The 55,045-nt window shown below is 70.0% G+C and carries 59 protein-coding genes, 1 tRNA gene and 3 pseudogenes (2 of these 63 only partly in view); 38 read left to right on the top strand and 25 right to left on the bottom strand.

Annotation, left to right across the window (positions count from 1 at the left end; translation table 11 throughout):
• The 3 genes in view from NV348_RS06520 to NV348_RS06510 are tightly spaced (at most 40 nt apart) and all read right to left on the bottom strand, a layout consistent with a single transcriptional unit that may run on beyond the window.
• Positions 1-2,572 carry the 5' portion of an arabinosyltransferase domain-containing protein gene (locus NV348_RS06520; RefSeq protein WP_447146183.1) on the bottom strand. It extends 1,292 nt beyond the left edge of the window, so the window shows 2,572 of its 3,864 coding nt (coding positions 1-2,572); the start codon lies at positions 2,570-2,572; its stop codon lies off the left edge, out of view.
• Between the two features lie 40 nt (positions 2,573-2,612).
• Positions 2,613-3,500, bottom strand: a complete 888-nt coding sequence (locus NV348_RS06515; RefSeq protein WP_447146182.1) for a serine hydrolase — start codon at positions 3,498-3,500, stop codon at positions 2,613-2,615.
• Positions 3,497-4,372 (bottom strand): LysR family transcriptional regulator, encoded by an 876-nt coding sequence (locus NV348_RS06510; RefSeq protein ID WP_447146181.1) that lies wholly within the window; start codon positions 4,370-4,372, stop codon positions 3,497-3,499. The genes NV348_RS06515 and NV348_RS06510 overlap by 4 nt, the downstream gene beginning before the upstream one ends.
• A gap of 171 nt (positions 4,373-4,543) precedes the next feature.
• Here NV348_RS06510 and bla point away from each other — a divergent pair, with 171 nt between their 5' ends.
• A complete protein-coding gene (gene bla, locus NV348_RS06505) occupies positions 4,544-5,446 on the top strand; it encodes a class A beta-lactamase (RefSeq protein WP_447150956.1) in 903 nt (300 codons plus the stop codon).
• On the opposite strand, the gene NV348_RS06500 is transcribed toward bla, so the two are convergent.
• Positions 5,439-6,047, bottom strand: coding sequence for a TetR/AcrR family transcriptional regulator (locus tag NV348_RS06500; protein ID WP_447146180.1), 609 nt, complete (start codon positions 6,045-6,047; stop codon positions 5,439-5,441). The two genes, bla and NV348_RS06500, sit on opposite strands and share 8 nt — an antisense overlap.
• Positions 6,048-6,110: 63 nt before the next feature.
• Here NV348_RS06500 and NV348_RS06495 point away from each other — a divergent pair, with 63 nt between their 5' ends.
• A complete protein-coding gene (locus NV348_RS06495; protein WP_447146179.1) occupies positions 6,111-6,518 on the top strand; it encodes a RidA family protein in 408 nt (135 codons plus the stop codon).
• A 3-nt stretch (positions 6,519-6,521) separates the two neighbouring features.
• Here NV348_RS06495 and NV348_RS06490 read toward each other — a convergent pair whose 3' ends face one another.
• Complete coding sequence (locus NV348_RS06490) at positions 6,522-7,436, bottom strand: AraC family transcriptional regulator (protein WP_447146178.1); 915 nt, start codon at positions 7,434-7,436, stop codon at positions 6,522-6,524.
• A 116-nt stretch (positions 7,437-7,552) separates the two neighbouring features.
• Here NV348_RS06490 and NV348_RS06485 point away from each other — a divergent pair, with 116 nt between their 5' ends.
• The 8 genes from NV348_RS06485 (at position 7,553) to NV348_RS06450 (ending at position 15,108) form a co-directional block, all read left to right on the top strand.
• A complete protein-coding gene (locus NV348_RS06485; protein ID WP_447146177.1) occupies positions 7,553-8,551 on the top strand; it encodes a saccharopine dehydrogenase NADP-binding domain-containing protein in 999 nt (332 codons plus the stop codon).
• Positions 8,552-8,651: 100 nt separating this feature from the next.
• On the top strand, positions 8,652-9,635 hold the full coding sequence (locus tag NV348_RS06480) for a GDSL-type esterase/lipase family protein (protein WP_447146176.1): 984 nt from the start codon (positions 8,652-8,654) through the stop codon (positions 9,633-9,635).
• Positions 9,636-9,810: 175 nt separating this feature from the next.
• The gene (locus tag NV348_RS06475) at positions 9,811-11,289 is read left to right on the top strand and encodes a sensor histidine kinase (RefSeq protein WP_447146175.1); all 1,479 of its coding nucleotides are present in this window, start codon (positions 9,811-9,813) and stop codon (positions 11,287-11,289) included.
• The gene (locus NV348_RS06470; protein ID WP_218716994.1) at positions 11,286-11,696 is read left to right on the top strand and encodes a roadblock/LC7 domain-containing protein; all 411 of its coding nucleotides are present in this window, start codon (positions 11,286-11,288) and stop codon (positions 11,694-11,696) included. The genes NV348_RS06475 and NV348_RS06470 overlap by 4 nt, the downstream gene beginning before the upstream one ends.
• Positions 11,693-12,037 (top strand): DUF742 domain-containing protein, encoded by a 345-nt coding sequence (locus NV348_RS06465; protein WP_447146174.1) that lies wholly within the window; start codon positions 11,693-11,695, stop codon positions 12,035-12,037. The genes NV348_RS06470 and NV348_RS06465 overlap by 4 nt, the downstream gene beginning before the upstream one ends.
• On the top strand, positions 12,018-12,629 hold the full coding sequence (locus NV348_RS06460) for a GTP-binding protein (protein WP_447146173.1): 612 nt from the start codon (positions 12,018-12,020) through the stop codon (positions 12,627-12,629). The genes NV348_RS06465 and NV348_RS06460 overlap by 20 nt, the downstream gene beginning before the upstream one ends.
• Complete coding sequence (locus tag NV348_RS06455) at positions 12,629-13,888, top strand: cytochrome P450 (RefSeq protein ID WP_447146172.1); 1,260 nt, start codon at positions 12,629-12,631, stop codon at positions 13,886-13,888. Before NV348_RS06460 ends, NV348_RS06455 begins: the two co-directional genes overlap by 1 nt.
• Positions 13,885-15,108 (top strand): cytochrome P450 family protein, encoded by a 1,224-nt coding sequence (locus NV348_RS06450; protein ID WP_447146171.1) that lies wholly within the window; start codon positions 13,885-13,887, stop codon positions 15,106-15,108. The genes NV348_RS06455 and NV348_RS06450 overlap by 4 nt, the downstream gene beginning before the upstream one ends.
• A gap of 64 nt (positions 15,109-15,172) precedes the next feature.
• Here NV348_RS06450 and NV348_RS06445 read toward each other — a convergent pair whose 3' ends face one another.
• The 3 genes from NV348_RS06445 to NV348_RS06435 all read right to left on the bottom strand — a co-directional run bounded on the left by NV348_RS06445 (position 15,173) and on the right by NV348_RS06435 (position 17,129).
• Positions 15,173-16,318 (bottom strand): acyl-CoA dehydrogenase family protein, encoded by a 1,146-nt coding sequence (locus NV348_RS06445; RefSeq protein WP_447146170.1) that lies wholly within the window; start codon positions 16,316-16,318, stop codon positions 15,173-15,175.
• Positions 16,319-16,336: 18 nt separating this feature from the next.
• On the bottom strand, positions 16,337-16,942 hold the full coding sequence (locus NV348_RS06440) for a QsdR family transcriptional regulator (protein ID WP_447146169.1): 606 nt from the start codon (positions 16,940-16,942) through the stop codon (positions 16,337-16,339).
• Positions 16,943-17,056: 114 nt separating this feature from the next.
• Positions 17,057-17,129, bottom strand: a tRNA-Glu gene (locus NV348_RS06435).
• A 106-nt stretch (positions 17,130-17,235) separates the two neighbouring features.
• On the opposite strand from NV348_RS06435, the gene NV348_RS06430 reads away from it, so the two are divergent.
• Both NV348_RS06430 and NV348_RS06425 read left to right on the top strand, forming a co-directional pair.
• Complete coding sequence (locus tag NV348_RS06430) at positions 17,236-17,574, top strand: hypothetical protein (RefSeq protein ID WP_447146168.1); 339 nt, start codon at positions 17,236-17,238, stop codon at positions 17,572-17,574.
• A 155-nt stretch (positions 17,575-17,729) separates the two neighbouring features.
• Positions 17,730-18,683 (top strand): DNA polymerase domain-containing protein, encoded by a 954-nt coding sequence (locus tag NV348_RS06425; protein WP_447146167.1) that lies wholly within the window; start codon positions 17,730-17,732, stop codon positions 18,681-18,683.
• Positions 18,684-18,726: 43 nt separating this feature from the next.
• On the opposite strand, the gene NV348_RS06420 is transcribed toward NV348_RS06425, so the two are convergent.
• Positions 18,727-18,966 (bottom strand): hypothetical protein, encoded by a 240-nt coding sequence (locus NV348_RS06420; RefSeq protein ID WP_447146166.1) that lies wholly within the window; start codon positions 18,964-18,966, stop codon positions 18,727-18,729.
• Between the two features lie 21 nt (positions 18,967-18,987).
• On the opposite strand from NV348_RS06420, the gene NV348_RS06415 reads away from it, so the two are divergent.
• Positions 18,988-19,161 (top strand): ATP-binding protein, encoded by a 174-nt coding sequence (locus tag NV348_RS06415; RefSeq protein WP_447146165.1) that lies wholly within the window; start codon positions 18,988-18,990, stop codon positions 19,159-19,161.
• 5 nt (positions 19,162-19,166) lie between these two features.
• Here the strand turns inward: NV348_RS06415 and NV348_RS06410 are convergent, their stop codons facing one another.
• Positions 19,167-19,802 carry a GtrA domain-containing protein gene (locus NV348_RS06410; protein WP_447151224.1) on the bottom strand — a complete coding sequence of 212 codons (636 nt, stop codon included), beginning with the start codon at positions 19,800-19,802 and terminating at the stop codon, positions 19,167-19,169.
• Between NV348_RS06410 and NV348_RS06405 the strand changes: the two are divergent.
• A pseudogene (locus NV348_RS06405) lies at positions 19,735-19,920 on the top strand (response regulator); the annotation flags it as partial. The gene NV348_RS06410 and the pseudogene NV348_RS06405 sit on opposite strands and share 68 nt — an antisense overlap.
• Before the next feature lie 91 nt (positions 19,921-20,011).
• Complete coding sequence (locus tag NV348_RS06400; RefSeq protein ID WP_447146164.1) at positions 20,012-20,245, top strand: anti-sigma factor family protein; 234 nt, start codon at positions 20,012-20,014, stop codon at positions 20,243-20,245.
• 7 nt (positions 20,246-20,252) lie between these two features.
• Here NV348_RS06400 and NV348_RS06395 read toward each other — a convergent pair whose 3' ends face one another.
• Positions 20,253-20,756 (bottom strand): DM13 domain-containing protein, encoded by a 504-nt coding sequence (locus NV348_RS06395; protein ID WP_447146163.1) that lies wholly within the window; start codon positions 20,754-20,756, stop codon positions 20,253-20,255.
• A gap of 115 nt (positions 20,757-20,871) precedes the next feature.
• Between NV348_RS06395 and NV348_RS06390 the strand changes: the two genes are divergently transcribed.
• The 3 genes and pseudogenes from NV348_RS06390 to NV348_RS06380 all read left to right on the top strand — a co-directional run.
• Entirely contained in the window at positions 20,872-21,510 is a 639-nt protein-coding gene (locus NV348_RS06390) for an RNA polymerase sigma factor (protein ID WP_447146162.1), read from the top strand.
• Between the two features lie 194 nt (positions 21,511-21,704).
• Entirely contained in the window at positions 21,705-22,409 is a 705-nt protein-coding gene (locus tag NV348_RS06385; protein WP_447146161.1) for a flavodoxin family protein, read from the top strand.
• 364 nt (positions 22,410-22,773) lie between these two features.
• Positions 22,774-23,100: pseudogene (locus tag NV348_RS06380) on the top strand (transglycosylase family protein); the annotation flags it as partial.
• A 91-nt stretch (positions 23,101-23,191) separates the two neighbouring features.
• Here NV348_RS06380 and NV348_RS06375 read toward each other — a convergent pair.
• Both NV348_RS06375 and NV348_RS06370 read right to left on the bottom strand, forming a co-directional pair.
• Complete coding sequence (locus NV348_RS06375) at positions 23,192-23,686, bottom strand: DoxX family protein (protein ID WP_447146160.1); 495 nt, start codon at positions 23,684-23,686, stop codon at positions 23,192-23,194.
• A gap of 29 nt (positions 23,687-23,715) precedes the next feature.
• Positions 23,716-24,468 (bottom strand): dioxygenase family protein, encoded by a 753-nt coding sequence (locus NV348_RS06370; protein ID WP_447150955.1) that lies wholly within the window; start codon positions 24,466-24,468, stop codon positions 23,716-23,718.
• Between the two features lie 94 nt (positions 24,469-24,562).
• Between NV348_RS06370 and NV348_RS06365 the strand changes: the two genes are divergently transcribed.
• A complete protein-coding gene (locus NV348_RS06365; protein ID WP_447146159.1) occupies positions 24,563-25,015 on the top strand; it encodes a MarR family winged helix-turn-helix transcriptional regulator in 453 nt (150 codons plus the stop codon).
• On the opposite strand, the gene NV348_RS06360 is transcribed toward NV348_RS06365, so the two are convergent.
• Entirely contained in the window at positions 25,012-26,259 is a 1,248-nt protein-coding gene (locus tag NV348_RS06360; protein ID WP_447146158.1) for a PucR family transcriptional regulator, read from the bottom strand. The genes NV348_RS06365 and NV348_RS06360 overlap by 4 nt on opposite strands.
• Before the next feature lie 191 nt (positions 26,260-26,450).
• On the opposite strand from NV348_RS06360, the gene NV348_RS06355 reads away from it, so the two are divergent.
• Positions 26,451-27,611 (top strand): esterase/lipase family protein, encoded by a 1,161-nt coding sequence (locus NV348_RS06355; RefSeq protein WP_447146157.1) that lies wholly within the window; start codon positions 26,451-26,453, stop codon positions 27,609-27,611.
• Positions 27,608-28,900 carry a lipase family protein gene (locus tag NV348_RS06350; protein WP_447146156.1) on the top strand — a complete coding sequence of 431 codons (1,293 nt, stop codon included), beginning with the start codon at positions 27,608-27,610 and terminating at the stop codon, positions 28,898-28,900. The genes NV348_RS06355 and NV348_RS06350 overlap by 4 nt, the downstream gene beginning before the upstream one ends.
• A gap of 507 nt (positions 28,901-29,407) precedes the next feature.
• Here the strand turns inward: NV348_RS06350 and NV348_RS06345 are convergent.
• Positions 29,408-30,382 carry a cation diffusion facilitator family transporter gene (locus tag NV348_RS06345; RefSeq protein ID WP_447146155.1) on the bottom strand — a complete coding sequence of 325 codons (975 nt, stop codon included), beginning with the start codon at positions 30,380-30,382 and terminating at the stop codon, positions 29,408-29,410.
• Between the two features lie 248 nt (positions 30,383-30,630).
• Here NV348_RS06345 and NV348_RS06340 point away from each other — a divergent pair, with 248 nt between their 5' ends.
• The 4 genes and pseudogenes from NV348_RS06340 to NV348_RS06325 all read left to right on the top strand — a co-directional run bounded on the left by NV348_RS06340 (position 30,631) and on the right by NV348_RS06325 (position 34,174).
• Positions 30,631-31,719 carry a sensor histidine kinase gene (locus tag NV348_RS06340; RefSeq protein WP_447146154.1) on the top strand — a complete coding sequence of 363 codons (1,089 nt, stop codon included), beginning with the start codon at positions 30,631-30,633 and terminating at the stop codon, positions 31,717-31,719.
• Entirely contained in the window at positions 31,716-32,384 is a 669-nt protein-coding gene (locus tag NV348_RS06335; RefSeq protein ID WP_447146153.1) for a response regulator, read from the top strand. The genes NV348_RS06340 and NV348_RS06335 overlap by 4 nt, the downstream gene beginning before the upstream one ends.
• Positions 32,272-33,762, top strand: a pseudogene (locus NV348_RS06330) (nitrilase-related carbon-nitrogen hydrolase); the annotation flags it as partial. The gene NV348_RS06335 and the pseudogene NV348_RS06330, both read left to right, overlap by 113 nt.
• A gap of 190 nt (positions 33,763-33,952) precedes the next feature.
• A complete protein-coding gene (locus tag NV348_RS06325; protein WP_447146152.1) occupies positions 33,953-34,174 on the top strand; it encodes an MmyB family transcriptional regulator in 222 nt (73 codons plus the stop codon).
• Here NV348_RS06325 and NV348_RS06320 read toward each other — a convergent pair.
• Complete coding sequence (locus NV348_RS06320; RefSeq protein ID WP_447146151.1) at positions 34,143-34,469, bottom strand: SUKH-4 family immunity protein; 327 nt, start codon at positions 34,467-34,469, stop codon at positions 34,143-34,145. The genes NV348_RS06325 and NV348_RS06320 overlap by 32 nt on opposite strands.
• Positions 34,470-34,692: 223 nt before the next feature.
• Here NV348_RS06320 and NV348_RS06315 point away from each other — a divergent pair, with 223 nt between their 5' ends.
• The 4 genes from NV348_RS06315 to NV348_RS06300 all read left to right on the top strand — a co-directional run bounded on the left by NV348_RS06315 (position 34,693) and on the right by NV348_RS06300 (position 38,213).
• On the top strand, positions 34,693-35,229 hold the full coding sequence (locus tag NV348_RS06315; RefSeq protein WP_447146150.1) for a sigma-70 family RNA polymerase sigma factor: 537 nt from the start codon (positions 34,693-34,695) through the stop codon (positions 35,227-35,229).
• A 177-nt stretch (positions 35,230-35,406) separates the two neighbouring features.
• Entirely contained in the window at positions 35,407-36,570 is a 1,164-nt protein-coding gene (locus NV348_RS06310) for an N-acetylmuramoyl-L-alanine amidase (protein ID WP_447146149.1), read from the top strand.
• A gap of 223 nt (positions 36,571-36,793) precedes the next feature.
• Positions 36,794-37,114 carry a hypothetical protein gene (locus tag NV348_RS06305; protein WP_447146148.1) on the top strand — a complete coding sequence of 107 codons (321 nt, stop codon included), beginning with the start codon at positions 36,794-36,796 and terminating at the stop codon, positions 37,112-37,114.
• Between the two features lie 73 nt (positions 37,115-37,187).
• Entirely contained in the window at positions 37,188-38,213 is a 1,026-nt protein-coding gene (locus NV348_RS06300) for a CobW family GTP-binding protein (RefSeq protein WP_495885080.1), read from the top strand.
• A 3-nt stretch (positions 38,214-38,216) separates the two neighbouring features.
• Here the strand turns inward: NV348_RS06300 and NV348_RS06295 are convergent, their stop codons facing one another.
• From NV348_RS06295 to NV348_RS06285, 3 genes are read right to left on the bottom strand one after another with little or no spacing between them, the layout of a single operon-like run.
• Entirely contained in the window at positions 38,217-38,648 is a 432-nt protein-coding gene (locus NV348_RS06295; protein ID WP_447146146.1) for a molybdenum cofactor biosynthesis protein MoaE, read from the bottom strand.
• Positions 38,641-39,699: a bifunctional molybdenum cofactor biosynthesis protein MoaC/MoaB gene (moaCB, locus tag NV348_RS06290; RefSeq protein ID WP_447146145.1), complete on the bottom strand. Its 1,059-nt coding sequence runs from the start codon at positions 39,697-39,699 to the stop codon at positions 38,641-38,643. Before moaCB ends, NV348_RS06295 begins: the two co-directional genes overlap by 8 nt.
• Positions 39,696-40,901 carry a molybdopterin molybdotransferase MoeA gene (locus NV348_RS06285; RefSeq protein ID WP_447146144.1) on the bottom strand — a complete coding sequence of 402 codons (1,206 nt, stop codon included), beginning with the start codon at positions 40,899-40,901 and terminating at the stop codon, positions 39,696-39,698. Before NV348_RS06285 ends, moaCB begins: the two co-directional genes overlap by 4 nt.
• 142 nt (positions 40,902-41,043) lie before the next feature.
• Between NV348_RS06285 and moaA the strand changes: the two genes are divergently transcribed.
• Together moaA and NV348_RS06275 are read left to right on the top strand one after the other, a co-directional pair.
• Positions 41,044-42,102 (top strand): GTP 3',8-cyclase MoaA, encoded by a 1,059-nt coding sequence (moaA, locus tag NV348_RS06280; RefSeq protein ID WP_447146143.1) that lies wholly within the window; start codon positions 41,044-41,046, stop codon positions 42,100-42,102.
• Positions 42,095-42,337, top strand: a complete 243-nt coding sequence (locus tag NV348_RS06275; RefSeq protein ID WP_447146142.1) for a MoaD/ThiS family protein — start codon at positions 42,095-42,097, stop codon at positions 42,335-42,337. Before moaA ends, NV348_RS06275 begins: the two co-directional genes overlap by 8 nt.
• 113 nt (positions 42,338-42,450) lie before the next feature.
• On the opposite strand, the gene nadE is transcribed toward NV348_RS06275, so the two are convergent.
• Entirely contained in the window at positions 42,451-43,275 is an 825-nt protein-coding gene (gene nadE / locus NV348_RS06270; RefSeq protein ID WP_447146141.1) for an NAD(+) synthase, read from the bottom strand.
• Between the two features lie 6 nt (positions 43,276-43,281).
• A complete protein-coding gene (locus tag NV348_RS06265; protein ID WP_447146140.1) occupies positions 43,282-43,929 on the bottom strand; it encodes a TetR/AcrR family transcriptional regulator in 648 nt (215 codons plus the stop codon).
• Positions 43,930-44,025: 96 nt separating this feature from the next.
• Here NV348_RS06265 and NV348_RS06260 point away from each other — a divergent pair, with 96 nt between their 5' ends.
• The 4 genes from NV348_RS06260 to nrdE all read left to right on the top strand — a co-directional run bounded on the left by NV348_RS06260 (position 44,026) and on the right by nrdE (position 49,082).
• Entirely contained in the window at positions 44,026-44,595 is a 570-nt protein-coding gene (locus NV348_RS06260) for an NAD(P)H-dependent oxidoreductase (protein WP_447146139.1), read from the top strand.
• 391 nt (positions 44,596-44,986) lie between these two features.
• A complete protein-coding gene (locus NV348_RS06255; RefSeq protein WP_447146138.1) occupies positions 44,987-45,220 on the top strand; it encodes a redoxin NrdH in 234 nt (77 codons plus the stop codon).
• Between the two features lie 23 nt (positions 45,221-45,243).
• Positions 45,244-45,714, top strand: coding sequence for a class Ib ribonucleoside-diphosphate reductase assembly flavoprotein NrdI (gene nrdI, locus NV348_RS06250; RefSeq protein WP_316575717.1), 471 nt, complete (start codon positions 45,244-45,246; stop codon positions 45,712-45,714).
• Positions 45,715-45,725: 11 nt separating this feature from the next.
• Complete coding sequence (gene nrdE, locus NV348_RS06245; protein WP_447150954.1) at positions 45,726-49,082, top strand: class 1b ribonucleoside-diphosphate reductase subunit alpha; 3,357 nt, start codon at positions 45,726-45,728, stop codon at positions 49,080-49,082.
• A 49-nt stretch (positions 49,083-49,131) separates the two neighbouring features.
• Here nrdE and NV348_RS06240 read toward each other — a convergent pair whose 3' ends face one another.
• Positions 49,132-49,584 carry an RDD family protein gene (locus tag NV348_RS06240; protein WP_447146137.1) on the bottom strand — a complete coding sequence of 151 codons (453 nt, stop codon included), beginning with the start codon at positions 49,582-49,584 and terminating at the stop codon, positions 49,132-49,134.
• Between the two features lie 181 nt (positions 49,585-49,765).
• Between NV348_RS06240 and NV348_RS06235 the strand changes: the two genes are divergently transcribed.
• Positions 49,766-51,172 (top strand): DUF2252 domain-containing protein, encoded by a 1,407-nt coding sequence (locus NV348_RS06235; protein ID WP_447146136.1) that lies wholly within the window; start codon positions 49,766-49,768, stop codon positions 51,170-51,172.
• 35 nt (positions 51,173-51,207) lie between these two features.
• Positions 51,208-51,558 carry an excisionase family DNA-binding protein gene (locus NV348_RS06230; RefSeq protein WP_447146135.1) on the top strand — a complete coding sequence of 117 codons (351 nt, stop codon included), beginning with the start codon at positions 51,208-51,210 and terminating at the stop codon, positions 51,556-51,558.
• On the opposite strand, the gene NV348_RS06225 is transcribed toward NV348_RS06230, so the two are convergent.
• Entirely contained in the window at positions 51,539-52,984 is a 1,446-nt protein-coding gene (locus tag NV348_RS06225) for an endoglycoceramidase I (RefSeq protein ID WP_495885079.1), read from the bottom strand. The two genes, NV348_RS06230 and NV348_RS06225, sit on opposite strands and share 20 nt — an antisense overlap.
• Before the next feature lie 357 nt (positions 52,985-53,341).
• Positions 53,342-54,334: an LLM class F420-dependent oxidoreductase gene (locus NV348_RS06220; RefSeq protein ID WP_447146133.1), complete on the bottom strand. Its 993-nt coding sequence runs from the start codon at positions 54,332-54,334 to the stop codon at positions 53,342-53,344.
• Between the two features lie 352 nt (positions 54,335-54,686).
• On the opposite strand from NV348_RS06220, the gene NV348_RS06215 reads away from it, so the two are divergent.
• Positions 54,687-54,869, top strand: a complete 183-nt coding sequence (locus tag NV348_RS06215) for a hypothetical protein (protein ID WP_447146132.1) — start codon at positions 54,687-54,689, stop codon at positions 54,867-54,869.
• Here NV348_RS06215 and NV348_RS06210 read toward each other — a convergent pair.
• Positions 54,848-55,045, bottom strand: the end of a protein-coding gene (locus tag NV348_RS06210; protein ID WP_447146131.1) for a DUF899 domain-containing protein. The gene runs 489 nt beyond the window's last position; only the last 198 of its 687 coding nucleotides appear in the window; its start codon lies beyond the right edge, outside the window; the stop codon is at positions 54,848-54,850. The two genes, NV348_RS06215 and NV348_RS06210, sit on opposite strands and share 22 nt — an antisense overlap.

Genomic DNA, 55,045 nt, shown 5'->3' with positions numbered 1-55,045 from the left:
TCATGGTGCGCAGGTTCGACAGGCCGACCGAGTACGCGGGGTACTGCGAAACAGCCGCTGTGGCCAGCGATCCCACGTCGAAGAGCACCATCGCTGCGGCGGCCACGGAGAGCGGTGCGACCAGGGGGAAGCCGAATCGTCTTGTCGTCGTGGGCTTGTCGAGGGTGTCCTCGGCCCGGTAGTACTGCCACAGGGCGACCAGGAGGGTCAGCGCGGTGGCGGCAAGGAAGAGGGTGGAGACCTCGATGCCACCGATGGTCGGGGCGCGGTCCGGCCAGGGGACGCCGTAGCCGGAGACGTACCAGTAGCCGTTGGAACCGGTGAAGCAGACGGCGAGCAGAAACAGGACCGCCGCCGCGAACATCGCGCGGAGATAGCGCGCCCGAATGACGGTGCGGCTCAGGGCGACAGCGGTGATCGCGGCCAGTGCGCCGGCGAGACCGGCGTAGACGCCGAAGTGGTGGGTCCACTTGGTGGGGGTGAACATCATCAGCAGCAGAGCCAGGAAGGTCACCGTGAGGATGCGGGTGACCGGGCCGCGGGCGGTCGACGGGATGCGGCCGCCGCGGCGCAGGGTCACCAGGATGCCCACGGCCAGGCACAGCAGCATGGCCAGCACGCCGAAGCGCCGGGCCAGCGAGCCGTCGGGGTTCACCGACAGCAGCGAATCCCAGCGGGTGCGCTCCTCGAACCAGGACATGTCGGGCCCGACGAGCTGGCGGACCCGGGTGGCCTCCAGCACCGTCGCGAAGGTCTGGTCGGCGAAGACGACGACGAGCACGAGCGTGCCCGCGGCCGCGATCGGCGCCAGCACGGCGCCGTAGCGCAGCAGCGCCGGTCCCGAACCCGCTGCGGCGCGCGCGATGATCGTGCGCAGTACCGGCCGCGAACCGGCGAGCAGGGCGGCCAGGCAGATGAGACCGGTCGGCCCGGCGGCGAGGGAGAACGCCGCGATCAGCACCGCCACGGCGGCGGGCAGCAGCCTGCGGGTGGCGATCGCCCGCTCCATCGAGCACCAGGTGAGCAGCGCGCCGACCGCGATCAGCGGTTCCGGGCGCAGGCCGTTGTTGTAGGGCAGCCACAGCGACAGGAACACCAGGGCGGCGGTCCAGCGGGCGGGTGCGCTCGCGGCGACGCGGGAACCCAGGCGCGGCAGCACTTCCCGGCTCAGCACCAGCCAGCACACGAGTCCGGCCAGCAGCGCGGGCAAGCGCATCCACAGTCCGGCGTCGCTGATCCGGGTCATCTGTGCCAGCACCTCGTAGGGCCAGCCGAACGGTGCTTCGGCGACCTGGAACCACCGGTAGTAGTTGGCGGTGTACCCGGCCTCCCTGGAGGCGCGCGCCATGGTCAGGATGTAGCCGTCGTCGGAACTGTTCGCGCCGATCACATGCCAGACCACCAGCGTGCCCGCGACCGCCGCGTCCAGGCCGGTGAGGCGACACCAGCGGGCGGGTAGGACGCGCCGTGCCCGCCGCCCGTCCCGAATGTCACCGCGATGCAGGCAGATCAGCGTGAGCAGCGTGCACAACACCGCCCCGATGATCGCCGCGAGCTTCCAGCCGCTCGGACTCGACGAGAACCGCGCATCGATCTCGGCATGCAGGCGCGCGTCCCCCGCCCGCCCCCGATCCAGCTCGGTGTAGACCCCGACCAGCTGCGGACGCACATCGTCGGCGATCGTGTTCCGCATCGGCGACCCGTCGGCCTTGGTCAGCCCGGTGAGTTCGGCGGTCGTTCCCGTCGCCGTCGAGAGGACTGTCAGCGCACCGCATCCCGCCGCCTGCCCGTTCTGCGGTGCGTTGGGCGCGGGTGGCGTCCCGGCGGGCGCGCCGGTGGGGGCGGCCGGGCCGGTGGGTGCTGATCCGGCGGGCACGCCGTTCTGCGGGCCGCTACCGGGCCCGGCGGGGGCAGATCCGGCCGGAGCGTTCGACGGCGGTGCGCCGGGGCCCGGTGGTGGTGCGCCGGGAGGAGGCGTGGCGCCGGAGGGCGGTGTTCCTGGCGGCTGCCGACCGTCGTCGGGTATGGCATTGCCGGGAGTCGGCGCGCCGGCGGGCGGAGTGGCGCCCCCAGTCGGCGTGGTGCCGGAGTCGGGCGTGGTGCCGGAAGTGGTTCTGCTGCCGGGGGATTCGGTACCGGGCGGTTGAGTCATGGACGACTCCGGTCCACCGTTGGGCGGCGCACCACCGGCGATCTCCGCCAGCGACGCGCTCAGCAGCAGTCGATCGCGTAGGACGACTGCCAGGGTCCGGCCGGTTCCGGGCCGGTCCTCGATCCGCGCCACCAGCCCTTTCGACCCCGCGCGCGGGGCCTGGGGCGGAACCGTCGACAACACCGTCGCCCCGGTCATGTCCCGTAATGCCGTGCACGGCACGCTGAGCTCCAGCGACAGCGGCACGTAGTCCACCAGCGGTGCGCTCAGCTGCATCGACTGCGGCTGCGGCCACTCCAGGCTCGCGTGCTCCTGCCGCACCGGCAGCAGCGGAGCCGCCACCGCCAGCGCCACTCCGACGACCCCCGCCACGATCCCGACCATCCGCACCCGGCCGAAACCGGAAGATTCTCCACCCACGACCGACGATGCTAGCCATACCCGGCCGTGACGGGGTGGGTCAGTGGGGACGGCGGAGTTCGGTGACGGCGAGGCGGGCGGCTTCGCCGATGGCGGCGTCGACGACCGGAAGGGTCGGGTCGGCGCGGGCAGCGCGGGTGAAAACCGCTACCGCGACGGGGGTTTCGCCGGGAAACTCCACGACCGCGACCTCATTGCGGATGACGCCGATGGTGCCGGTCTTGCCCGCGACGACGACGCCGCGATGCGGGAAGGCGGCCGCGATCCGGTGCGGCCAGATCTGCCTGCTCATCACGGAGCGCGTGAATCCGGTGCTCGCCGTGGACAACACGTCGCCGTGCCAGAGCAGGCGCAGGAACCGGGTCATCTCCTCGGGGGTGGTGGCGCTGGCGTAGGCGGGGTCGTAGGCCGACACCGTCCAGGCCTCGTCGTTGTCGGCGAGCGCGGCGAAGGCCTCGGCGGTGGTGTGGGTGTCGGTGTCGCGCACCAGGCTGCGGTGCTGATCGGCGGTGCCGCCGACGATGCGGGTCTCGGTGAGGCCGAGCGTGTCGACGAGATCGGTCACCGCGGCCAGGCCGAGTTCGCCGAGCAGCACGTCGGCGGCGGCGTTGTCGGACACCGTCATCATCGAGGTGGCGAGGTCGCGGCGGCTCAGGGTGACCGGATCGTGCAGTGCCGCCAGGCCGGTCGGGCCGGGCGTGCAGTCGGCGGGGTCGACGGTGATCCGCGCGGCCGGGTCGAGCCGCCCGTCGTCGACCTGCCGGCAGAACGCCACGAACAGCAGCAGTTTGTACACCGATGCGGTGACCACCCGTTCGCGACCGCCGACGGACAGTTCGGCGGGGGAGTCGTCGCAGCGGCGGGCATGCAGCCACCCGGTGCAGCCCGCGTCGGCGAACACGGCGCGGATCCGGTCGGTCACGCTCATCGCAAACGCTCGCGGTAGAGCACCCGGTCGAGGGTGTCGGCGTGGTCGGCGGCGTCGGGACGGCGAATGATCCTGACCCGCAGGGCCACCGACTGCGGTGCGAGCGTCAGCCAGGCCACGCCCGGCGTCGGCGTGGGCGGGGTGGCGGTGAGGCCGAAACACGTGCCCGCGGCGACGGCGGCCAGCACCGCGCGGTCGTCGGGCGCGGTGAGGGTGCCGGTGTCGAGGCCGCGCTCGCGCAGCAGATCGAGCACGGTGTCGAAGGCGGGCGGATTGGCGGTGCGGGCGGGATGCGCGAACTGGAGTCCGGCGAGCATCGGGAAGGTGGGGCGCTCGGCGGTGGTGGTGCGATGCTCGGCCGGAACCACCAGCCACCGGGGCAGTTTCACGACCGGACCGGCGTCGAGGCCGTCGACCAGGGCCGGATGCTCGATCACCGCGACATCGCACACCCCGGCCCGCACCTCGGCCGTGAGATCGACCGTCGGGCCGAGTGCGGTCGAGACGGTGCCGCCCGGGACCCGCAGCGCGGTGACGCAGGCTGCCACCAGCCGGTCCGGCAGCGCGGTCGTGGCCGCGAACCGCACGGTGCCGCTGCGCTGGGCGATCCGCTCCGATTCCGCGAGCAGCCGATCGGCGTCGTCGACGAGCAGCCGGGCTCGCGGCAGCAACTGCCTGCCCGCGGCGGTGAGCATCGCGCCCTGGCTGGTGCGGTGGATCAATTCGAGGTCGAGATGCTGTTCGAGCCGCCGCAAACCCTGCGACAGCGGCGGCTGCGTCATCTCCAGTGCGGCGGCCGCCCGCCCGAAATGGCCCTCGTCCGCGACCGCGACGAAGAACCGGAGGTGACGGAGCAGGTCCATGTCGGCCATTGAACCAGCGCCCGGCGCGCGGGCACCCCGGATCCGCCGTGGGCGGTCGACCGTTCGCATGGTTCAGCCACCGGCGACCTGCACTGATATCGATGGCGACTCGCCCGCGACCGTGTCGGGTATTGGCCCGTGCCGTGGCGGCGGTGATGGGGTGCAGCGGTGACTTCCTTCGTGACAACGATCCTCCGCAGGCGCCTCGCCGCCGCCGCGCTGGCGCTCACCGCCGTCGCCGTCCCGGCCTGTTCGACCGCCTCCGAGGCCACCACCCCGGCCATCTCGTCGACCACGGCGGCCGCACTCTCTTTCGCCGCCCTGGAGACGGAATATGGTGCGCGCCTCGGCTTGTCGGTGGTCGACACCGGCACCGGCGACACCGTCGCCTACCGGGCGGACGAGCGCTTCCCGATGGCCTCGACCTTCAAGGGCCTGGCCTGTGGCGCTCTGCTCCAAGCCCACCCGCTCGCGAGCGGGTGGTTCGACCAGGTCATCCACTACCCCGCCGCCGACATCGTCGTGAACTCCCCGGAGACCGAGCGGCACATCGACACCGGCATGACCGTCGCCGCGCTCTGCGATGCCGCGATCACCCAGTCCGACAACACCGCGGGCAACCTGCTGCTCCGCTTGCTCGGCGGACCCGAAGGTTTCACGGCCTTCCTGCGCACTCTCGGAGACCCGGTGTCGCGCCTGGATCGCTGGGAACCCGAGCTCAACACCGCCATCCCCGGCGACGAACGCGACACCACCACGGCCGCCGCGCTGGCCGCCGACTATCGCGCCCTCGTCGTCGGGACCGCGCTGCCGGAACCCGAGCGCGCCCAGCTCGCGACCTGGCTGAAGGCCAGCGCCACCGGCGGCAAGAGGATCAAGGCGGGGCTGCCCGCGGACTGGATCGTCGGCGACAAGACCGGCACCCCGGCCTACGGTTCCGCGCTCGACGTCGCCATCGCGTGGCCGCCGGGGCGCGCGCCGCTCGTCCTCGCCGTGCTCACCACCAAGCCGGACCAGGACGCCGAACCGGCCAACGCCTTGGTCGCCGAAGCGGCGAAAAGGGCGGTAGCCGCACTCAATTGACGCGCCAGCCCGCCGCCACCGATTCCGCGCAGCGCTCTGATTCGTCACCCGCCGCCACGAACAACGCGGTGAGAACCGGGATTCCGCTGCCGAGCGCGGCCGGTGGCAGCGGGCCGGTGGTGACCAGCCCGGCCAGCCCGTGGCCGAAAGTCCAGCTCTGCGTAGCCAGTTCCAGCGGGTCCACGTCGGCGCGGAAGCGGCCGATAGCGCGGGCCGTGGCGGCCGCCGTCACCAGGCGGTCCAGGGTGGCATCGGCGGCCGCGGCGTCCTCGAGCGCGAACCCGGCGTCGAACATCACCCGGTAGAGGTCGGGATTCGCCATCGCGTGGGCCAGATAGGCGCTGCCGAGCGCGGCCAGATCGCGCACCGGATCGTCGGTGACGGGCACGTCGGCCAGGCGCGCCGCCAGCCGGGTGAAGCCCTCCTGCCGGACCGCTCGCCACAGCCCGTTCATCCCGTCGAAATGGGTGTAGACGGCCATCGTCGAGACCGGCGTGCCCGCGACGAGCCCGCGCAGCGTGACCGGCTGCCGTTCGCGCAGCAGCTGGGCCGCCCGATCGATGAGCAGCGCGCGCACCGCGGGATTCCTCGTCCGTGCCATGGTGCCAGATTACATATCAGTGTTATGTTATCGGCAGTCGACCCTCGGAAGGCGGGAGAGAGCATGGCTGTGGAACTGGTGAATCCCGAGGGGCTGCCCAAGCCCGAGGTCTATCGGCAGCTGTCGATCGCGACCGGATCGCGGCTGGTCTTCCTGGCCGGGCAGGTGGCCCGGGATGCCGACGGAAACCCCGTCGGCACCGGTGATTTCGCGGCGCAGGTCGAACAGGCGTATCTCAATATCGGTACCGCGCTCGCTGCGATCGGTGGGTCGTTCGACGATGTCGCGAAGCTGACCGTCTATGTCGTGGACTGGGGTCCGGACAAGTACCCGCTGCTGGGCGAGGGGGTCGCCCGCGCCGCCGCGCAGCTCGGCGTCGACCCGGTCAAGCCGATCACCCTGCTCGGCGTCGCCGCGCTGGGTGAACCCGATCTGCTCGTCGAGGTCGAGGCCACCGCCGTGCTGGCCTGACGGTCAGACCGCGCCCGCGACCAGGACCTGCGTTCCGGTCGTTCGATAGCGGCCGGGGGCCGTGCCGAACGCCCGCTTGAACGCCTTGCCGAAGGCGTACTCGGAGCTGTAGCCACTGTGCCGGGCCACCGTCGACAACGGGTGGTCGGTGTCGCGCAGGAGCCGGGCGGCGGTCAGCATGCGCCAGCGGGTGAGATAGGTCAGTGGCGGTTCGCCGACGAGGGTGGTGAAGCGGCGGGCGAACGCGGCGCGGCTGAGACCGGCTCGGGCGCCGAGGGATTCGACGGTCCAGCCGTGCGCGGGATCGTCGTGGATGGCGCGCAGCGACCGGGAGATATCGGCGTCGGCGACCGCGGCGGCCCACCCCGACGAGGCCCTGGTGTCCGCGAGCTGGGCCCGCAGGAGGTAGAGCAGCAGCAGATCCAGGAGTGGGGGAATCGCAGCGTCGGCGCCGGGGCCGGCCTCGGTGAGTTCGGCGGCGAGCAGATCGACCGCGGCGCGCAGCGCGGGATGCGTGCCGAGGTGGGCCGGAATGTGGACCACCTCGGGCAGTTCCGTCAGCAGGGGATGGGTGCGGTCGGCGGCGAGCTGGTACGAGCCGCACAGCAACGTCGCGGGAACACCGGGGCCGTCGATGGATCGGCGGTCGCCGGGACCTGCCGTCTCGGTGATCCGGCTGTCGAGCTGGTCGAGCAGATCGTGGGCGACACCGCGCGGCATGAACACCGCGTCGCCGGTGCCGAGCGCGATCGGGTCCGCGTCGGGCCGGGTCAGCCAGCACGACCCCTGGAGCACCACATGGAATCCGGCGCCGTCGATGCGCGGATAGGCCCGGCCCCACGGCGCGTGCCGCACGAACAGGCCGGAGGCGGGGCTGCCGGTGCGTGCGGTGGCCAGCACATCGCTGAGTAGATCCATATCAGAAACAATACTCGGCGAGACGATGGGACATCCAGGCGAGATTCATGATGATTTTGTGTCTCGCATTGTGCCCATAAGCTGAGTTCATCATCCCGATGAACAAGGAGCACGACATGAAGATCGCCGTCTACGGAGCCACCGGACACGTCGGCCGTTTCGCGGTGGCGGAGCTGCGCCGCCGCGGTATCGACACCGTGGTGGTCGGCCGCACCGCCGAGCGGCTCGCCGAGCTCGGCGCCGAGGCCAGGGTCGCCGCCGCGGACGACCACGACGCCCTCGTCACCGCCTTCACCGGGATCGACGTGGTGATCAGTACCCTGCCCGACTACACCGGGACCGGCGCGGGCGTGCTGCGCGCCGCCATCGCGGCGGGCGCGCACTACGTCGACGTCGCCGGCGAACAGCTCTTCGTCCAGCGGGTGTTCGCCGAATTCGGCCCCCTCGCCGCCGCGGCGGGCGTCACCCTCGCCACCGCGACCACCGAGGCGGGCATCTTCGGTGACCTGCTCGCTCACCTCGGCGCGCAGCGTCTCGGCGGCGCCGACGAGATCGTCTTGAGCCATGTGGCGGCACCGGGCGGGGAGGGGTCGCGCGGCAGCATGCGCACGGTGCTGCGGAATCTGGACGTCTTCACCAGCGGCGGACTGTCCTGGTCCGACGGCGGATTCCACACCGGCCCCCAGCCGCGCCGCGACACCTTCCTGCTGCCGGACGCCACCGAACCCATTGCCGTGCTGAAGTTCCCGCAGCCCTCGGTGGTGACGATCCCGCGGCACACGACGGTGGGCTCGGTGGAGGGTGTGCTCGCGAAGTCGATCTTCGAGGTCGTCGGCACCGTCACCGAGGAACATCTGGCGCTCGCGCCGGAATCGCCGTCGGCGCCCGCCGCGTACTCGATGGTCGTCGACATCCACCACGACGGGCGCACCCTGCGCGGCATCGGCAGCGGACCCGACGCCTACCGCAACAGCGCCCAGCTCGCGGTGGAGGTCGCCACCCGCCTCGCCGGCGGCGCGGGTGAGCCGGGCGCGCAGGCTCCCGCCGAACTGTTCGAGCCGACCGAATTCCTCGACGCGCTGGCCGCCTTCGAGATGACCTGGACCCTCGGATGACCGGTCTCGCTCGGCGCCTGTCGCTGCTCGTCACCGCACTGACGCTGTCGGCCCTGGTGGCCTGCGGCGCCGAACCAGCCCCACCGGACTGGTCGGGTGCGTGGGCGGCCGCCGCCCAGCACCCGGCCACCGCGGTGACGCCGAACTGGTCGGCGGCGGGGTTCGCCGATCAGACCGTCCGCCAGGTGGTTCGGCTCACCGACGGTGGCCCGCGGGTGCGGGTCCGGCTGTCGAACAGGTACGGCACGGCACCGCTGGCGGTCGCGGGAGCGACGGTCGCGCGCAGCGCGGGCGGTGCCGCCGTGCACCCGGAGACGGTGCGGCCGCTGACGGTCACCGAGGCCGGGTCGTTCGAGATCGCGCCGGGGACCGAGGTTTCCAGCGACGCCGTGCCCACACCGATCGCGGCGGGCGAGGCGCTCACGGTGACGCTGTACTTCGCCGCGCCCACCGGCCCCGCCACCCAGCACGCCCAGGCGGCCGCGACGAGCTACCGCGCGACAGGCGATCACACCGCCGACCCGACCACCTCGCCCGCTACCTCGCCGCCGCGGGACGGCCGGGGCCGGTGCTGAACGCCGGGATCAGCGGCAATCGGTTGCGCACCGATTCGACCGTGCTCGGCGACAGCGGGCTCACCCGATTCCGTCGGGACGTGCTCGATCAGCCCGGTGTCGGCACGGTCGTGGTGCTGATCGGCATCAACGACATCGGCCTGGCCGGCTCGATGGGCCCGGACGGGCAGGTGTCCCCGCGGGTTTCGGCGGAGCAGCTCGTCGCGGGGTATCGCGAGCTGGTTGCCGCGGCCAGGGCGGCGGGGGTCCGCGTCGTCGGCGCCACGCTGCTGCCGTTCGCCGGATCGCCCTACTACTCGGCCGACGGTGATCGCCTCCGGTCCGAGGTGAACAGCTGGATCAGGTCGCCCGGCGCCTTCGACGCGGTGGCCGACCTCGACCGGGCGATGGCCGCGCCCACCGGCCCGGCCCGGCTCGCCGAGGCGCTCGACAGCGGTGATCACCTGCATCCCAACGATTCCGGCTACGCCATGACGGCCGCCACGATCGGCGCCGCGATCCTGGCATGACCGCAGGTCGGAGGGTGGGGGACATCCCGATTCGGTAACGAATCGCAGTCGAACTCGTGATGAACCCTCGCCGCTCGAGTGGCAGACGGGGCGAGGGCTCGATATGCTCGCCTGCGTTGTTCGAAACGGGCTGTCGTGCTGCGTGTTCGGTATGCCGATTGGTGGTTGGGGGCCTGTGAGTACTGCGGAAGTCGGGCCGATGGCGCTGTCGGCGGCTGGATCGCCGGGGGAGCGCACCGCTCGCGGGGCGACCACGGGGAGTGCTGGTTACGTGGTGCTCGGTGCCGGGGCGGCACTGGCCGCGATCGCCGCGGTGGTCGCCGTCTTCACCCCGCCCGCCCTCGGGATTCCGGTGCTCGCCGCCGCACTCGCCGTCGCCCTGATCGCCTGCCCCGCAGTGTTCGTCGCGCTCCGTCAGCGCGCCAGAGCCCAGGCCGCCACGGCCGCCGCCGAACGGGCCGAACAGCAGCTGGCCGCGGCCGTCGCCGAGGCGACCCAGCGGATCACCACCGCCGAGGACCACGCCACCCACTACGCCTGGGAAGCGCAGGAGAACGACCGTCGTGGCGCGGCCGCGCTGGCCGCGTTCGCCGGCGCCGCGGGTCGCATCCAGGCCATGACCACCTCGATGCTGGCCGAACTGCGCGAGATGGAACACCGCCACGCCGACCCGCGGGTACTCACCGACCTGCTCCACATCGATCATCGCACCGCGCAGACCGGCAGGCTCGCCGACAGCATCGCGGTGCTCAGCGGTGCCCGCACCGGTCGCCGGTGGGCCAAACCGATTGCGATGGAATCGATCCTGCGCGGCGCCATGGGCCGCGTCGCCGGATACCAGCGCGTGCGGCTGCGCGCCGTCGCCGATGTCGGCATCGCCGGGCACGCCGCCGAGGGCGTGATGCACACCCTCGCCGAACTGCTCGACAACGCCTGCAACTTCTCCCCGCCCACCACCGAGGTGCACGTCTACGCCGCGGAAGTGCCCGCGGGCGTGGTGATCACGATCGAGGACAGCGGCCTGGTGATGAGCGATTCGGCACTGCGCCGGGCCGAGGCCGCGGTCAGCGGGCGCGACCACAAGGGCAAGGGCGCCGATCTGGCCTCGCTCTCGGGCACTCGGCTCGGCCTGGCCGTCGTCGGCCACCTGGCCCGCAAACACGAACTCACCGTGTCGTACCGGCCGTCGGCGATCGGCGGCACCGCGGTCGTCGTGGTCGTCCCGCGTGAGCTCACCGCCCGCGCCGAACGCCGCAGCCGCACTCCGCTCGCCGCGCCGACCCCCCGCCGCGCCGATCCCCAGCTGACCGCCCTCGGCCAGTTCGACGCTCCCACCCCGCGTGCCCAGCACACCAGGACCACCGACGAAGCGGGGTGGGCCGAGACCCTCGGCCAGCATGCCCGCCAGGCCCCGGCCGAACCGGCGACCCCCGCGGAGTCCACCTCACCCGCACTGCCCAAACGACGCAGGGGCGACACCCTGGCCAAAGTCCATCCCGACGGCCTGGCCGGCACCCCCGTCGCCGACACCACACCGGCCAAGCCGGCCGCGCTCGGCGCGTTCCAGCGATCCGCGCCCGGTCGCGGGGCGGATCAGTCAGGCCACCACCCAGGCAGCGCCGCCACTGCTCCCGACCCCATGGAGGACCGATGACCACCACCGCCCCGACGAACCTCGGCTGGTTGCTCGAGAAACTGCTCGCCCGCACCCCACGCACCCGCCACGCGCTGCTGCTGTCCGGTGACGGCCTGAAGATCTGCCACACACCGGAACTCGATGTCGACCGCGCCGATCAGCTGGCCGCGATCGCCGCCGGGTTCCAGAGCCTGTCGCACGGGGCTTCCGTCGAGTTCGGTGACGGGCGTGGCGGGGTTCGCCAGTCGATGACCGAGTTCTACGGCGGCATCCTGTTCGTGGTCGAGGCGGGTCGCGGCGCGCACTTAGCGGTGGTGGCCGCCGAGGACGCCGACGCGGGGCTGGTCGGGCACACCATGCACGAGCTGGTCGAACAGCTCGGTGAGCATATGGCTGCCCAGCCCAGACGCGGAGCGCCGAATTGAGCAGGTCGGTCCGCGACGAGGATCCCGACCGGTTCTACACGCTGACCGGCGGGCGGGCCCCGGCCACCGAGGACTTCGACCTCGTCACCCTGGTGGTCAGCGAATCGGCGCCCTCGGCGGGAATGACCTCCGAGCAGGTCGCGATCCTGGACATGTGCCGGGCGCCGACCGCGGTCGTGGAGATCGCCGCGGAACTGCGGCTGCCCGTCGGCGTCGCCACGGTGCTGCTGGGCGACCTGCTGCACGCGGGGAAGATCACCGTTCGGCCACCGTTGTCGGCGGCGATGACGCTGGATGCCTCCACCCTCGAGAAGGTGCTCGTTGGACTTCGCAAGCTCTGAATCCGTGCCCGAGCGGGCGCTGGCACCGCTGCACAGTACGGCCAAGCACGGACTGAAGATCGTCGTCATCGGCGGATTCGGTGTCGGCAAGACGACCCTGGTGCGGTCGGTGAGCGAGATCAGGCCGCTCGACACCGAGGCGACGATGACCGACATCGGCGCCGGGATCGATGACGCCACCGGCGTCCCGGGCAAGTCGACCACCACGGTGGCCTTCGACTTCGGCCGGATCACTCTCGACGACGAACACGTGCTGTATCTGTTCGGCGCGCCGGGCCAGCAGCGCTTCTGGTTCCTGTGGGACCGGCTGTTCACCGGCGCGCTCGGCGCGATCGTGCTGGTCGACCAGCGCCGGATCTCCGACTCCTGGTACGCGATCGACCGGCTCGAACACCAGGGCACCCCATTCGTGGTGGCCTGCAACGACTTCGGCGACTCGCACGAGCCGCAGGAGGTGCGCGACGCGCTCGACCTCGATCCCGCGGTGCCGCTGCTGATGTGTGACGCGCGCTCGCGCGAATCGAGCAAGCAGGTGCTGATCGCCCTGGTCGAGCACCTGTATTCCGCTGTCCCGCAGGGGGAGACCGTCTGATGAGCACACCCACCGGCGCCGGTGCCTGCCCGATCACCGGCGCGGTGCCGTTGAGCGGCCCCGAGTTCCACATCGAACCGCACGAGGTCTACCGCCGGATGCGGCGCGACCACGGTCCGGTGGTCGCGGTCGAGCTGCCCGGCGGATTCCCGGCCTGGCTGGTCATCGGCTATCGCGAATTGCACCAGGTGACCAGCGATCCGCTGCTGTTCCCGCGCGACGTCTCGCTGTGGAACCAGTGGGGGCGGGTGCCCGAGGACTGGCCGCTGCTGCCGATGGTCGGCAGGCCGATGCCCTCGATCTACTTCACCGCCGGCGCCGAGCACCGCAGGCACCTGGCGATGGTGGAGCCCGCGCTCGACGCGGTCGACCACTTCGAATTGCGCCGGGCCTGTGAGGAACTCGCCGATCGCCTGGTCGACGGATTCTGCGGCCGCGGCAGCGCGGACCTGGTCGCCGAGTTCGCCGAGCCGCTGCCGGTGCTGGCGCTGGGCCGCATCCTCGGCCTGCCCGACCACGACGCCGCCGACCTCGCCCTGACGATGAAACTGCTCGCCGACGGCGGCGCGGACGCCCAGGCCGGGCACGCCCGCTTCGGTGAGCACATGGCCCGGCTGGTCGCGGCCAAGCGGGCGAGGCCCGCAGGCGATCTGGTGTCGCTGATGCTGGCCGATCCGGAGCCGTTCACCGATGAGGAGTACATCAACGACCTGATGGCGATCACCGCCGCGGGGCACCTCACCACGGCCGACTGGCTGGGCAGCTCCGTGCGGCTGATGCTCGTCGACGACCGGTTCGCGGCCGCGCTCGGTGGCGGCAGGCGCAGTGTCGGCCAGGCCATGAACGAGGTGCTCTGGGAAGAGACCCCGACCTCGGTCCTGGCCGGGCGGTGGGCCGCGCGCGACACCCGCCTGGCCGACCAGACCATCCGGGCGGGCGACCTGGTGCTGCTCGGCCTGGCCGCAGCCAATCTCGACCCGCACATCCGCCAGTCGTTCACCGACGGTGACACGGTGCCGACCGGCAACAACGCGCACTTCGCGTTCAGCTACGGCGAATACCGCTGCCCGTTCCCGGCGCAGCAGATCGCCGAGATCATCGCCAGGACCGGGATCGAGGTGCTGCTCGACCGGCTCCCCGATGTCGACCTGGCCGTCCCCGCCGAGCAACTCACCCGGCGGCCTTCGGCTTTCCTGCGGGGCATGACCGCACTGCCCGTTCGTTTCACACCAGTTAGACCTGTCGGAGGTTCGTCGTGAGTTCCCAGTGCCCCTTTGCCATCGACCCCCTGGTCGGTGACCTCAACGGAGAGACCGCCCGACTGCGCGCCGAAGGTCCGCTCGTCCGGATCGACCTGCTCGGTGTGCCCGCCTGGACCGTCACCGACCACGCGGTCGCCCGTCAGCTGACCACCGACAGCCGCCTGGTCAAGGACATCCACGCGTGGAAGCTGTGGACCGACGGCGTGGTGACCAACCAGTGGCCGCTGATCGGCATGGTGGACGTCGACCGGTCGATGTTCAACGTCGACGGCGCCGAGCACCGCAGGCTGCGGCTCAAGACCGCGCAGGCGCTGGCGCCGCGCCGGCTCGAGGAACTGCGCCCGGTGATCGAGCAGCTCACCCTCGAACTGCTCGACGACCTCGCCGCCGCGGGCGCCGACGGCGCGCCGGTCGACCTCAAGTCCGTCTTCGCCTACCCGCTGCCGATGCGCGTGGTCGGCGACCTGATGGGCGTCGCGCGCGAGGACCACGCGCAGCTTCTCGACTGGTACAAGAAGTTCTTCTCGGTGATGACCCCGCAGGACGAGCGCCTGCGCGTGATCGGCGATCTCGACGTGTACTTCACCGACCAGGTGCGGCAGAAGATCGCGAACCCTGGCGACGATCTGACCTCGGCGTTCGTCGTCGCCGACGCGGAGGGCGGCGATCCGCTCACCGAGGAGGAGGCGATCGGCAATATCAAGGCCCTCGTCGCCGCCGGCCACGAGACCACCGTCAGCCTGATCGTCAACACCGTGCGCGCGCTGCTCAACGAGCCCGAGCAGCTGGCGAAAGTCCTGGCGGGCGACGTGGACTGGAAGCAGGTCATCGAGGAGTCGCTGCGCTGGGACGGCCCGGTCTCGCACCTGCTGATGCGCTTCGCCACCGAGGACATCACCGTCGGCGACACCGTGATCGCCAAGGGCGAGGGCGTGGTGATGTCCTACCGCGCCGTCGGCCGCGACACCGCGGTGCACGGCGAGACCGCCGACGAGTTCGACGTGACCCGCCCGACCGCCAACCGCCACCTCGCCTTCGGCTACGGCCCGCATATCTGCCCCGGCGCCGCGCTGTCGCGGCTCGAGGCCGCGATCGCGCTGCCCGCGCTGTTCGCCCGCTTCCCGGACCTGCGGCTGGCCGTGCCCGACAGTGAACTCGGCAACCTGCCGGTGCTCACGCAGAACGATCTGGCCGCGTTGCCGATCATCCTGAACTGACCGGCGTCGCGTCGCGCCCGGTGGTTTTTCGCCGGGCGCGACGCACTACCTCATGGCGCCGACCCTACAGGCCGAGGTCGCGGCCGATGAGTTCCTTCATGATCTCGTTGGAGCCGGCCCAGATCTTGGTGACCCTGGCGTCCATCCAGGCCCGCGCGACCCGGTACTCCCGCATGTAGCCGTAGCCGCCGTGCAGCTGCACACAGGCGTCGAGCACCTCGTTCTGCACCTGCGCCGACCACCACTTCGCCTTCGCGGCGTCGACCGCGGAGAGCTGGCCCTCGGCGTGCGCGGCGATGCCCTGATCGACGAACGCCTGCGTCACTTCGACTTTGGTGACCAGCTCGGCGAAGAGGAACTTGTTGTACTGGAAGCTGCCGATCTGCTGCCCGAACGCCTTGCGCTCCTTGGCGTAGGCCAGCGTCTCGTCCAGGATCGCCGCGGCGTGGGCGATATTGGAGATCGCGGCGCCGATGCGTTCCTGCGGCAGCCGTTCCATCATCGAGATGAAGCCGCGGTCGGTCTCGCCGAGCCGGTTGGCGTCGGGCACCCGGACGTTGTCGAAGAACAGTTCGGCGGTGTCGGATTCGGGCTGGCCGACCTTGTCGAGCTTGCGGCCGCGGGTGAAGCCTTCCATGCCGTTCTCGACCACGAACAGGGTGATGCCCTTGGCCTTCTTCTCCGGGCTGGTGCGGGCGGCGACGATGACCAGGTCGGCGTTGAAACCGTTGGTGATGAACGTCTTCGAGCCGTTGATGATCCAGTCGTCGCCGTCGCGCACCGCGGTGGTCTTGAGCGCGGCCAGGTCCGATCCGCCCGAGGGCTCGGTCATGCCGATCGCGGTGACGATCTCGCCGGTGCAGAACTTGGGCAGCCAGCGCCGCTTCTGCTCGTCGGTGGTCAGTTCCACCAGGTAGGGCGCGCACACGTCGTAGTGGATGCCGAACGAGGACGACAGCGCCGCACCGGCTTTGGCCAGTTCCTCGCCGAGCACCGCGGCGAACCGGTAGTCGCCTGCGTCGCTGCCGCCGAACTCCTCCGGCACACCGAGTCCGAGGTAGCCGAGTTCACCGGCGGCCAGCCAGGTTTCGCGGTCGATCGCGCGCTCCTCGGCGAAGCGCTCGGCGTTGGGCTCGATCGAGCGCTTGACGAACTCGGCGACGGACGCGCGGAACGCCTCGTGGTCCTCGGAGTAGATGGTGCGCTGCATGGTTTTCCTTTCGGGTTCCTACTGTTCGGGCCGTACGCCCAGCAGAACCAGCGACGCCTGGACCACCTTGGCCGCGTCGGGTTCCTCGCCGCTGATCACATCGGCGTAGATGAAGGTCTCGGTGATCCGCGAGAGCAGCAGCGCCAATTCGGGCACCGGCAGCGGCGGATCGAGGGCGCCCGCGTCGATCTGCGCGGTGAGCAGTTCGGCGATGGCGGCGACGAACCGGCGCTGCACCGAGCCCGCCCTGGTGGTGAGCAGACGCAGCGAGCGCTCGGGTTCGCGGGTGAGGAAGGCGCGGAAGGCGGCATTGGTGTTGGTGGCGTTGGCGAAGTCGCCGAGGATCGTCGCGATCCGGCGCGCGCCGCTGTCCGGGGCCGCGGCGATGGCGCGGCGCAGAGTCGGTTCGGCCACCGACCAGATCACCTCGGAGAGCAGCTCGTCGCGGCTGCCGACCCAGCGGAAGAGGGTGGCCCGATTGACGCCCAGTTCGTCGGCGAGTTCCTTCATCTCCAGCCGGCGACCCGCGAGGAACGCCGACCGCGCGGCCTTGAACGCGGTGATCGCGTCGGGCCGGGCCGCGATGTCCTCGAGGCGCTGTCCCAGTGTGGTCTTCTCGGTCACGTCACCTCCCGATGCAACATTTCCCACAGTGTATGGGCCATGCAACATCTGTCAATATGTCGCATCGAGGGCAAAGAAAAACTCCCCGGTCACGAAGACCGGGGAGTCCCTGTGTAGCCCCGACGGGATTTGAACCCGCGCTACCGCCTTGAGAGGGCGGCGTCCTAGGCCGCTAGACGACGGGGCCAGAACTACGATTCACCTGCGTGAACCGCGCGGAACATACGATAGCCGACGATCGGGCATTCGACCAAAACGGCTGGTCGTCCACTGTTCAGTGAAGGCTGAAGGCGGTGCTCGACGTGGCGGTCGTCGGTGACGATGTCGCGATCCCGCTCGATGACCGCCGCTGGTTCAGCGTCGCCGCCGATCGTCCGCTCGCCGAGCGAGCCGCCGAACTCGCCGCCGTCGCGGCATCGATCTACCGGCGCACCGCGCCGCTGCGCCGCGTGCTCGGCATCGCGGCCGAGGGCAATGCCGAGTTGCGGGAACTCGACGCGAAACATCGCCGCGATGAACGGATTTCACGGACGGCGGTGGTCTCCGCGGCCGCGGGCCGACCGCTCACCGAGGCCGAAGCAGACGGGATCCGTATAACGCAGCGGGACTTGGTCATCGGTGACTCTATATAGCCGCGCCCGAAGGTGGTCACCGTGGTCGCGGTCTGTATCCCGCGCATCCGATCGGGCGATCGACCAAAGGGCAGGTCACAGGCGTGCGTGCGGGTGACCTCGGCCGCGCAGGGTGGGTGGTTGACCCGGTCGGTGATGCGGTAGAGGGTGGAGCGATGGCCGGTAAAGAGGTGTGGGGTGGGGTCGAGATGTCGAATCTCGATCAGCCGTTGTTCGACGGTGCCGAGGCGACCAAGCGGGATCTGGTGGGCTACCTGGAGTTCGCCGGGGAGCGGTTGGTGCGGGTGCTGCGGGACCGGCCGTTGTCGGTGGTGCGGGTGCGGCCGGGGCAGGAACCGTTCATGCAGAAGAATCTGCCCAAGTACACGCCGGAATGGGTGCCTCGGGTGACGGTGTGGGCTGAGAGCTCGCATCGGGAAGTCACCTACGCGCTCGGCAACGACGAGCGGACGCTGCTGTGGTTCGGCAATCAGCGGGCGGTGGAGTATCACCCGACGCTGCTGCCGGTGGATCACAGTGCCGGGCCGACGCATCTGGTGCTCGATCTCGATCCGTCGCCGGGGCAGACGTTCCGTGACGCGGCGGCGGGTGCGCGGCTGATCCGGGCCGCGCTCACCGCGGACGGACTCGACGGCGCGGTGAAAACCAGTGGGGCCAAGGGGTTGCACGTGTTCGTGCCGGTGGAGCCGGGCATCGCGATCGAGGACGCGGCCGCCGCGACCCGGGCGATCGCCGCCCGCGCGGAACGGATCGACCCGTCCGTCGGCACCACCGCGTTCATCCGGGAAGACCGCCACGGCAAGGTCTTTCTCGACTCGACGCGGGCCGGCGGTGCCACCGTCATCGCGGCCTACAGTCCACGCATCCGGCCCGGCGTGCCGGTGTCGTTTCCCCTGCGCTGGAGCGATATCGACGATGTCGTCCCGGCCGACTTCACCCTGCGCAGCGCGCCGAACCTGCTCGATGACACCGACCCCTGGGCCACAGAAATGCCCGCACCACAAACACTTCCGGCCGACCTGATCGCCGAGGGGCACACCATCCCGATCGCCAGGGTCCAGGCCATGCACGAAGGCAAGCGCCGAGCCAAAGCGCGGCGGGAGAGCTGAACGCCGCGGCGGCCAGATGACCGGGCCGCCGCGTGTTCGGGGACTACTTGCCGATCGCGGCGACGCCCGCCCGGGCGAACTTCTCGTCCAGGTCGCCGCTGGGGGCGCCGACCGCGACGCTGACCCGCTGGTTCTCCTCGGCCGCGGCGTCGAGCGCGGTCTGCGCGGCCTTCGTAGCGTCGGCGATCGAGAGGTGGGTGCTCTGGGTCAGGTCGGCGTCGGCGGCATCGGCGACGACGGGGGTGCGGGTCGCCGGGTCGGAGTTCTGGGCCTGCACCGTCACCACGCCCACCACGCCCGCGATGTGGCCGACGACGGGCGCGGCTTCGATCCCGACGACCTGGCCGACCCGGCCGAGCATCGGGGGCACGGACTGCCCGCGATCCGGGCGCGGGTGCGTCAGCTGGGCGGGACCTGTGCGATCGAATCCGCGCCGGGGGACGGCACGGTGCTGTCGGTCGCGATTCCGCTGGGCTGAATCCGCTACGCGGCGGCCGGCATCCAGCGCCGGTGCGGGCGGGGCGCGGGCAGGACCAGCCGAGTCGTGCTCGGTCGCATCCGGACCGGGGCCCGCGTCCCCGGGAAACCGCCGGGTGTCGCCGCCGACTGCGGGGCGCCGGTGATCGTGATCGGTCCGCTCGCGGCGGTTCTGCTGCCGAGGGCTGGCGCGGTCCGCGCCGGGTCGGCGAAGACGACCATTCGCAGCACCAGGAACCGTCCGATCCCGGCGAGCCCCGACGCCGACAGGTAGACCATCTGCTCGGTCAGCGCGCCCGGCGTCGCCTGGACGGCGAACAGCGCGAACATCGCCGCGCTCGTCACCGCATAGGCCGCCACGGCCGATCCCGCCGACTGCCAGTTCTCGCGCCACCCCGGCAGCGTCCGCCCACCGAAGGTGACCAGCGCGTGCAGCACGGTGCCGAGCACCGTCGAGGCGATCGTGACCACCGCGTTCGCGACGGCCCATGGCAGCACGGTGGCCAGCTGCGCGACCGCCACGCTCGATGCCAGGCCCAGCCCGCCGCCACAGGCCACGAATCGCGCGAACGCCGCGGTCGCGCTGGCGGCGAGCCTGCGCCCCGACGTGGTGCTGATGGACCTCCAGCTCGGCAGTGACATGGACGGCGTCGAAGCCACCCGCCGGATCACCGCGCAACCGGCGCCGACCCCGCACGTCCTGGTCCTCACCACCTACGACACCGACGCCGACATCACCCGCGCGATCGAGGCGGCCGCCACCACCGCTGTAACGCCGGGGTCGCCGCGGGCTCTGAACGGGTGCAGCGATGACTATGCTGTGCCGAGCGAGGCGAGAGGAGCCAGGGCGAATGGACTGCGACGAATTCGTCGAGCTGGTCACCGGCTTCCTCGACGGTGCGCTCGACAGCGCGACCGAATCGCGTTTCCTCGCCCATCTCGCCGAGTGCGACGGCTGCGAGGTCTACCTCGATCAGATCCGCCGCACCACCCGTGACCTCGGCACACTCGCGCCCGAGCAGCTCTCCGGCGCGGCGCGCAGCACGCTGCTCGCGGCATTCCGCGACTGGCACCGCTCCGCCTGACCCGCGCTCAGGCCGGCGTCAGTGTGGCCGCCCCGAACGACACGTGGAAGCGGGCGCACCAGATACTCACCGACCGGATGGTCGACAGATCGGTGCCCGCGGGCACGGTGTAGTTCTGACTGCCCTCGTTGCCTTTGAGCGCGCCCAGATCGATATGCGTGCCGTCGTCGAAGTTGTGCCAGTCGTCGCCGATCACCGGCTGATCGGTGAGCCACACGTGCAGCGCGGGTCCGTCGGAGGTGCGCAGATCGGTGATCCGCAGGACCAGCGTGCCGTCGGGAGTGCGCTGCAACTGCGCCGACCCGGTCGTGTCGTGCTCGTGCGAGAGGAAATCGCCGGACGCGATCACCGACAGCGGCGCGCCGCCCATCGCGGTAACAGGCGCCTCGTGGACGGTCGTCGTCGTGAACAGCCGCCACGGCTGGAACAGGTACAGGCCGACGACCAGCGCGGCGACAAATCCCACCGCCAGCACGCTGAGAACGGTACGGCGGATACGGCGGTGTGACATGGTCTTCTCCTTCTCTCGCATGCGTTCTCCGTTCCCCGACCTGTCCCGCGCGTTACACCGCTGCCCGGCGGTACTGTGCTGCCAGCGACGCGAGTGGTGACAGCGAGGAGACCCGGTGGGACACGACGGCGCCCTGCCTGCCGACGACGTGCTCGTCGCCGAGCTGCGGTCCGGGGTCGACGCGACGTTCGCCCTGGTCGTGGATGCGTGGTCCGGCTCGATGCTGCGGTTGGCGCGCTCGTTCGTCTCGACCGACGCCTCCGCGGAAGAAGTGGTGCAGGAGGCGTGGCTGGCCGTGGTCCAGGGCGTCGACCGGTTCGAAGGCCGTTCCTCGCTCAAGACCTGGGTGTATCGGATCCTGGTGAACACGGCCAAGAAGCGCGGGATCAAGGAGCAGCGCACCGTTCCGTTCGCCACGCTGCTGCCCGAGGACGAGGGCGCGGCGGTCGATCCGGGCCGTTTCCGCCCGCCCGGTGACCGCTACCCGGGCCACTGGGCCCTCGGCGCCCAGCCGCGCCCGTGGTCGGAACCCGAGGACGCCGCCGAGCGCGCCGAAGTGGCCCGCCTGCTCGCGGCCGCGGTGGCTGCCCTGCCCGCTCGACACCGCACGGTTCTCACCCTGCGCGATATCGACGGCTACTCCGCCGACGAGGTCTGCGCGCTGCTCGACATCTCGGCGGGCAATCAGCGGGTGATCCTGCACCGCGCCAGGTCGACGGTGCGGGCCCGGCTCGAGCAGTACTTCCAGCGCTAGCCCAGCAGATCCTCGACGAGGTCGGGCGGCCCGCCGGGTGCCACCCTCGGCCCGGGCCGTCCCGCGTGACATCGTGCTGTGCTCTCGCGGCGACCCGGGGCGTGACCTCGCCGCCGTAACGTCACGGGCGGTGCGGGCACGGTACCGCGTGGCGGGCCCACCGCCGCGTCATCCACCGAGGAGGCCGAACGACCATGGCGACCTATGACGACCTGTCGGCGCTGTTCATCAACTGCACGCTCAAGCTCTCGCCCGAGCCGAGCAATACGCAGGGTTTGATCGACGTCAGCGCGCACATCATGGCGGCGAACGGCGTCGCCGTCTCGCATATCCGCGCGATCGACCACGATATCGCCACCGGCGTCTGGCCCGATATGACCGAGCACGGCTGGGTCACCGACGCGTGGCCCGCGCTGCAGGAGCAGGTCATGGCCGCCGACATTCTGGTGATCGCGGGCCCGATCTGGCTCGGTGACAACAGTTCGGTCACCAAGCGGGTGATCGAGCGGCTCTACGGCAACTCCTCCCAGCTCAACGCGGCGGGCCAGTACGCCTACTACGGCAAGGTGGGCGGCTGTGTGATCACCGGGAACGAGGACGGCGTCAAGCACTGCGCGATGAACATCCTCTACAGCCTGCAGCACCTGGGCTACACCATTCCGCCGCAGGCCGACGCGGGCTGGATCGGCGAGGCCGGGCCGGGTCCGTCCTATCTGGACCCCGGTTCGGGCGGTCCGGACAACGACTTCACCAACCGCAACACCACCTTCATGACCTGGAACCTCCTGCATCTGGCCAGGATCCTGCGCGATGCCGGCGGCATCCCGGTCCACGGCAACCAGCGTTCGGAATGGGACGCGGGCTGCCGATTCGGCTTCGAGAACCCCGAATACCGCTGATCCGCGCGGGCGCGATGCCCGAATTGCCGGGTAGGAAACGTGACTGGGGTCTCTATATACAGGTGATCCCGGTCACATCACGGTGGCATAACGACAGTATTGTGATTACGGATTTGTCACGGTGGACCAGCGCGGAACACTGTTCCTTTGGACAATGGCCAGTACAGACGCGTCCGTGATCCGGACGTGATCTCAGCTCGCATTCCGGCTACATTCGGTCACGGCTTGAACAACAACCCGAGCCGAATCGAATCGCAGAACACCGGAAAGCCTGCCCCGCGATTTCGAGGATCCCCGACATTACTGAGGGGCAGGGACGCGGTGGATATCATCACCGAGCCGGTGGGCGCAGGCAGGAATCCTTATGTCTTTCAATCGCAAGTTCACCACTCGTGCCCTCGGTTTCGCCGCTGTCGCCGGCGCCATGATCGCCGTTCCGGCCGGTCTGACCACCGCGACCGCCTCCGCGAACAACTGGGACGCCGTGGCGCAGTGCGAGAGCACGGGCAACTGGAACATCAACACCGGTAACGGCTACTACGGCGGCCTGCAGTTCTCGCAGAGCACCTGGGAGGCCTACGGTGGCACCGGCACCGCCGACAACGCCAGCCGCGAAGAGCAGATCCGCGTCGCCGAGAACGTGCTGGCCGCGCAGGGTCCCGGCGCCTGGCCGGTGTGCAGCGCCTACCTGTAAAGCGCGCTGAACTAAGACTTTCCTTGTCGGGAAACGAATAACCCGCTATTCGATGCACACGTCGAATAGCGGGTTTTTTCGTTGAATTTCAATTCCGGGCAATGAGCGTGATACCGCCCACGATCACCGCCAGGGCAATGGCCGCCACGCCGTAGGCGAGCTTGTAGTTGCGCAACCCGGGGACGAACCGGTCGAGCGCGAAACCGCCTGCGCCACTGAGCGCCAGGCTGGTCGCCGCGACGGCCAGGATCACCTCGTACTCGACACCTTTGGGTGCGAAGAACCCGCCCCACTTCACCGAGATCGCGTTGAGCATCGTGCCCAGGATCGCCGCCGCGGCCAGCGGGGTGAACAGGCCGAGAATCAGGCCGATGCCGCCGAGTGTCTCGCTCAGCCCGGCCACCACGGCGAAGGATTCCGCCATCGGATAGCCGCTCGCGGCGAAGAATTTCTCGGTGCCGGACAGGCCGCCGCCGTCGAACCAGCCGAACAGCTTCTGGGTGCCGTGGGCGGCCATGATCGTGCCGACGCCGAGGCGTAGCACCAGCAGGCCGGCGTCGGTGGGGGTGGTCGATGTCGTCATGGCGATGGTGTCCTTTCCGTTGCGCCCGGTCAGCCGATCTGAACCGAGCGTCGTGCCATCCCGAACCAGTAACCGTCGATGACGGTGCGCAGGGAGTCGAGGTCCTCGGCGCCCGCACCGAGGGTGAGGAACAGCGGAGCGAAATGTTCGGTGCGCGGGTGGGCCAGCCGCGGCGCGGGGGCGGTGTGCTCGAAGTCGAGCAGTGCGTCGATATCGCGGCCGTCGAGGGCGCGGCGGCCCCAGTCGTCGAACTCGGCGGTGAACGAGTGCACGTGGTGGTCGTCGGCGGTGAGCGCGCGCAGGTTGTGGGTGAAGAACCCGCTGCCGATGATGAGCACGCCTTCCTCGCGCAGCGGGGCGAGCGAGCGGCCGAACTTCATCAGGTCCTGCGGATCCAGTGTAGGGATCGATAGTTGCAGCACCGGGATATCGGCGTCGGGGTACATCCGGCTCAGCGGCACGTAGGCGCCGTGGTCGAGGCCGCGGTCGGGGGCCTCGGCGACCGCGCCGCCGAGCAGCTCGCGCACCCGGGCGGCGAGCTCGGGCGCGCCGGGAGCGGCGTAGCGCTCGTCGTAGTAGCGCGGGGCGAAGCCGCTGAAGTCGTAGACCAGCGGCACGGTGGTGGTCGCGCCGAGGGTGATCGGCGCCGACTCCCAGTGCGCGGACACGATCAGGATCGCGCGCGGCCGGGGCAGTTCGGCCGACCAGGCGGCGAGCTCGGCGGGCCAGGTGGCGTGGTCGATCAGCGGCGGGGCGCCGTGCGAGAGGTAGAGCACCGGCATGGACACGGTCGGCTCCTTCGGATCGGTGTTGATGTTCAAATTTGAACAATACGCGGTGCGCAGCTATTCCGCCGAAGTGATTAGGGTTTGCGGCATGGAAGAACCCAGGTGGCTCGATGCCGAGGAGATGCGGCTGTGGGTCAGGTTCCTGGCCGCCGGAGCGCTGGTCGACCGCGCGGTGGACCAGCACCTCAAGGGTGAGGGGCTCACCCACACCCAGTACGAGGTGCTGGTCCGGCTCTCCGCCGAGCCCGCAGGCGCCATGCGGATGACCGACCTCGCCGCCGCGATCTACACCTCCAAGAGCGGCCTCACCTACCAGGTGGGCAAGCTCGAGCAGGCCGGCCTGGTGCGCCGCGTCGACGACGACACCGATGTCCGCGGCGTCAACGCCGTGCTCACCGAGGCGGGCCGGGCCAAGCTCGATGCCGTGGCCCCCGGGCACGTCGAGGTCGTGCGCCGCGTGTTCGTCGACGTGCTCGACCCGGCGCAGCGCGCCGCGATCTCCGCGGGCCTCGGCGCCGTCACCGACGGACTGACCCGCTAGACCAGCTGGTCCTCGCCGCGGCGCTGCGGGGTGTCGAGCCGGTGCACGGTGAGTGCGGCGGCCAGCATCCGCGAATCCGTGGGGTCGGCCGGGTCGAGGCCGGTGAGTTCGGCGATGCGGCGCAACCGGTAGGTGAAGGTGTTGGGGTGCACGTGGATCCGGCGGGAGGCCGTCTTGCGGTCGGCGCCGTGGCGCAGGTGCGCCTCCAGCGCCTCGATCAGGTGCGGGCTGCCCAGCAGCGGAATCACCCGCTGCGCCAGGCGTTCTCGCGCCGGGCCCGGCCGGGTGAGCTGATACTCGAGCAGCAGGTCGTCGAGGCGGTAGCAGCCGCCGGGCCTGCCGCGCAGCCGGGCCAGCTCGGTCAGCTCGGTCGCGTCCTTGGCCGCGGCCGGAATGGCGTCGCGGGCGACGCCGGAGAACTCGGCCAGATACACCGTCACGCCGTACTGCTCGGTCAGCCGGGCGGCGAGCTCGTCGAAGCGCTGCGCGTCCACGACATCGGTCTCGGAACTGTTGCTCAGCAACGCGATGCCGTTGGCGCCGTCGAAGGTGGCCGGGGTGGTGGTGCCGGTGAGCTCGTCGAGCGCGCGCTGGAGCACCCGGATCCGGCGGCGGGTCAGCAGGTTGGCCGCGCTGCCGGTGCGGGCCGGTTCGCTCAGATGGATCGCCAGCACCGTGTACTGGTCGGCGAGCACGGTGTCGGCGCGCGCGGCGAGTTCCTCGGCGGGCAGCCCGCGCACCAGCGCCGAACACAGTTCCCGGCGGGCCTCACGCTCGGCGTGGTAGATCGACTGCTCGACCTCGGTATAGGTCTCGACGACGGTCACGTTGATGTGGCGCAGCAGCTCGAGCAGCCCGCTGCCGACCCGGATCAGGTCACTCATCTCCGTGGGCTCGGCCAGCGCGGACGCCTCGGCGAGCACGGCCTGCGCCGACCCGTGGATCGCGCCGATCAGCATCGGCAGCGGCAAACGGTCCTCGGCGTGCCGCTCGGCGACCGGCCCGACGAACGCGGCGACCTCGGCCTGGGTGAACTCGCGTTCGGCGGCGATCGCCTCGAGTACGGCCCGACCGCAGGCGTAGATGGTCGGCAGGACCTCCGCGGTGAAGTGGCCGGGCGGCAGTTCCGCGGGCGCGGTGGCGCCGAGCCCCGCGGCGAGCATGCGCTCGGCGATCTGGGGCCAGCGCGCCAATAGTCGTGCGGTCAAAGCGGGTGGTGCGGAAACGGGGTGTTCGGCGAGCATGACTCGATTGTGTCCGAGAACAGGGCGGCGTGGGCACGTCCCGTCGAGAAGGCACAGATCTTGGTTCCCGCGCCAACAAGCGGCGGGTTTTCTCGGTTCACCGTGCAGTGACAGCGATGTGGCGCCGGTCATAGATTCGCTGAGCGCGTCCGAGCCAACGCAGGCCGACGCGGTTCGAGGAAGTGACCACCATGATTGCAACGACGCAGCCACTGCGCCGCACCCTGTGCGGACTCGGCATCGCCGCGGGCCTCACCGCGGCCGCGGCCCTCGGCACCGGCCCGGCGACCGCCGACCCGGTGCTGGAACCGACCATCGCCTCGCTGGCCGGATACCTCGACGCCGGCATGACCACCACCCCCGACGGTCGTCGCCCCACTGCCATCGCCGACACCGGCAGCGCCTCGGGCAGCAGCTCGGGGTCCTCGGGCAGCCGGGCCTCCGACGCCGTCGGCGAGGGGCCGGCGATGTCGGCCTACCTGCCCGCCTTCGCCTACGGCCTGCTACACCCCGACGCCGCGCCGCCCGGCGCCAATCGCTGGGACTGCACGCCGAGCGCACAGCACCCGCGCCCCGTCGTGCTCCTGCACGGCACCTGGCTCAACGCCTACGACACCTTTTCCTACCTCTCGCCGCGCCTGGCGCAGGCCGGGCATTGCGTGTTCACCCTGAACTACGGCAAGTCGGCACTGCTCGAGGGCGGCGGGCTCGGCGCCGTGCTGCCGGGCCGCTACGGCGTGGGGCCGATGGCCGACTCGGCGAAGCAGGTCGCGGCTTTCATCGAACGGGTGCGGACGGCGACCGGCGCCGACCAGGTCGATATCGTCGGCCATTCCCAGGGCGGCACGATCGCCAACCACTACCTCAAGTTCGACGGTGGGCAGGGCAAGGTCGGCACGCTGGTCACCTTCGGCGCCACCCACCACGGCACCGCGCTGCTCGGCATCGCCACGCTCGGCCGCATGATCAACAACGCCGGCATCGACATCCTCGGCTTCTACCGGCCGATCATCGGTGTCGCCAATGTGGAGCAGGCCATCGGCTCGCCGTTCTACACCACCCTCAACGCCGCCGGTGACACTGTGCCCGGCGTCGCCTACACCGTGGTGGGTTCGCGCTACGACGAGGTGATGAACCCCCTCGACCTGGCTTTCCTGCGGGCTGGACCCGACGCGACCGTCGACAACATCGCCCTGCAGGACGGGTGCGAGCAAGACGTCTCCGACCACCTGACCATGATGTACTCGCCCCGCGCCGCCTCGATCGCGCTGCGGGCCCTCGACCCGGCCGGCAGCCCCGCCTTGACCTGTACGTTCAACCCCTGGTTCTTCGGTGGCGGCGGCAGCCTATGAGGATCGACGCGCCTGCCCTGACGCAGTGGAGTACCGCGCCACTGCTCCCGCCCGACGACCCGTTCTATGCCACCCCGCCCGGCGCCGAACTGCTCGCGCCGGGCACGGTGGTGCGCTCGCGTTCGGTGGAGCTGGCCCTGTTCGGACTGGTGCGGCAGCGGATCGTGGCCTGGCAACTGCTGTATCGGACCTGCGACCTCGACGGTGCGCCGGAGGTGTCGGTGACCACGGTGCTGCTGCCGTGGGGCGCCGACCCCACGCGTCCACGACCGCTGATCTCCTTCCAGTGCGCGATCGACGCCGTCGCGCCGCGGTGCTTTCCCTCCTACGCGCTGCGGCTCGGGGCGAAGACCACCGGCTCGATCGCGCCGCTCGAACTACCGATCGTGGCGATGGCGCTGAAGCAGGGGTGGGCGGTGTCGGTGCCCGATCACGAGGGGCTCGGCGGCCGGTTCGGCGCCGCCCGCGAGCCCGGCTACCGGGCACTCGACGGGATCAGGGCCGCGCTCGGTTTCGTGCCGCTCGGCCTGAGCCCGTCGACGCGGGTCGCGCTGTGGGGTTACTCCGGCGGCGGCCTGGCGACGGCGTGGGCAGCGGAGCTGGCCGCCGACTACGCGCCGGAGCTGAACATCGTCGGCGCGGCGGCTGGTTCGCCGGTCGGTGATCCGGCGGCGGCGTTCGTCCGCCTCAACGGCGGCTGGTTCGCCGGGTTCCCCGCCGCCTTCGTCGCCGGTCTGCGTCGCGCCTACCCCGATCTCGACCCGGTCCTGGACGACCACCTCGACGACCGGTACCGCGACCTGCTCGGCGAGGCCGAAGCGCGCACCACCTTCGCGCTGCTGTGGCGTTTCGCCCGCCGTGACGTCGCCCGGCACCTGCGCGACGGCCTGGCCGGCCTGCTGGCCGAACCGGCCCTGCGCCGCATCCTCGCCGATATCGAGCCCGGCACCAGGGCGCCCGCCGCCCCGCTGCTGGTGGTGCAGGGCGTGCGCGACGAGGTGATCGCCGTCGCCGACATCGATGCCCACGTCGAGCGCTATCGCGCGGCGGGCGCCACGGTCGAGTACCTGCGGGTGCGCCGCGGCTCGCATCTGCCGCTGGAGTTCCTGGTGGTCCCGGTCGTGCTCGCCTGGCTGGCCGACCGGTTCGCCGCCCGTCCGGTGACGTCGGGGACCGCCACCGTCGGCTCCGTCGCCCGGGACGGCGCCGCGCTGCGCGCCCACCTCGGCTTCCTCGCCCTGGTCGCGGGGATGTTCGGCGGCAGGCCCATCCGCGGCGACGGCGAATAGGTGTGACCATATGTCGCGCTATGTATTCGTGATCTGTGCCCCTATTTCCCGGGGCATCGGAAATTCGGTCTTATCGGATGAGCGCAACATGAATCTCATGCGATTCTCATAGTCCCCTCAGGAAAGTCAGGTATTCCGGCAAAACCGCAGGTAGTAATAGGTTTCTATGGGCCATTGTTATGAGGGTCACGAAATCCGGAATTTCGTAACTCACGGCGTTCGGGCGTCGATAGGTCATCTGTAAGCCAGCTCCGGCTGGGCCTATGCGAGAAACAGAGGAATTATTATGATCCCCGTTATCATCGACACCGGTAGCGCCGCCCTGAACGGCCTCTTCGACACCCTCGGCGCCGCACTGCACGGCCTGGTCGACACCCTGTGGACCGGCTCCTTCGGCGGCTGAACAAGCCCTCCAGGTCGATGAAACGACCGGGTCCGCCCTGACAGCGTGACCGACGAGAAGGCCCCGCACCTTTCCAGGTGTGGGGCCTTCCCTCGTTCGCGGGATCAGTGCGTGTGTGGCGCCTGCGCGGTCGAGACGTGCTTGGGCCCGTGCGCCTCGCTGCAGTGGCTGTCGTCGTCCGTGGCGCCGATCCCGATGACCGCGGGCCGGGCGTGGTCGACCTGGAGGGTGACGTGCTCGATGTGGTGCTCGTGGTCGAGCATGTGCGCGATGTCCTCGCGGACCGCGTGGCAGTCGTGCCCCGGCCGCACGAGCACGTGCGCCGAGAGGGCGGGGGAGCCGGAGGTGATCTCCCAGATGTGCAGGTCGTGCACCTCGGTCACGCCGTCGCGGGCGGCCATGTCGCGACCGATCTGCTCGGGGTGGAGGTAGTCGGGCGCGGCCTCGAGGAAGATCCGGCTCGACGCCCGGATCAGCCCGATGCCCGCCTTGATCATCAGCGCGACCACGATCAGGGTCGCGATCACGTCGGCCTGCACCCAGCCGGTGAGGATGATGATCAGGCCCGCCACGGCGGTCGCGATGAAGGCGAACAGGTCGTTGAGGATGTGCTGGTAGGCGCCCTCGATATTGAGGCTGGTCCGGTCGGCGCGGCTGATCATCCAGGTCGCCAGGACATTGACCGCGATGCCGATCAGTGCGGTGATCAGCACCAGGGCGCCGTGCACCTCCGGCGGCTCGAACAGCCTGCGGATCGCCTCGTAGCCGAGCCACAGCGCGAGCAGCAGCAACGTCAGGCCGTTGGCCTGCGCCGACAGGATCTCCACCCGCTTCCAGCCGAAGGTCATCCGGCCGGTGGCCGGGCGCTTGGCGAGCCGGATCGCCACCAGGGCCAGCACGATGGAGGCGGCGTCGGTGGTCATGTGCGCCGCGTCGGAGAGCAGCGCCAGCGAATCGGCCACGATGCCGACGATCACCTCACCGATCAGGAAGATGACGATCACCGCCAGTGCCCCGGCCAGCCAGCGCTTGTCGCTGTCGGCCGACACCCCGTGGTCGTGTCCGTGTCCTGCGCCCATCGTGTTCACCTCTCCCTGCGGTTCGATCGGTCGCTATCGTATGCACACATCGCTATGTATGCAATTCGTTCTTGATTCGCTCTGGCCCGAGATGGCGTTATCGCTGGTCACCGGCCTGTGGCCGCCAGTTCCTCCGGTCCGGATCCAGCCTAGGCCCGCGAGCGCTGGCGTGGGGAACCACCGCGCGGTGCCGGAATCACTCTCGCGAGGGAGGCGCGACGCGTGGTCGCCGGTCAGACTGGATCGTCGTGGACCTGTCTCGGAAATCGCCGGAACCGATCGATGCGCTGATCGCCGCCATCGTCACCGCGGTGACCGTCGGGCCCGTCGTGGTCGCCGGTGCGGCGTGGTGGATCGTCGGGCTGTCGGTGCTCGCCTCGGTCCCGGTGCTGTGGCGGCGCCGGGCTCCGCTGGCCACGCTGGCGGTGGTCGGTCCCGCCATCACCGCGCTGGCCTGCGCGCACGCCATGCCCGTGCTGCCGTTCGGCACCGTCGTTTGCGTGTACACGATCGCCGCCTACTGCCGGGCGACCGAGCGTCGGATCGCGTTCGTGCTGGTCGCGGCGGGAATCCTGGTCTCGCTGCTGGTACCGCACGAATCCGCCGACTCCTACGGCTACGCCGCGATGTCGTTCCTGACCGCGTGGGCGCTCGGCGCCGGTGTGCGGGCTCGGCAGGCCCAGATCGACGTCCTCGCCGAGCGGGCCCGCCGCCTCGACGAGGAGCAGGCGACCGCCGTGGCCAGGGAACGGCTGCGCATCGCCCGGGACATGCACGACGGGCTCGCCCACACCGTCGGCGCCATGATCCTGCGCGCCGAGACCGGCCCCCTGCTCGCGCTCCCGACCGCCACCGACGCCGCCTTCGCCGCGATCGCCGATGACGGCCGCGCCGCCCTGCGCGAACTCCGGCACAGCATCGGCGCCCTGCGCGACGGCGACGACCTGCCGCACCCACCGGGCGTGGCCGCCGTCGCCGATCTCGTCGCGCGGGCCGAGCGCGGGGGACTGGTCGCGCGCTACGCCGAACACGGACAGCGCGCCGTGATCGCGCCGCAGACCGAGGCCGCAGCCTATCGGATCGTGCAGGAAGCGCTCACCAACACCGGCAAGCACGCGCGGGCGACCCGGGTCGACGTCGCGCTGCGCTGGTCGCCGGACCGCCTCGGGGTCAGCATCGTCGACGACGGCATCGGCACGCCCCGATCGGACACCACCGGCTTCGGCCTGCTCGGAATGCGCGAGCGCGTGCACGCCTGCGGCGGCGTGCTCCGGGCGGGGCCGACCGCCACCGGATACGCCGTCGACGCCGAACTGCCACTGGCGCACGGGAAGTGAGCATGCGGATACTCGTCGTCGACGATCAGGAGCTGTTCCGCACCGGCTTCCGCCTGATCCTGGAAGCCGAACCCGACATCGAGGTCGTGGGTGAGGCGGCCGACGGTATCGACGCCGTGGCCGCGGCGCGCCGGCTGCGGCCCGACGTCGTGGTGATGGATATCCGGATGCCCCGGCTCGACGGCGTCGCCGCCACCGCGCGGATCTGCGCGGACAGCGAGGCGAAGGTCCTGGTATTGACCATGTTCGACATGGACGACTACGTCTACGCGGCACTGCGAGCGGGCGCGAGCGGATTCCTCCTCAAGGACGCGCGCCGCGCCGAACTCGTCGCCGCGGTCCGCGTCGTCGCGGCGGGGGAGGCCCTGCTCGCACCGTCGGTGACCCGCCGCCTGATCGCCGAGATCGCGCGCACCCGTCGACCGGATGCCACGCCTCACCTGGCGGCCCTCACCGCCCGCGAACGCGACATCCTGCGCGAGCTCGCCGCGGGCCGCTCGAACGCGGAACTGGCCGCACGCCTGGTGGTCACCGAGCACACCGTGAAAACCCATGTCAGCTCGGTCCTGTCGAAACTCGGATTGCGCGACCGGGCGCAGGCGGTGGTGTTCGCCTACGAATCCGGGATGGTGGCGCCGGGCGACAACGAGTTGCCAGGACGCTGATCTCCCTCGCGCGGGGGAGGCGGAACCGCTCGTCCGGGCGATGTGCGAGATGCCGGACACCGCCCACCATCGAGCGGTGACTATCTCGACGAAAAGATCTGTACACGTGGGTATCTGGTGTGCAGCCACGGCGATCTCGGCGGCGCTGTGGGCGATGGGAACCGGCCTCCATCCGATCCCCCTGGTCGCGTTCCTCGCGCCCCTCCCGGTGCTGTGGATGGCGCCGCGCTACTCCGGTCCGGCCGGGTACGCGGCGGCCGTGCTGTCCTGGCTCGGCGGGACCGCCCGCTACTGGCCGTATTTCCTCCAGACGCTGGAACAACCACTGACCGCCGCCGCCGTGCTGCTCGGCGGCAGTGCCGTGGTGTACGGCGCCTGCTTCCTGCTGTTCCGCATGCTGCTCGCGCGCCACCGGATCGGACTCGCAGCGCTCGCCTTCCCCGCCGCCTGGACCTGCACCGAATATCTGTATCGCCTGGTCGGAGGGGTCGGCGCATGGTGGAGCATCGGCTACTCCCAGTCAGAGATCGGTCCGATCGTGCGGATCGCGGCGGTCACCGGCGTCGCGGGCATCAGCTTTCTCTTGCTCGCCGTTCCCGCCGTCGTCGCGGCCGTGACGGCGCCGGGAGAGCGAAACGCGTGGCCGCACCCGACTGTGGGTGGCATGGCCGTGGCGGTCGCGGTGCCCGAGGTGCGAAATATGCGGCGGTGCTGGATCTTCGGTGTTGCGGTTGTGATGGCTCTCGGCGCCGGCGGAGCAGGTGCTCTGTACTCGGCCGCCGAGGGGTCCGTCGTCCGAGTCGCGCTCGTCGCGCTGGCGCAACCGCCGATGTACGTCCCCGTCGACTCCGCGCCCGGCGTGGCGATGATCGCGGAGGCGGTGACGATGGTCGAGCGCGCGACCGATCAGGGCGCCGACGTCGTCGTGTTCACCGAGAAAGCCTGGCATGCAACACAATCCGACATCGCTCTGCTGAGCGGTCCACTCGACGAGGTCGCCACGCGGCGCGGGGTACACGTGGTGGTGGGGCTGGAACTCGAGCAATCGGACGGCACCGTCAATGCCGCCATCGCCTATCCGGGCGAAACCGTCTACGCGAAGCGGCATCTGGTGCCCGGCCTCGAATCCGGATTGCAGGCAGGCCGGCGCGTGGTGCCGGTTCCCGGCCGCCCGTGGGCACTCGCGATCTGCTTCGACCTCGACCACCCCGACCTCGTCCGCGAGAACCGCGCGAACGGGGCGACCCTGCTGCTCGCCCCTGCCCTGGACTTCACCGTCGACCACTGGCTGCACAGCCGCATGGCCGTCGTCCGGGCCGTCGAATCGGGCATCGCCATCGCCAGGCCGGCGCAACTCGGCGAACTGGTCGGCGTCGACGCGCGCGGCCGGATCGGCGCCTCGGTCCAGGCTGACATCACCGAAACCCGCATGGCCATAGCCGATCTCGGCACCAGCGCGGTCGCTACGCCGTACGCCCGGTGGGGCGATTGGTTCGGCGTGCCGGCTCTCGTGCTCACGGTGCTCGGCGTGCTGGTCGTTATGCGCCGTCCGGTCACGGCCGACGGCCATGCGGCGTCGGGAACTGGCGGTGCGGGCACTGCTGAGTCGATTTCGCGGGATCGTCGGCAGCACGCCCGACGATGCTCCTCTCGCGGGACTCGTCGCCGAGCTCGCCGCGCACAGTGCCGAGCTCCGCACCTGGTGGTCCAGTGGCCGGCCACCGACGACGACCTGCGCCGGGTGCGCGCGCTGCCCGATCAGTCGTCCTGATCGGGCCAGTCGTCGATGACGACCACCCGGCCCGCCTCGTACTGATCGGCGATCACCCCGCAGGGGTAGGTCGGCCAGTACGACACCGCGCCGGTCGCCTTGTCGATGACGTACACCGAACCGCCCACCGGCAGGGGCCGATCGACGGGCGCGTGTAGCGGCCGGACCTCGTAGACGACGAAGCCGCTCGCGAATTCGACGATGTGCCGGTCGGCGTCCGGGATCGGGGGTGGTAGATGGCCTGCCGCGATGCGGGTGGCCTCGGCCCGGTCGACCGGCGTCTGCGCGTCGGTCGGATATGCATGGATGTCCACGTTTCTCGCTCCTCGTCGCGATTGTCGTCGCCGATCCCCGCTCGCGTCGGCGAATGGGCGGATGTGGGCGGAAGAGGGCGAGCCCGGCGGCCCTGCTCCCCCCTCCTGGAGCAGGCCCTGGCCGGGCTCGCGAAATGAGTGTCGCGTCCGGGGCCAGCAGGATTCTGAAGAGCCGCTTAACACCGTTCGTTGTCATCGGGGCCGCGCGCGGCGATAACCCCATATGAAGGACAACTCCTGTGGTGCGCACTGCGCGCGCCTGTGTACCCCCGACGGGCTGGCCGAGGTGCTGGCCGCCGACCGTGGCCTGCTGCACTGGCGGGCGATGCGCAGCCTGGGAGATCGCGGCCTGGCCGAGCATGCCGTGCAGGAGACGCTGCTGCGCGGCTGGCGGTCGTGTCGCGACTTCGACGTGCGCAAGGGCAGCGTGCGGACCTGGCTGCTGGCGATCGAGCGCAATGTCGTCGTCGATATCGTGCGGGCCCGCGCCGTCCGGCCCGGTGACGTCGGCTGGGACGACATCACCGAGGTCGCCTGCGTCGGTAGACCCGACTTCGCCGACGGGCTCGTCGACGGGCTGCTGGTCGATCAGCTGCTGGCCCGGCTACCCGAGCCGCAGCGGGCCGCGGTGGTCGAGGTGATCCTGCACGATCGCGGCTATCGGGAGGTGGCCGCGGACTTCGGGGTGCCGGTGGGGACGGTGAAGACTCGCGTGCACTACGCGCTGCGTTCGCTGCGTCAATTGCCCGAGGTTGCCTGATCCGGTCGACATCGCCCGTGATCTGGGCGTATGACCAGCGCTAACCTGCGCTTTTCTCCTGTCACATTTCGGTAACGGTGCTTGCTCTGTAGTTGCTCACGTTGCAAGAGTGAACCACTGGGTTTGGTGTTACCAATGGGAAGGGAGGGGTGCTCCGTTCCGGAGCACCGACCGAACATGCAACCAAACATCATCAAGGCCGGTCTCTGCTCCACCGTCTCCGCCGCGGTCGTCCTGTCGCTGACGGGACTGGTGCCCGCGACGGCACACGCCGCGCCGGAACCCGCCGCCAGCGACCAGCTCGCAGGCAAGACAGTCTTCCTCGACCCCGGCCATCAGGGGTCGGCGCATTCGGAGGATCTGAGCCGCCAGGTCGACAACGGGCGCGGCGGCACCAAGGACTGCCAGACCACCGGCATGACCTCGCTGAACGGCATTCCCGAGCACACCATCAACTGGAACGTCACCCAGCTGGTGAAGGCATCGCTGCAGGCGCTCGGCGCCGAGGTGGTACTCAGCCGCGCCGACGACACCGGCTGGGGCGGCTGCGTCGACGATCGCGCCCGCGCCGCCAATCGGTCCGGCGCGTCGGTCGCGGTGAGCATCCACGCCGACAGCGCCCCCGCCGACCAGCGCGGTTTCCATCTGATCGTGCCGCAGCTGCCGATCCCCGACGCGATCGCCGATCAGGCGCAGTCCGGTGGGGGCCGGGCCGTGTCGACGGCGGTGCGCGACGCCTATCTCGCCTCCGGCTTCCCGTCCGCGACCTACGCGGGCGTCAGCAACGGGCTGCAGACCAGGGCCGATGTGGCCGGGCCCGCGCTGACCCAGGTGCCGCTGGTCTTCGTGGAGATGGGCAACGGCGCCAACCCCGAGGACGCCGCGCTGCTCGAATCGCGGGAAGGGCAGCTCAAGCACGCTGTCGCCATCGCGACCGGCGTGGTGGGCTTCCTGCTGAACAAGCCGACCGCCGCGGCGGTGCCCGCGTCCGCGCCGGACTCGAAGCCCGCGGATGGCCGTGTCCCCGCCGCGACTCCCGCTCCGACGCCGGAACCGGCCGCAGCGCCGACCACCCCGGCTCCGCAAGAATCCACCCCGGACCCCGCCGACCCGGCCCCCGCGCCGCAACCGAAAGCCGCCGATCCGGCCCCGGCGCCGAATTCGGCCGACACCGCTCCGGCGCCGAGCAGCGAATCCGAATCCGGCCGACCCGGCCCCGGCGCCCGACCCGGACCCCGCCCAGGCGCCGGAACCCGACGCGGCGCCGGGCACGCCCGCTCCGGCGGGCGCGCCGCCGAACCCGGCCGACGCCCCCGCTCCGGCCCCGGCTCCACCCGCTGACGCGCCAGCGCCCGCCGCGGCCCCGGAACCGGCACCCGACGGCGATCAGCCGCCGACCACCGAACCGACCCCAACTCCGGCGCCCGCCCAGCCCGCCGCGATCCCGGCCCGCGCCCCGCTCGGCGACCCGGTCTCCGCCGAGCCCCGCCTCCCCGCCGGTTCCAGCGGACATCTGGCCTTCCCCGGCGGTGCCCCGGATCAGGCTCCCGCCCAGCAGCCCCGGGTGGCCCCGAAGCCGCCGACCGGCTCGGGTGGGCACCTGGCGATCCCCGGCGCCGCCGAGGTGCGCACCGCCGCGCCCGGCGCTCCGGCGGCACCCGCGCCAACACCGCGCGAACGCGGCACCACGCCGAAGAACCAGCAGCAGTCCACCCCGGACGAGTCGGCCCCCGACCTGAGTTCGCTCGGCGGCCCGATCCTCACCGTGATGAACATGCTGATGCCGCTGGCCAGGGCACTCGGCATGGACAACACCGCCATCACCAGCCAGCTGATCAACCTCGCCTACACCCTGGTCGGCCTGGTCTTCGGCCCGACGAAGTAACCGCACGCGTTCGCGGCCGCCGACCCGCCCTGGGGCCGGCGGCCGCGGCCGTTCGGGCACAATCGACACAGTGATTCCTGTGGTGATCGTTGCGGGGTTTCTCGGGTCGGGAAAGACGACCCTGCTCAACTCGCTGTTGCGCAACAACCGGGGCACCCGGATCGGGGTGGTGGTCAACGACTTCGGTGCCGTGAACATCGACGCGATGCTGGTGGCGGGCCAGGTCGACGCGATGGTGTCGCTGGGCAACGGCTGCGTGTGCTGCGCGGTCGACGTCTCCGAGCTCGACGACCTGTTCGCGACGCTGGCGCAGCCGCGCAGCGCCGTCGACGTGATCGTGGTGGAAGCCAGCGGGCTGGCCGAGCCGCGCAACCTGATCCGGATGGTGGTGGCCAACCCGAATCCGCGGATCGGCTACGGCGGGCTGGTCGAGGTGGTCGACGCCGAGCTGTTCGGCGCGACGAGCGCGCAGCACCCGGAACTGATCTCGCACCTGCGGCTGGCCGATCTCGTGCTCGTGAACAAGGCCGACCGGGTCTCGGCCGAGGCGCTGGCCGACCTGCGCGCGCAGGTGACGGGCTGGGTGGGCCAGGTGCCGGTCTACGCGACGACGCACGGCCGCGTCGATCCCGGTCTGCTATTCGACGATCGGGTGCTCGCGGAGCCGAAGGTGGCCCAGCAGCTGAGTTTCGACTCGCTGCTCGACGAGCACGATCACGATCACGACGACCCGGCGCACCGGCACCTGCACGACGAGTACGTGTCGGTGTCGTTCACCAGCAAGCGGGACCTGGACCCGCGCGCCCTGATCGCTTTCCTGGAGGATCCGCCGCCCGGCCTGTTCCGCGCCAAGGGCTGCGTGGCCTTCGCGGTGGCGGGGGAGCGGCGCAAGTTCGAGATGCACCTGGTCGGCAGGCATGTGGTGTTCACCCCCGGCTCGTGGGGGCGCGGTGAGGAGCGCGTGTCGAACCTGGTGCTGATCGGCACCGGACTCGACGAGGCGGCGGCGCTGGAACGCTTGCGCGGCACCGTCTTCGAAGGTGACGACTTCATGGACGAGCAGGCCATGCTCGGCGTCTGGCGCTACACCCCGCAGTGAGGCTCAGCCGCAGGCGTTGACCCATTCGGACAGGCCGTCGGCGAACAACTGCCGCTTCCAGATCGGCACTTCGTGCTTGATCCGGTCGACCAGCTCGGCGCAGACAGTGAACGCCTCGGCCCGATGCGGCGCCGCGACCGCGACGACGATCGCCAGATCGCCGATGGTGAGCGAGCCGATGCGATGACTCGCTGCCACCGGAAGCCCGTGCGCGGCAGCGACTTCGGCGCAGATGTCGGTCAGGAATCGCTCGGCCTGGGGGTGCGCCGAGTACTCGAGGGCGGTTACCTCCTGGCCGCCGTCGTGATTGCGCACCTTGCCGGTGAACACCACGACGGCACCGAATTCCGGTCCGTCGACAGCGTTTTCGACGGCGGTCGGGTCCAGCGCCTGGTCGCTGATCGCGGTCAGGCGCACCGCGCCGTGGTCATTCATGGTCGCCGCCTCCGGCTACTTGCGCGAGCAGATGGTTCAACAGGGGTTCCAGGACCGCGATCCCGTCCTTCACCCCGCCGGGCGAACCCGGCAGGTTGACCACGACGGAGCGGCCCGCCAGCCCGGCCACGCCCCGGCTCAGCGCCGCGAGCGGGAATTTCGCCGTGCCGCGCTGCCGGATGGCGTCGGCGACGCCGGGCAGTTCGCGATCGAGGACGGCGCGGGTGGCCTCGGGGGTGGCATCGGTGGGGGAGGCGCCGGTGCCGCCGGTGGTGATCACCAGCGCGGGCGCGCCCGTGAGGGCATCGGCCAATCCCGCCGCGATCTCGGCGTCGGCGTAGACGAGCGGTCCGCGTACCGAGAACCCTTGTGCGCCGAGCCATTCGGCGAGGACCGGGCCGGTGGTGTCGACGCGGGTGCCCGCCGCGGCGCCGGTGGAAGCGACCACGACCACGGCTGTCCGCGCATCACTCGCGGAGGCCGTGTGTCCGGTCGCGGTAGCTGTCGCCGAAGCGGCTTCGGTGGGTGCCGTGACCGGTTCGGTAGCGACCCGGCTCGGGGTCGCGCCGCCGGGTCGCGCCTCGGGCCGCACCCAATGCCCGTGCTTCCCACCTTCTTTGGTGACCAGCCGCACCCCGTTCAGCACCGCCGCGGGATCCACCGCCTTCACCATGTCGTGCAGGGTGAGCCCCGCGACGGCGACCGCGGTCAGCGCCTCCATCTCGACCCCGGTCGGCCCGGTGGTCTTCGCGGTCGCCTCGACCGTGATGGTCGTCTCGGTGAACCCGAACTCCACCTTCACCGACGACAGCGCCAGCTGATGGCACAGCGGAATCAGCTCGGAAGTCTTCTTGGCACCGGCGATTCCGGCCAGCCGCGCCGTCGACAGCACATCGGCCTTGGGCATCCCCTCGGCCCGCACCAGCGCGACGACCTCGGCGGTGGTCTGCAATTCGCCTGCGGCGACAGCGATCCGGGTGGTGTCGGCCTTGCCGCTGACATCGACCATGCGCGCCCGACCCTCGCGGTCGACGTGGGACAACTCGCTCATAGCTTCAAGATTCGCACAGGGGCACCCGCGGGCAGCGAGGTGACCTCGGCGGGCACATCGACGAGCACATCGGCCCAGGCCATGCCCGCGATGAGATGGGAACCGGGACCCGAGACCACCTCGACGCCGTCGTCGGTCAGCAGGCCGCGCAGATACTGGCGCCTGCCCGCGGGCGAGCGCACCGGCGTCAGCAGGGTGACCTCGGCGGTGGCGGGCGCGGGCAGACCGCCCAGGGCGCGCACCACGTCGCGAGCGAAGACCGTGTAGGACACGGTGGTGCTCACCGGATTGCCGGGGAAGCTCAGCACCGGCACGCCGTCGACGACCGTGTACCCCTGCGGTCCGCCGGGCTGCACGGCGACCGAACCGAAGGTGCCGCCCAGGGGTTCCAGCACGTCCTTGACGACCTCGAAATCGCCCTTCGACACCCCGCCGGAGGTGAAGACCAGATCGGCGGCGGCGACGGCGGCGCGCAGCACGGCGGTGAACTCCGCCGGATCGTCGGTGCTGTGCGCGACCTCGACGACGTCGACGCCGTCGGCCCGCAGAGCCGCGGCCAGCGCGATCCCGTTGGAGTTGTAGATCTGCCCCGGCGCCAGCTCGGTCCCGGCGGGCCGGAGTTCGTCACCGGTGGTGACGCAGACCGCGCGCAGACGGCTCAGCACCGGCACGGTCGGCAGACCGACGGCGGCCAGCGCGGCGATGTGCCGGGGCGCGAGTACCGTGCCCGCCCGGGCGACCAGCGCACCGGCGCGCACATCCGTGCCCGCTTCGCGCACGAACTCCCCGATCGCCCGTCCTCGCTCGACGACGATCCGGCCCTCGCCGGCCTGCACGTCCTCGACCGGGATGACACAGTCGGCGTCGGGCGGGATCGGCGCACCGGTCATCACTTTCAGCACCGAGCCGGCGGGCAGCGGCTCGGCGCCCGGCTTGCCCGCCGCCACGACCCCGGCGACCGGCAGGGTGACCGGGGTCACCGCCACGTCGGCGGCGCGCACCGCGTACCCGTCCATCGCCGAGTTGCGGAACACCGGCAGATCGATCGGGGACAGCACGTCGGCGGTCAGGACGCGGCCGAGCGCGTCGGGCACCGCGACCTGTTCGGCCGGGCGGTCGGCGAGCGGGGCCAGCAGCGCGGCGACGGTGTCGCGGTACTCGTCGACGCTGCGCGCCGACGCGGTGGCGGGCCGGGGAGTCATGCTGCCAGCCTAATCGCCGTCCGACCGGCGGGTTCGGCCCGGATCGCTCACCGCCGACGGGCGCGGGCGGTGAGCTGTCGACTTCGTGACGGATCGGTGCTCCGGACGGTTCGGGCCGGGGCCGACGGGTCATACTGTAGAGATGACGCTGGTCGAAATGGGGATTCCCGCTGTGCGATCGGAGCGGCCTTCCCTCGACGGCCGGCCCGAGACGCCGCTCCTCGTCGACCGCTTCGGCCGGGTCGCGCGCGATCTGCGCGTCTCCATCACCGAGAAGTGCTCGCTGCGCTGCACCTATTGCATGCCGGAAGAGGGTCTGCCGCCGATTCCGCGCGAGGAACTGCTCAGCGCCGGGGAGATCATCCGGCTGGTGACGCTGGCCGTGCGGGAGTTGGGCGTGCGCGAGGTGCGCTTCACCGGTGGCGAACCGCTGATGCGCCGCGAGCTCGAGGAGATCATCGCGGGCTGTCACGCGGCGGTGCCCGAGACCCCGCTGGCCATGACGACCAACGGCGTCGGCCTCGAACACCGCGCCCGTGCCCTGGCCGAGGCCGGACTGAGCCGGGTCAATGTCTCGCTCGACACGGTCGACCGGGTCGATTTCACCCGGCTCACCCGGCGCGACCGGCTCGAGTCGGTACTCAACGGCATCCGCGCCGCCCGCGATGTTGGGCTCGCCCCGGTCAAGGTGAACGCGGTGCTGATGCGCCAGAACCTGGCCGGTGCGCCGGACCTGCTCGCGTGGTGCCTGGCCGAACAGTGCGAGCTGCGCTTCATCGAGGAGATGCCGCTCGACGCCGACCACGAGTGGGCGCGCACCAACATGGTGACCGCCGCCGACCTGCTCGACGTGCTCGGCGAACGGTTCACCCTCACCGAGGCGGGCCGCGCCGACGCCTCGGCGCCGGCCGAGAAGTGGCTGGTCGACGGCGGCCCGGCCACGGTCGGCATCATCGCGAGCGTCACCCGCAAGTTCTGCGACAGCTGCGACCGGACCCGGCTCACCGCCGACGGCATGCTGCGCTCGTGCCTGTTCAGCGACCAGGAGTTCGACGTGCGGACCGCGCTGCGCGCCGGTGCCGACGACGACGAGGTCGCCGAGCTGTGGCGTGGCGCGATGTGGCAGAAATGGGCCGGTCACGGTATCGACGCCGCCGGTTTCGTCCCCCCGGAACGCACGATGGGAGCCATCGGTGGTTGAGGTCCGCTACTTCGCCGCGATCGCCGACGCGGTCGGCAAGAACACCGAATCACTCGACCTGCCCGCCGGCGCGACCGTCGCCGACCTGCGTGCCTCCCTGGCCGCCGCCTACGGCACCGAGGTCGACTCACTCGTCGGTGTCTGTGCCTTCCTGATCGGCGACGAACTCACCCGCGACCCGTCGGCCATACTCGGCGACCGCGTCGACGTCCTGCCCCCGTTCGCGGGCGGCTAGCCGGATGTTCAGAGCGCGGCTCCCGACGTCGACACCTCTCTCGCCGAACTAGCCCGATCGACAACCCGCCGACCACCACAGCCGACGGCCGAAATCCCGGAGCGGCGGAACAGCTACCGCCACCAGGTGTCGAGCGGGGTCACCGGGACGGTGCGCTTGTGCCGGGTGTTGGTGAAGATCGACTCGACGCGGGCGGCGACCTCCGGGGTGACGTCCTTGCCCTCGAGGTAGTCGTCGAGTTCGGCGTAGCGCAGGCCGAGGGCTTCCTCGTCCGGCAGGGCCGGGCGGTCGTCTTCGAGGTCGGCGGTGGGGACCTTGGACCAGATGCTCGACGGGGCGCCCAGTTCCTGCAGCAGCGCGGCTCCCTGGCGCTTGGTCAGGCCGGTGAGCGGGGTCAGGTCGACGCCGCCGTCACCGAACTTGGTGAAGAACCCGGTGACCGCCTCGGCGGCGTGATCGGTGCCGACCACCAGCAGGTTCTCCTGCCCGGCGAGCGCGTACTGGGCGACCATCCGCTCGCGGGCCTTGATGTTGCCGCGCACGAAATCGCGCAGTCGCTCGTGGTCGAGCGCACCGGCGACCTCGGCGGCCACCGCGTCGGCGCCGGGCCGGATGTTCACCACGACCGACCGATCGGGGTCGATGAAGTTCAGGGCGATCTGGGCGTCGTGCTCGTCGGCCTGCATGCCGTAGGGCAGGCGCACGGCGAGGAACGTCGCCTCGACGCCCTCGGCGCGCAGCTCCTCGACGGCGAGCTGGCACAGCCTGCCCGCCAGGGCGCTGTCCTGGCCACCGCTGATGCCGAGGGCGAAGCCCCGGGCAGGGGTGGAGTTCAGGTAACCCTTGAGGAAGTCGACGCGGCGGCGGACCTCCTGCTTCGGCTCGATCTCCGGCAGCACGCCCAACTCGGCGATGATCTGTTCACGCAGTGTCCCCATGCCGCCTCACTCTACTTGTGCGGCAGGGGAAACGACGCGGCGAACGAGCCATTCCCAGTTGTCGCCGATCTGAGCGCGGGTGTAGCCCAGGATGTCGATCTGGTGAATGACCAGCGCCGCCGACAATGTCGACAGCAGGGAGTCGGCGATCAGGTGCAGCTCACCGCCGACTCCGGCCGCCCGCAGCAACAGCACGACATGCGCGTGGTGCAGGGCGTACGGCGCGCCGCCGAAGCGCCCCTTCTCCTCGGCGGCCTGGTGGAGATCGCCCTCGACCTCGATGTCGAGCAGCCGGGTCCGCCCGAACGCGATCAGCCGTTCGACCGGGCTCGCGGCGGGGCCGAGCGGCGGCGGCCCGAACATGAACGCCGCCTGGAACTTCTGCTCGGAATGGTCGAGCAGCGCCAGCATCAGCCCGGTCCGGTTCCCGAACCGCCGGAAGACGGTGCCCTTGCCGACCCCGGCGCGCTTGGCGACCGCGTCCATGGTCAGCCCGGCGACCCCGTGCTCGCGCACCAGCTGCTGGGCCGCGTCGAGCAGCAGCGCGCGATTGCGGGCGGCGTCGGCGCGCTCGATCGGCTCGCCCTCGCCGGGCTGCGGCCGTCCGATCGGCAGCAGCGGCGGCTCGTCCGACCTGGGTGTGCTGTAGCTCACGCCGCTCACACGTCCTCCGCGGGAAGTAATCGGACCAGGGTCCGGTTAATGTCCGATGAAACTTCGATCATCCCACTGAGTACACCAGGAGTCGTCATGACCGGGACCCGCATCCTCACTCTCGTCGGAAGCCTGCGCGCGGGCTCGATCAACCGCAGGCTCGCCGAGGCCGCCGTGCAGACCGCGCCGGACGGCGTGGACATCGCGATCTACGAGGGTCTCGGCGAGATCCCGTTCTACAACGAGGACCTGGACGTACCGGGTTCGGTTCCCGCGCAGGCCGAGGCGCTGCGTGCCGCTGTCGCCGCGGCCGACGCCGTCCTGCTCGTCACCCCCGAATACAACGGCACCCTGCCCGCCGTGCTGAAGAACGCCATCGACTGGGCCTCGCGCCCCTATGGCGCCGGCGCGATCAAGGACAAGCCGGTCGCCGTGGTGAGCGCCTCGATCAGCCCGCGCGCGGCCGAGTGGGCCCACGGTGACGCGGTCAAGGCGATCGGTGTCGCGGGCGGCGTCGTCGTCGAGGCGGCGCACGCGCGCTTCGGCACCATCGGCGAGCGCTTCGGCCAGACCCACCCGGCCCAGGACGCCGAGGCCCTGACCCAGCTCGGCGCCACCGTGCACGAGCTGGTTGCCGCCGCGGACGGCAAGCTCGTCTCGGCGTAAGCTGCCTGTCGGCTCGAAAGGGGCGTCGCATCCATCGCGGATGTGACGCCCCTTCGTATGTCCGCGAAGGTTTGCTGAAGACTCGCCGGGATGCAAAATCGTGATCTGGACCACTGTTTTCCCAGCGTGTCGATCGCGCGTCCTGGGACTTACGGCGTGGGAATTACATCTGTGCGACTCGCAACACCTTGTGTTGTTCCAATCTGTCGGCCACTAGGTGTAGTGTCTCCAGTACTGGAAGACGGTGTGAAGCCACCACTGATCGGGCCCAAGGGAAGGGGTTACGAGCAGGGCTTTCTTCGCCAGATCCAGGAGTTTGCGCAGCATCACCGTTCGTGCACTGCATACGGATCACAGGCTGTGGATCAGGCATAGGAGAGAGGGACTCTAGATGACCATCACCGTGTACACCAAGCCCGCTTGCGTCCAGTGCAATGCCACCTACAAGGCGCTCGACAAGGCCGGGGTGGACTACGAGATCATCGACATCTCCGAGAACACCGAGGCGCGTGACTACGTCATGGCGCTCGGTTACCTGCAGGCTCCCGTCGTCGTCGCCGGTGAGAATCACTGGTCGGGCTTCCGTCCCGACCGCATCAAGTCGCTCGCCGTCGCGGCCGCTTAGGACCTTCGCCGGAAGGAGGCGTCATGCCCGAACGGACGACTCCGGGCGGGCTGGTCTACTTCTCCAGCGCTTCGGAGAACACTCGTCGTTTCGTCGAGAAGCTGGGTCTCCCGGCTACTCGGCTTCCATTGCACACCGCTGATTCGCTGCGCGTCGACGAACCCTACGTGCTGATCACCCCCACCTACGGGGGTGGTCGGCACGTCATGGGTGGCCAACGGTCCGACAAGGACCTCGTACCGCGGCAGGTCGCCAAGTTCCTCAACGACCCGCACAACCGCGCCCTGCTGCGCGGGGTGATCGCGGCCGGCAACACGAACTTCGGCGATACCTATTGCGCTGCGGGCGACATCATCTCGCGAAAATGCGGGGTGCCGTACCTGTATCGCTTCGAACTCATGGGAACCGCTGAGGACGTCGCGCGCGTCCGAGAGGGATTGGGATTGTTTTGGCAACAGCAACCACAGCACCGACCGGCAAGACTGCCCGCCTAGAGCAGGCCGCGGTGCGCGGCGAGGCGGGCGAGGTCCTCGACTATCACGCCCTCAACGCGATGCTGAACCTGTACGGCCCCGATGGACAGATCCAGTTCGACAAGGATCGCGAGGCCGCGCACCAGTACTTCCTGCAGCACGTCAACCAGAACACCGTCTTCTTCCACAACCTGGACGAGAAGCTGGACTACCTGGTCGACGAGAACTACTACGAGGCCGAAGTCCTCGACCAGTACAGCCGCGAGTACATCAAGAGCCTGTTCCAGCGGGCCTACGCCAAGAAGTTCCGGTTCCCGACCTTCCTCGGCGCGTTCAAGTACTACACCTCGTACACGCTCAAGACCTTCGACGGCAAGCGCTACCTGGAGCGGTTCGAGGACCGGGTCGTCATGGTCGCGCTGACGCTGGCCGCCGGCGACGAGGCGCTCGCGGACAAGCTGGTCGACGAGATCATCGACGGCCGTTTCCAGCCCGCCACCCCGACCTTCCTCAACTCCGGCAAGAAGCAGCGCGGCGAGCCCGTGTCCTGCTTCCCCGCAGGCACTCCCGTCGACACGATCGATGGTCAGCGCGCTATCGAAACGTTGCAGGTCGGCGATCAGGTGCTCTCGCACGACGGCACTTACCGTGCGGTCGAAGCCATGATCGAAAACCCTAACGACCAAGCGCTGGTGTCGATCTCGCACTTCGGACACAAAGAGCCGATTCGCTGCACTCCGGAACACCCGATCCTGGTCTGGACCTCGCGCGATGTCGAGACCCTGATCGACGGTGACGGCGCCGACCCGTTCAACGGGTTCGTGTGGCTCGCCGCGCAGGATGTGCACCCGTCCGACTTCATCGTGACCGCAGCGCCGCTGGGGGAGCGCGATCGGCGCACATTCGATCTCATGGACCACGTCGGCAACGGCGTGTACGAAGAAGTCGACGGTGCGATCCGCAAGGTGAACATCGACGCCAAACATCGAAACAAGCAGCGGCACAGTCAGCGCTTCGTCGCTGTCGATAGGTATGTCGAGGAGTCCTACGAACTGGGCCTGGTCCTCGGCTGGTATGTCGCCGAGGGGCATGTGTCCAAGCGGTCGGGCGTTGAGGGAGTGCAGCCCAACAGCGTCCACTTCACTCTCGGCGCACACGAGGCCGAGTACCACGTCGAGCTCGGTATGGCCTTCAAACAGGTGTTCGGGGTCGACTTGTCCCTGCATACCAATCAGTCGGACCACTCCACCCGGATGGTCTGCAACAGCAAGGTTGTCGCATCGCTGCTCATGTCGCTGGCTGGAACTGGCTACGGCGAAAAGCGGCTCACACACGACGTTCTGACCGCGGATGAAGACTTCCAGCGTGGTCTGCTCGCCGGGCTGTTCCGTGGTGATGGATGCAGCACCACGGGCGGGATGGTGCTCGACCTGGTCAACCCTGAGCTGGTCGACCAGGTGCAGCTGATGCTGCGCCGCCTCGGCATCGTGTCGACCGTTCGTCAGTACGTGAACCAATCGGGCAACGCGACCGGTCAGGTGTTCGTTCCGGGGCTGCCCGGCAACAACGAAGACTTCATCTTCGATATCGGCAAGAACCTGCACAACTACGTGGGCCGCAAAGGCACGAAGCGCGCGACCTACCAGGTGGTGCACGGTCGCCATGTCTACGGCGTCCGCGAGATCGCGCGCACGTCTGAGGCGCCGGAGAAGGTGTACAACCTCCACGTCGAGGGCACACATACCTATTCGATTCGTGGCACCGTTGTGCACAATTGTTTCCTGCTGCGCATCGAGGACAACATGGAGTCGATCGGCCGCTCCATCAACTCCGCCCTGCAGCTGTCCAAGCGCGGCGGCGGTGTGGCCCTGCTGCTGAGCAACATTCGTGAGCACGGCGCGCCGATCAAGAAGATCGAGAACCAGAGCTCGGGCGTCATCCCGATCATGAAGCTGCTCGAGGACTCGTTCTCCTACGCCAACCAGCTGGGCGCGCGTCAGGGCGCGGGCGCGGTGTACCTGCACGCGCACCACCCCGACATCTACCGCTTCCTCGACACCAAGCGCGAGAACGCGGACGAGAAGATCCGCATCAAGACGCTCTCGCTGGGCGTGGTGATCCCCGACATCACCTTCGAACTGGCGAAGAAGAACGAGGACATGTACCTGTTCTCGCCGTACGACGTCGAGCGCATCTACGGCAAGCCGTTCGCCGATGTCGACGTCACCGAGAAGTACTACGAGATGGTCGACGACAAGCGCATCCGCAAGTCGAAGATCAAGGCGCGCGAGTTCTTCCAGACCATCGCCGAGCTGCAGTTCGAGTCCGGCTACCCGTACATCATGTTCGAGGACACGGTGAACCGGGCCAACCCGGTCAAGGGCAAGATCACCCACTCGAACCTGTGCTCGGAGATCCTGCAGGTCTCGACCCCCTCGGAGTTCAACGACGACCTGTCCTACTCGAAGGTCGGCAAGGACATCTCCTGCAACCTCGGCTCGCTCAATATCGCCAAGGCGATGGACTCGCCGGACTTCGGGCAGACCATCGAGACCTCGATCCGCGCGCTGACCGCCGTCTCGGACCAGACCCACATCTACTCGGTGCCCTCGATCGAGCAGGGCAACAACGAGTCCCACGCCATCGGCCTGGGCCAGATGAACCTGCACGGTTACCTGGCGCGCGAGCGGGTCCACTACGGCTCCGAAGAGGGCGTCGACTTCACCAACATCTACTTCTACACCGTGGTCTACCACGCGATCCGGGCGTCGAACCTGATCGCGAAGGAGCGCGGCAGCGCGTTCGGCGGCTTCGCGGAGTCGAAGTACGCCAGCGGCGAGTACTTCGACAAGTACACCGAGCAGGCGTGGGAGCCCAAGACCGACAAGGTCGCTCAGCTCTTCGCCGACGCGGGCGTGCACATCCCCACCCAGGACGACTGGCGTGAGCTGAAGGCCTCGGTGCAGGAATTCGGCATCTACAACCAGAACCTGCAGGCCGTCCCGCCGACCGGGTCGATCTCCTACATCAACCACTCCACCAGCTCGATCCACCCGGTGGCGTCGAAGATCGAGATCCGTAAGGAAGGCAAGATCGGCCGCGTCTACTACCCGGCCCCGTACCTCGACAACGACAACCTCGAGTACTACGACGACGCCTACGAAATCGGCTACGAGAAGATCATCGACACCTACGCCGCGGCCACCCAGCACGTGGACCAGGGCCTGTCGCTGACGCTGTTCTTCAAGGACACCGCCACCACTCGCGACCTGAACAGGGCCCAGATCTACGCCTGGCGCAAGGGCATCAAGACGCTCTACTACATCCGCCTGCGCCAGATGGCCCTGGAGGGAACCGAAGTCGAGGGTTGCGTGTCCTGCATGCTGTGAGCTGAACACGGGAAAAGGGCGGTCTCCCAGGGAGACCGCCCTTTTCGCGTCAGCCGACACTGCCGAACAGATCGAAGCAGCACCAGCCGCCGCGGAACCACTGGCCGATCAGCTGCCAGATAGACGGATAGCTGCCGTCGGCGTGGCGCAGTCGCAGGCCGAACGAGCACTTGCCGAAGGTCGTGCGGGTGAGCCGCTGGACGACCGTGCGGTGCAGGAAGGACGCGCCGAGCCAGGCCGCGATGCCGTACAGGACGGCGGTGGTGCCGGTCGCGAGATACCACGCGGTCATGCCGATGGCGGCGTGCAGCGCCATATCGATGAGGAAGGCGGGGATCACCCCGGTCGCGTCGCCGGCGCGAGTGCTTCCGGTGAGCGGGAATTCGTCCTTCGCTCGCTGCGGCTGCGCGGTGTCGGGGCCGACGTAGGTCAGTCGGCCGCCGGCGTCGCGCTCGTATCCGCCGGTCCTCTCGGAGCGCCGGGTCGGTGTTGTCGTGCTCATGTCGCACAGCGTGCTCGACGTCGCTTAACAACCGCCCGGTGCCGACCTTGCCGTCCGCGAGAAGGCCAGGTCGCCGCGCCGCGGCGATGCTGCGCCGGTACCGGAATCCGCCGGATACGGTAGGAGCCGGAGCTCTGTTGTGCCGAAGCGCAGTTCGTCGAACCGAGGTCGAGGAGGCCGGATGTCCGGAGCGGAGTACGCGAAGTCGGTGGGGGACGGACTCGACCTGCCACTGGCGCCGCGTCGGCGGATCGAGCGGCCGGAACGGGCTGGGCGAGGACGGGATTCGCGCAAGATCGTGCCGCGCTCGGCCCTCGGCGCCTGGGATCCCGACCGGCGCGGGCACGATGCGCTGGCGACCGTGCTGGCGCAGAACGCGCTGCGGGCGCCGGATCTCGTGCCGATCCGGATGGCGCGCATGGCGGCCTCGCCGTGGACGTTCTATCGCGGGGGTGCCGCGGTCATGGCCGCGGACCTGGCGTCGCGGCCGCATACCGGGATCGAGGTGCAGCTGTGTGGGGACGCGCATGTGCTGAACTTCGGGATGTGGGCGAGTCCCGAGCGCAATCTCGTCTTCGACCTGCGCGATTTCGACGAGACGTTGCCCGGTCCGTTCGAGTGGGATCTGCTGCGCCTGGTGGCTTCGCTGGTCGTGCTCGGCCGCGACAACGGGGTGCCCGCGGACCGCTCGGACGCGGCGGTGGCGGCGACCTCGGTCGCCTACCGGGCCGCCATGGCCGAGTACGCGCGCACTCCTGAGCTCGACATCTGGTACGAGCGGGTCGACGCGGAGGACTTCCTCGGCTACTTCGGTCCGCGCGCACAGGCGCTGGCGCGCAAGGAGATCCGGCGTGGGTCGGTGAAACGCACCAGCCGTGGCGCATTCGGCAAGTTCACCGAGATCCGGGACGGCAGGCGGCGGATCACCGAGCTGCCCCCGTTCCGGGTCGCGGTCGGCGGCGATCAGCGCAGGCTCGTCGGGGCGGTCGTGCACGACTACGCCGAATCGGTGCCCGACCACATCTGGTCGCTGCTGACCCGGTTCCGGGTCGTCGATGTCGCCCGGCAGGTGGTCGGGGTGGGCAGTGTCGGGATGCGGGTCTATCTGGCGCTGCTCGTGGAACGCCGGACCGGCGACCCGTTCTTCATCCAGGTCAAACAGGCGGGCCGCTCGGTGTACGAGGACTTCCTGGCGCCGAGCCGCTACGACAACCACGGTTCGCGGGTCGCCCACGGCCAGCGGATGCTCCAGTCCACCACCGACAAATTCCTCGGCTGGACCCGGGTGGACGGCATGGACTTCTACGTCCGCCAGTTCCGGGACATGAAGATCACCGCCGACGGCGCGCTCGTCGCACCGCAACTCGAACAGTTCGCCACCGCGTGCGCCCGGGTGCTGGCCCGCGCGCACGCCCGCTCCGGCGACGCCGCGCGCATCGCCGACTACCTGGGGCGCAGCGAGCGCACCGACGCCTCGCTGGTCGATTTCGCCCGCGCCTACGCCGACCAGAACGAGCGTGATCACGCGCAACTGGTGGCCGCCATCGCCGACGGCACCGTCGACGCCCACGAGGTCGGCTGGGCTTGATCGCCAACCGCGCTGTCACCATCGCTCCCCACAGCATGACCTTGACGTCTCAGCAGGCCGCCGATCTGCTCGGGGTCAGTCGACCGACGGTGAAACGCCTGATCGAGAAGGGGGAACTGCCCGCGGAGCGAATCGGTACCCGGCACCGTCTGAAACTCGACGACGTCCTGGACTATCGCGAGCTGCGTCGGCGGCGCCAATACGACGCACTCGCCGAGACGGCGGTCGACATCTCCATCGAGGACGACCCCGCGGATATCGAACGCCATCTCCGCGAGGCACGTCGGGTGGCCGCGGAACGTCACAGGGGTAAGCGGGACCGCCCCGCCCCGCGGCCGGGGAAGGGGCAGCGGGGCGGCGGTGCGGCTAACCGGCCGATCCGGTGAGAATGCGCGGCAGGCCCGACGCCGAGCCGGTACCGCTGCCGCTGTTGCCGTCGGGGAATTCGGCGCCCGGCGATCCGGGCCGGTGGATGCGGACGGTGACCGGTGCGGTGCCGTCGGCCACCACGGTGACCACCCGCGCACCGGCCGCCGAGGTCACCCGGCCGCCGATCACCTGCACCTCGTAGGTGTCCGGCAGGGCCAGGTCGGAGACATAGATCTCGGTCGGCGCCGACGCGGCTCCCGGTCGGTAGCGATAGGCGAAATCGCCGGTCGCCGAATCGAACACCATCGCCTCCGGGGTGCCCGCGGTGGCCTGCGGATACGTGCGGACCAGTTCGCGGCCGAGGTCGCCGTGGAAGGGGTCGCCGCCGGTGCCGCGGAAATGCCAGTAGTGCCAGCCGATGAAGCGCTCATCGGCGCGCGTGGTGGTGTTGCGCAACACGGTCGGATCGCCGTCGCCGAATTCGGTGACCATGGTGGGGATGTCGGTGCGGTCGGTGAAGGAGTCGATATTGGACCAGGTCTTGTCCTGCTGTACCGGGCACACCGCGCGCAGTTCTTCGGACAGTCCGAGGTAGATGGCGAGCTGGCTGGGGATGCAGTAGTCGTGCGGGGAGAACACGATGTTCGGGCTGGTGATCGGCGGATTCTTGCCGAGATGACTCGGCATCGTCTCGTTCCAGGTGACATTCGGCTCCCAGAACACCGGCACCGCGCCGTTGCGAGCCCGCACCGCGTCGGTCAGCCGTTGTAGCGCGCGCTGGTACTTGGCGTCGAAGTCCGGGCAGCCGTCCGGGAAGCAGGTGAGAAACGGTGTGCCGGGCCAGGGTTCGTTGAGCAGTTCGATCCCGAGCACGCTCGCGCGCCCGTTCATCCGCTCGGCGAGCGCGCCGAGGGCGGTCCCGAGATGATCGAGGACACCGTAGGTGTTGTTCCAGACCTCGTCCCACCCGGCGTTCATGCTCGGCATCAGGTAGTACAGCGGGAAGCCGGGATTCGGCTCGCCGTCGCCCGGCCTGGCCCGGATCGCCCACTCGGGAAAACCGTTGCCGCCCCAGATTTCCGATAGCCCGTCCTGGTGATTGTCGAGCAGTGTGTAGATCCCGTGCGCGGCAAGGGTGTCCACCACGGCCGCCACGCGATCGAGATAGGCCGTGTCGACGGCGCCCTCGGTCGGCATCAACCCGTCGAAGGACACCCCGAGCCGCACCGTGTTGAACCCGTGCCGGGCGAGCAGCGCCGCCGCGTCGTCGCTCAGCGCGAACCCGTCACCGGGCTGCAGATACGGCGCGTCCTTGTCGACGGTGTTCACTCCGTGCAGCAGCACGGTCCGTCCGAACCCGTCGACCAGCGCCGCCCCCTGCGCCCGCAACGGCGTCATCCCCGGCTCCGCGCCGACGGGCCCGACCTCGCCGCTCACGATCATGCCCGCCACCAGTGCCGACACCGCCGCCCACCGCCCCCACCTCGACGATCGCCCCGGCCCACGCCGCCGCCGAATGCCCGCTCTCGCCATCAGTGTCCCTCGATCCACTGGTGGACATGCGTCCAGTTGAACGCACGTCCAAGTGCCTGGCGTGAGACCATAGCGGCCGACTACCGATGTGGTCAAGGACACAGAGGGGGTGGAATCGCCACGGCCGGTGCGGATATCGAGCCCCGGGCGCAGCTGGGGCTCAGGGCGGCGACAGCACTGCGATGACGACCTGCAGTGGTGTTGTTTCGCGCTGGTCCGCCCCCGCATCGCTCCTGCGGGTGAGCGTCGCGATCTCGGGGGCGGGGGTCAGCGCAGGGCGGGAAGTACTTCGCGTTCGAGGAGTTCGATGCCGGAGGTGTCGTAGGCGGCCTCGGGGAAGTTGAAGATGGCGTAGTCGAGGCCGAGATCCTTGACGGCGGTGAGGCGTTCGACGATCTGCTCGGGGGTGCCGACGGCGGCGCTGGTGTCGAACTGCTCGTGCACGCGGACCTTGGCCTCGTCGGCGCCGAGGAACGGGGTGTAGCGGTCGATGACGGCGGACAGGCGTTCCTGGACTTCGGATTCGGTGCTGCCGACGATAGCGTTGAAGTTGGCGCTGCGGGTGATCGCGCCGAAATCGGTGCCGACCTCGGCGCAGTGCTGACGCAGGATCTCCGACTTGTGGGTGAACTCCGCCGGGTCACCGCTGAAGTTGGTGTAGTCGGCGTACATCGCGGCGATCCGCAGCGTCTTCTTCTCGCCGCCCCCGGCGATCCAGATCGGGATACCGTTTTCCTGCAACGGTTTCGGGCGCACGATGGCGTCGTCGACCTGGTAGTACTTCCCGTCCAGGGTCGCCCGTCCGGTCCGCCAGGCCTGCCGGAAGATCTGCACGCCCTCGTCGAGACGGCCCAAGCGCTCACCGGCCGACGGGAAGCCGTAACCGTAAGCGCGCCACTCGTGTTCGTACCAGCCGCCGCCGATGCCCATCTCCACCCGGCCGCCCGAGATCAGGTCGACGGTGGCGGCCACCTTGGCGAGGTAGGCGGGGTTGCGGTAGCTCATGGCGGTACACATCTGCCCGAGTCGCACGCGGGTGGTGCCTGCGGCGAAGGCCGACATCAGGGTCCACGCCTCGTGGGTGGCCTCGTCGGTCGGCACCGGCACGGTGTGGAAGTGGTCGTAGACCCAGATCGATTCCCAGTCGGTGCCGGTATCGAACCGCTGGGCGAGCGCACGCATCACCGCCCACTGGTCCGCCGGTTCGATACCGACCAGGTCGAGCCGCCAGCCCTGGGGGACGAAGATGCCGAACCGCACGTGATTCTCCTCAGTGTGTCGATCGAGCCGAAGCTGCCCACTTTTCCCACTGCCGCGCACCGAGGCAACTATCGAACGCTCGGCGCACTGAATCGGAGGACCGGCGGTTATTCGCTTGGCGTCGCCGGTGCCGGCGGGCATGCTGGTACCCGTATGAACGATATGCGAATACCACGCCTTGGCGTGGACTTCGGCCGGGTCGTCCAGGGGGCGGCGCTCGCGCCGGGCGCCGCGGACACGGTCTTCCTGTCCGGCGGCTTCGCCGAGGCGATGAGCACCCCACCCACCCCGCACGCCTTCGAGGTGCTGGCCCGGCTGGTGACCCGCTTCGGCGGAATTGGGCATCACCCACATGATCGACGACCGCGTCGACGTGCATCGGGCGCTGCGCGGGCTGGTGCCGCGGCTGTACCTGTTCGGTGTGCAGGCCGAGCCCGCGCCGGACTGGCTGCGCCACACGCCCGACTGGCCCACGGTCGAGCGGGTGATCGGCGCCGATCTCGACGCGGCGGGTCAGGCGTTCGGGTCGCCGTAGGAGGCGGCGATGTCCTTGGAGCTGGGCCAGCGGCTGTAGGTCGGTGACTGCGGCCAGCCCTCGGGGCTGTCCTGCCATTCCTCCTGCCTGCCGTAGGGGAGCGCGTCGATCAGGCCGAAGGTGTAGGCGAGTTGCTCGGTGCCGCGGCCGTCGGTGTGCCAGCTGCGATAGACGGT

The sequence above is a fragment of the Nocardia fodinahabitans genome (assembly GCF_052983615.1).
This window is presented reverse-complemented; position numbering and strand designations above follow the sequence as displayed.

Bases quoted from the DNA above. Each gene is read 5' to 3' on its own strand.
- NV348_RS06230 (WP_447146135.1), top strand. From the start codon at position 51,208: ATGACCTTGACGTCTCAGCAGGCCGCCGATCTGCTCGGGGTCAGTCGA.
- NV348_RS06225 (WP_495885079.1), bottom strand. From the start codon at position 52,984: ATGATCGTGAGCGGCGAGGTCGGGCCCGTCGGCGCGGAGCCGGGGATG.
- NV348_RS06400 (WP_447146164.1), top strand. From the start codon at position 20,012: ATGGACTGCGACGAATTCGTCGAGCTGGTCACCGGCTTCCTCGACGGT.
- NV348_RS06325 (WP_447146152.1), top strand. From the start codon at position 33,953: ATGCGGCGTCGGGAACTGGCGGTGCGGGCACTGCTGAGTCGATTTCGC.
- nadE (WP_447146141.1), bottom strand. From the start codon at position 43,275: ATGGGGACACTGCGTGAACAGATCATCGCCGAGTTGGGCGTGCTGCCG.
- NV348_RS06310 (WP_447146149.1), top strand. From the start codon at position 35,407: ATGCAACCAAACATCATCAAGGCCGGTCTCTGCTCCACCGTCTCCGCC.
- NV348_RS06445 (WP_447146170.1), bottom strand. From the start codon at position 16,318: ATGCAGCGCACCATCTACTCCGAGGACCACGAGGCGTTCCGCGCGTCC.
- NV348_RS06425 (WP_447146167.1), top strand. From the start codon at position 17,730: ATGGCCGGTAAAGAGGTGTGGGGTGGGGTCGAGATGTCGAATCTCGAT.
- NV348_RS06385 (WP_447146161.1), top strand. From the start codon at position 21,705: ATGGCGACCTATGACGACCTGTCGGCGCTGTTCATCAACTGCACGCTC.
- NV348_RS06345 (WP_447146155.1), bottom strand. From the start codon at position 30,382: ATGGGCGCAGGACACGGACACGACCACGGGGTGTCGGCCGACAGCGAC.
- NV348_RS06215 (WP_447146132.1), top strand. From the start codon at position 54,687: ATGATCGACGACCGCGTCGACGTGCATCGGGCGCTGCGCGGGCTGGTG.
- NV348_RS06295 (WP_447146146.1), bottom strand. From the start codon at position 38,648: ATGAATGACCACGGCGCGGTGCGCCTGACCGCGATCAGCGACCAGGCG.
- NV348_RS06235 (WP_447146136.1), top strand. From the start codon at position 49,766: ATGTCCGGAGCGGAGTACGCGAAGTCGGTGGGGGACGGACTCGACCTG.
- NV348_RS06495 (WP_447146179.1), top strand. From the start codon at position 6,111: ATGGCTGTGGAACTGGTGAATCCCGAGGGGCTGCCCAAGCCCGAGGTC.
- moaCB (WP_447146145.1), bottom strand. From the start codon at position 39,699: ATGAGCGAGTTGTCCCACGTCGACCGCGAGGGTCGGGCGCGCATGGTC.
- NV348_RS06485 (WP_447146177.1), top strand. From the start codon at position 7,553: ATGAAGATCGCCGTCTACGGAGCCACCGGACACGTCGGCCGTTTCGCG.
- NV348_RS06370 (WP_447150955.1), bottom strand. From the start codon at position 24,468: ATGCCGGTGCTCTACCTCTCGCACGGCGCCCCGCCGCTGATCGACCAC.
- NV348_RS06360 (WP_447146158.1), bottom strand. From the start codon at position 26,259: ATGCTCGCCGAACACCCCGTTTCCGCACCACCCGCTTTGACCGCACGA.
- NV348_RS06350 (WP_447146156.1), top strand. From the start codon at position 27,608: ATGAGGATCGACGCGCCTGCCCTGACGCAGTGGAGTACCGCGCCACTG.
- NV348_RS06490 (WP_447146178.1), bottom strand. From the start codon at position 7,436: ATGGATCTACTCAGCGATGTGCTGGCCACCGCACGCACCGGCAGCCCC.
- NV348_RS06470 (WP_218716994.1), top strand. From the start codon at position 11,286: ATGACCACCACCGCCCCGACGAACCTCGGCTGGTTGCTCGAGAAACTG.
- NV348_RS06500 (WP_447146180.1), bottom strand. From the start codon at position 6,047: ATGGCACGGACGAGGAATCCCGCGGTGCGCGCGCTGCTCATCGATCGG.
- nrdI (WP_316575717.1), top strand. From the start codon at position 45,244: ATGCCCGAACGGACGACTCCGGGCGGGCTGGTCTACTTCTCCAGCGCT.
- NV348_RS06515 (WP_447146182.1), bottom strand. From the start codon at position 3,500: ATGAGCGTGACCGACCGGATCCGCGCCGTGTTCGCCGACGCGGGCTGC.
- NV348_RS06455 (WP_447146172.1), top strand. From the start codon at position 12,629: ATGAGCACACCCACCGGCGCCGGTGCCTGCCCGATCACCGGCGCGGTG.
- NV348_RS06395 (WP_447146163.1), bottom strand. From the start codon at position 20,756: ATGTCACACCGCCGTATCCGCCGTACCGTTCTCAGCGTGCTGGCGGTG.
- NV348_RS06410 (WP_447151224.1), bottom strand. From the start codon at position 19,802: ATGTCACTGCCGAGCTGGAGGTCCATCAGCACCACGTCGGGGCGCAGG.
- NV348_RS06365 (WP_447146159.1), top strand. From the start codon at position 24,563: ATGGAAGAACCCAGGTGGCTCGATGCCGAGGAGATGCGGCTGTGGGTC.
- NV348_RS06285 (WP_447146144.1), bottom strand. From the start codon at position 40,901: ATGACTCCCCGGCCCGCCACCGCGTCGGCGCGCAGCGTCGACGAGTAC.
- NV348_RS06315 (WP_447146150.1), top strand. From the start codon at position 34,693: ATGAAGGACAACTCCTGTGGTGCGCACTGCGCGCGCCTGTGTACCCCC.
- NV348_RS06255 (WP_447146138.1), top strand. From the start codon at position 44,987: ATGACCATCACCGTGTACACCAAGCCCGCTTGCGTCCAGTGCAATGCC.
- NV348_RS06355 (WP_447146157.1), top strand. From the start codon at position 26,451: ATGATTGCAACGACGCAGCCACTGCGCCGCACCCTGTGCGGACTCGGC.
- NV348_RS06375 (WP_447146160.1), bottom strand. From the start codon at position 23,686: ATGACGACATCGACCACCCCCACCGACGCCGGCCTGCTGGTGCTACGC.
- moaA (WP_447146143.1), top strand. From the start codon at position 41,044: ATGACGCTGGTCGAAATGGGGATTCCCGCTGTGCGATCGGAGCGGCCT.
- NV348_RS06260 (WP_447146139.1), top strand. From the start codon at position 44,026: ATGACCGGGACCCGCATCCTCACTCTCGTCGGAAGCCTGCGCGCGGGC.
- NV348_RS06240 (WP_447146137.1), bottom strand. From the start codon at position 49,584: ATGAGCACGACAACACCGACCCGGCGCTCCGAGAGGACCGGCGGATAC.
- NV348_RS06510 (WP_447146181.1), bottom strand. From the start codon at position 4,372: ATGGCCGACATGGACCTGCTCCGTCACCTCCGGTTCTTCGTCGCGGTC.